Source organism: Falsibacillus albus, assembly GCF_003668575.1.
GTDB lineage: Bacteria > Bacillota > Bacilli > Bacillales > DSM-25281 > Falsibacillus > Falsibacillus albus.
Map to the genome: position 1 here is coordinate 57672 of NZ_RCVZ01000014.1, position 49107 is coordinate 106778.

Genomic DNA, 49107 nt, shown 5'->3' on the forward strand with positions numbered 1-49107 from the left:
AGAAGCAATCCAGGTGTTTGGAGGCTACGGATACACGAAGGAATACCCGGTGGAAAGGTACTTCCGGGACGCTAAAATTACGGAAATCTATGAAGGAACAAGTGAGATACAACGGATCGTTGTATCGAAGCACTTATTGAGATAAGCTGTTTTCGCAAAGATTGTGATGTTGATTGGAGCAGCAGGTGCGAGACTACTGAGGGATTAGCCGGTCAGGTGAGACCCCGCATGCGGAAGCCGAGCAGGCTCACCGCACGCCCCTCGGAAAACGAGCGTCCTGCCGTGGAAATCCAACTTGCCAACCTTGATGAATAGCAACAACTTTATGAATAGAGCCTTTAAATAAACCAACTGCAAGAATAATAGATTCTAAACATACGGAGGAATGGTCATGAATTTTCGATTATCAGAAGAACACGAAATGCTTAGAAAAATGGTCCGCGATTTTGCCGTGAATGAAGTGGCACCGACTGCTGCTGAAAGAGATGAAGAAGAACGCTTCGACCGTGAAATCTTTGACAAAATGGCCGAGCTTGGCTTGACGGGGATTCCTTGGCCGGAAGAATACGGAGGCATCGGCTTTGATTATTTGGCTTACTGCATTGCAGTCGAGGAATTGTCGCGTGTGTGCGCATCGACAGGAGTGACGCTTTCGGCGCACACTTCCTTAGCGGGGTGGCCGATTTATAAGTTCGGTTCAGAAGAGCAAAAGCAAAAATATTTAAGGCCGATGGCGCAAGGTGAAAAAATCGGTGCTTACGGATTGACGGAGCCGGGTTCAGGATCGGATGCAGGCGGAATGAGAACAACGGCGCGTGAAGACGGGGATCATTACATTTTAAACGGTTCAAAAATCTTCATCACAAATGGCGGAATTGCCGATATTTATGTCGTGTTCGCTTTGACAGATCCATCCCAAAGACAGCGCGGGACAACAGCATTCATCATTGAAAGCGGCTTTGAAGGATTTTCAGTAGGGAAAAAAGAAAAGAAGCTCGGAATCCGTTCCTCTCCGACAACCGAAATTATTTTTGAAGACTGCCGCGTGCCGAAAGAAAACATCTTGGGAGAAGTAGGGGAAGGCTTCAAAATTGCCATGATGACACTGGATGGTGGACGCAACGGCATTGCAGCCCAAGCGGTCGGCATCGCACAAGGCGCCCTTGATGCATCAGTCAATTATGCCAAGGAACGCCAGCAATTCGGCAAACCGATCGCTGCGAATCAAGGCATTTCTTTCAAACTGGCTGACATGGCGACAGGCATAGAAGCATCAAGATTATTGACCTACCAAGCAGCGTGGCTTGAATCTGAAGGGCTTCCATACGGAAAAGAATCGGCGATGTCGAAGCTCCTTGCAGGCGATACAGCCATGAAGGTGACGACAGAAGCCGTTCAAGTATTCGGCGGCTACGGCTATACAAAGGACTACCCGGTCGAACGCTTCATGCGAGACGCGAAAATCACGCAAATCTACGAAGGCACACAAGAAATCCAACGCCTGGTCATCTCAAGAATGCTGACGAAATAGAAAAGCGGAGGGACCCTTCTTATCGCCGTTTAAGCTGGACTGACCCGAGTGAGATAAAGGAAACACAAAGGCGCTAGCCTTTGATGTTGACTTATCGTAGACGAGGGGAGGGAAGCTTACTAGGCGATAGGGTCCCGGAGCTAGACAAATAGAAAAGCGGAGCCGGCTTGATCAGAGGCGAAGAGATTAAAAGGAACAAAGGCTAATTTCGCCACGTCCTGTGGCAACGCCTTTGCTAGTACTTCCTGTACGTCGGAGATAAAGGAAACACGATGAGCGTCAGCGAATCGATGTTGACTTATCGTAGACACGATGAGGGAAATCTCACAGCCTCTAGCCGGTGGAGCTAGACAAGTAGAAAAGCGGAGGCAGCTAGCCCAGAGGCGATGATCGAAGCGGGAGGTGCGAGATTCCGGAGGGATAAGCGGTCCAGGTGAGACCCCACAGCGAAGCGAGGAAAACTTCGGCGGATGTTCGATTAAGTTCGGCACGTCCCTGTGCCAACATCGAACGACCTCACTTCCTGTGAGGCCACTCGGAAAGCATGCAACCTGCAGCGGCAATCCACTGTCATCAAGTTTTGGCACCTAGCAAAAAAACAAAATGAAAAAAGCCTTTCGAAATCAGTCAAAAACAAACAGGGGTATGTTTCGATATATAGATAGCAGCATCGTAAGAACAAAGGGAATGGATGGGACGACGAACAAAAAGAAGCTTTTAGATGTTAGTCAAGGTGAACGGATCCGGAGACGAAGTTGGGGGACTTCGTCTTGTCCTGAAGGGAGAAAAGAAAGCAGAGGCGGTCGATATTTTGAATAAAAAACGAGAAGTCCATGCTTCCGTCAAGGATGAACGCCTGGTCATGAAAAGAAGGGATCAGATGATAAGAGGCGCAGTTTCTCTTTTTAAGAAAAAGGGATTCCACCGCACGACAACAAGAGAAATTGCCCGCGCGGCCGGCTTCAGCATCGGTACTTTATATGAATATATCCGGACGAAGGAAGATGTGCTTTATTTGGTCTGCGACAGCATCTATGATCAAGTCCGCGACAGGCTGCTCGGGATGGATACGAGCCAGGGGACACTCGAGAGCCTGAAGCTTGGCATCGCCTACTATTTTAAAATCATGGATGAAATGCAGGATGAAGTGCTCGTCATGTATCAGGAAGTAAAATCGCTGACAAAGGACGCTTTGCCATATGTATTGAAGAAAGAGCTGGAAATGGTGGGGATGTTTGAATCACTCATCCGCAATTGTGTAACCAATGGTGAGTTGGAAATTCATCCGAATCATATTCATATGCTTGCCCATAACATTTTCGTCCAAGGACAGATGTGGGGCTTTAGGAGATGGGCGCTCCGGAAGGAATGCTCGATTGAACAATATATAACCATTCAAACAGATTTATTGTTTTCAGGAATAAAGGGGTACCAAAAACCTGTTGGAACAGGAGGAGAACGATGAGTAACGTAGAGGTATATAAACCAAAGCATCATGTTCGGTTTGTGACGGCTTCAAGTTTATTCGACGGCCACGATGCATCCATCAACATTATGAGGAGGATCCTGCAGTCAAGCGGTGCAGAAGTCATCCATCTCGGGCACAACCGGTCTGTCGAAGAGGTTGTCCAGGCTGCGATTCATGAGGATGCCCAAGGGATTGCGATTTCTTCCTATCAAGGCGGTCACGTTGAGTATTTTAAATATATGTATGACCTTTTGAAAGAAAAAGGGGCATCCCATATCCGCATATACGGCGGAGGCGGTGGGGTCATCATCCCGCGCGAAATCAAGGAGCTTCACGATTACGGCATTTCAGGGATCTTTTCGCCTGAGGATGGGAGAAACCTTGGCCTTCAAGGGATGATCAATAAAATGGTGGAGGAGTGCGACTATCCGACAGTCACAGATGACATCCGCCAGAAAATTGACGACTTGAAGGAGGGCAACGTTCCGACCATATCCAAACTGATTACCTTGGCGGAATATCAAATCGGCGATAATAAGGAGGCTGCCGCGGCGGCGGAATCCGTTTTTGCCGAAGTCCGTACACTCGCCAAGTCCGTTCCGGTTGTCGGGATTACCGGTACCGGAGGAGCGGGGAAAAGCTCTTTGACGGATGAGCTGATCCGTCGTTTTATCAACGAAATCCCCGACAAGAAAGTCGCGGTTCTGTCCATCGATCCGACGAAGCAAAAAACCGGTGGAGCGCTCCTTGGAGACCGGATCCGCATGAACGCCATTTCTTCCCCGCGTATTTACATGCGCAGCTTGGCAACAAGGGGATCGAAATCCGAGCTGTCGCTTGCGATCAAAGATGCCATCAGTGTCGTGAAAGCAGCTGACTATGATTTGGTCATCGTTGAAACGAGCGGGATCGGCCAGGGCGATGCAGAAATCACGGACATCTGCGACCTTTCGATGTATGTGATGACGAGTGAATTCGGTGCACCGTCACAGCTGGAAAAAATCGATATGATCGATTTCGCAGATCTGATCGTCATCAATAAGTTTGAACGAAAAGGTTCTGAGGATGCAAAGAGCCAGGTGCAAAAGCAATATCAGCGCAGTCATATGCTGTTCGACAAGGACCTTGGCGATATGCCGGTATACGGCACGATTGCCAGCCAGTTCAACGATCCGGGGACAAATGCTTTATTTGCAGCCTTGGTGGAAAAAATAAATGAGAAGGTCGGCCTTGATTGGAATGTCCCTTTCTCTAAAAATGTCAAAGTGGAAAAACAGAATGTCATCATCCCGAACAATAGACGCTACTATTTAAGGGAGATTTCCGATACTGTCCGGAACTACCATAAGGATGCCGAGGAGCAAGTACGGCTTGCCCGGAAAATGTTCCAGCTGGAGGGTGCCATTTCTGCAGTAAATGAGAAGGAAACCAACAGTGAAATCGCGGCTTCGCTTGAGGCGCTGAAAAAAGATGTCCAGGAGAAATTGACGCCACAATCGAAAAAGGTGCTGAGCAGCTGGAAGGAATTAAAAGAAAAATACAGCGGCAAGGAATTCGTCACGAAAATCCGCGACAAGGAAATCGTGACGGAGCTGACGGTGAAAAGCTTGTCTGGCCTGGATATCCCGAAAGTATCCCTGCCGAAATATGAAGACTACGGCGAAATTCTTCGCTGGGTCTATAAAGAAAATGTACCGGGCTCATTCCCGTATACAGCAGGCGTATTCCCGTTCAAGCGCAAAGGAGAAGACCCGAAGCGCCAATTTGCGGGGGAAGGAACGCCGGAAAGGACGAATCGCCGTTTCCATTACTTATCCAAGGACGATGATGCGAAGCGATTGAGCACGGCGTTTGACTCCGTGACACTGTACGGGGAAGATCCCGATCACCGTCCGGATATTTATGGGAAGGTCGGCGAAAGCGGTGTCAGCATCTGTACGCTTGAGGATATGAATAAGCTGTACGCCGGATTCGATCTTTGCCATCCGTCGACGTCCGTATCGATGACGATCAATGGACCGGCGCCGATCATTCTGGCGATGTTCATGAACACAGCGATTCAGCAGCAAATCGTCAAAAGAGAAGAAGAACTAGGGCGTTCCTTGAATGCCGAAGAGTTTGATGAAGTGAAGGCGATGACGCTGAAAACGGTCCGCGGCACGGTTCAGGCTGACATTTTAAAAGAAGATCAAGGTCAGAATACGTGCATCTTCTCAACAGAATTTGCGTTAAGGATGATGGGGGACATCCAGGACTACTTCATTGGAAATCAAGTAAGGAACTACTATTCCGTTTCCATTTCCGGTTACCATATCGCTGAAGCGGGTGCCAATCCGATTTCCCAATTGGCCTTTACTCTCGCAAATGGCTTTACGTATGTGGAATACTACTTGAGCAGAGGCATGAACATCGATGACTTCGCACCGAACTTGTCATTCTTCTTCTCAAACGGACTCGATCCGGAATATACCGTGATCGGCCGTGTTGCCAGAAGGATTTGGGCAACCGTCATGAAAAACAAATATGGTGCGAATGAGCGCAGCCAAAAGCTGAAGTATCATATTCAAACATCAGGGCGCTCACTGCACGCACAGGAAATCGACTTCAATGATATCCGCACGACGCTGCAGGCGTTGATGGCGCTCCAGGATAATTGCAACTCGCTCCACACGAATGCGTATGATGAAGCGATCACCACCCCGACGGAAGAATCGGTCCGCCGTGCGATGGCGATTCAAATGATCATTACGAAGGAGCATGGCTTATCGAAAAATGAAAACCCGCTGCAAGGATCATTCATCGTCGAAGAGCTGACAGACTTGGTCGAAGAAATGGTGCTGCAGGAATTCGAACGGATCAATGACCGCGGCGGTGTATTGGGTGCGATGGAAACGCAGTACCAGCGTGGAAAGATCCAGGAAGAGTCCATGTACTACGAAATGAAGAAGCATACGGGCGAACTGCCGATCATCGGGGTCAACACGTACTTGAATCCGAATCCGCCGTCCGAAGATGAAATGAACAGCATGGAATTGGCGCGTGCCACTAAAGAGGAAAAAGAAACACAAATCGAGAATCTGCGCTCCTTCCAAGAGGCGCATAAGGGCGAAACAGAAGCGGCAATCGCCAAACTGAAGCAAACGGCTGTTTCAGGAGGCAATATTTTTGCTGAATTGATGGAAACCGTTAAGGTGGCCAGCCTTGGTCAAATCACCCGTGCCCTGTACGAAGTTGGGGGACAATACAGAAGGAACATGTAAGATCATTTAATTTGCCGGCTTGTGGAGGAATACGCTCCACAAGCTTTTTTTAAGTTGGACTGCATAGTGCATAGTGGGGCGACTGTATCTGAATATATGGGGTTTGTCGAAAAACGTTATTCGACAAATTGTCATTAACCAGTCTCGATATTTCCAAAATATCTTAGCAGCCTATTCAAAATCCCTTCGTTGACTCAAAAAAATATGGAAATGCCTCTAAAAGCGGAATCTCGGACGGATATTAAAGTGATATTGGGCAGGAAATAGTAATAAAGAAGTGTTAAAGCGGAATTTTTGTTGAAATATCATGTGAGCATTCATGAATATCAGCGAAAATAACTGATATATCTGCGAAAACTTTAATTTATCTACGAAAATGCACGATTTATCTTCGAAATTTCCGATATATCGATTATTCTACTATTTTCGACAATTTTCGCCAGTCCTCAGATCTCAGCCCTCAGCCCACCTGGAGACATACCGACAAATCGTATTATTTTTCACACCAAAATACACCAATTTCAAGTTTTTAACAAAAAATGATGCCAATTTGCAAACAAGACCTTTATAATTTTAAGAGATTGGCAATAATGAATCTGGTGAACTGTATGTTTGGAAGTGAAACGATGAAGAAGCTGTTTCTACCTGTGATGATTGTGGTATTTTTGCTCGGTACATATTATCTGTATCCACTGCAGCTGGGAGCAATACCGTTCTTGTTGGCTTCGATATATTTTTTCTACGCCGCTATAAAACAGACAAGGCTGGATCGGAAACGGAAAGGTGAAAAATCTGAACGAGGGCAACCAAAAAAAAATAGGAAAAAAATCAAGTAAATGCGGCATACATCTAGCATAAATGTTTTACATTTGTTTATAATGGTTTATATGTATTCTATTAAGATTGAATAGTTATGCCCTTTTTTACTCTGAAATAATAGAGTGTTAAATAGAGAAAGGAAGTGCGGGATTTGAAATTAGCGCAATTATCAAAAGAAGAAGTAAAGGAAATGTCCTTTATTGAATTAGCATTTACAATTTTAGATGAAAAGAAACAACCGATGACATTCCAGGAGATCCTCAATGAAATCGCAAGCCACCTAGAGCTTAAGAAAAATGAGGTTCGTTCAAGAATGGTTCAATTCTATACAGATTTGAATGTGGATGGACGCTTCATTACATCCGGTGAAAACCGTTGGGGTCTTCGTGCTTGGTATCCAGTCGATCAATTGGAGGAAGAGACGGTTCCGACAATTAAACCGAGAAAGAAAAAGGCAAAAAAAGTTGTCGATGAAGATCTTGAGCTAGAAGAACTCGAAGATGAAGATCTTGATTACGATGATCTTGACGACTTTGAGGAAGAAGATCTTGCGGATGACGATGATGATGACGACGATGATGATTTCGATGACATCGATGAAGATGAAGAGGATATCGATGATGAGCTTATCGAAGATGAGGAATATGATTTAGATGACGATGAGGAAAGTGAAGATCTTGAGGAAGAAGAGGAAGAATTTGACGACGAAGAAGAGGAAGAAGATTTATAATCCTCTTGACTTATCCATCTTACGAAGTTAGTATTTTATTTGGGCTCCCTAAAAAGGGACAGATGAACGTGACTATAACGCTCCCACTACTTTTGTCAGTGGGGCGTTTTTCGTTTTTTTACCCCTATTTTTTCATTTTTTAGATTATGATAAATCAGTTTTGCTGATTCTATAGTAGAACAGGTGACCAACAGAAAGGGGAAGCAGACATGACGAAGTATATCTTTGTTACAGGCGGTGTAGTATCTTCATTAGGAAAAGGTATTACCGCTGCATCTTTAGGACGTTTATTGAAAAACCGCGGTTTAAGCGTGACTATTCAAAAGTTTGATCCATATATCAACGTCGATCCGGGAACGATGAGTCCTTACCAGCACGGAGAGGTATTCGTGACGGATGACGGGGCGGAGACGGATTTAGACCTTGGCCACTATGAGCGTTTTGTCGATATTAATTTGACTAAATACAGCAGTGTGACGACAGGGAAAATCTACTCAACCGTCTTGAAGAAAGAACGCCGTGGAGACTACTTGGGCGGAACGGTCCAGGTCATCCCGCATATCACCAATGAAATCAAAGAGCGTGTTTTCCGCGCTGGCCGTGAAACGAATGCAGATGTGGTCATCACGGAAATTGGCGGAACTGTTGGAGATATTGAATCCCTTCCGTTCCTGGAAGCGATCCGCCAAATCAAAAGCGACACTGGACGCGATAATGTCATGTACATCCATTGTACGTTGGTGCCGTACATCAAGGCTGCCGGCGAAATGAAAACGAAGCCGACCCAGCATAGTGTCAAAGAATTGAGAAGCCTCGGCATCCAGCCAAATGTGATCGTCGTCCGGACGGAAATGCCGATGTCCCAGGATATGAAGGACAAAATTGCTCTATTCTGCGATATTGATGAAAATGCTGTCATCGAGGCACGCGATGCCGATACATTATATTCTGTTCCTCTTTCACTGCAAGAACAAAAGCTCGACCAAATCACAGTCGATCATTTGAAACTTGAGGCGCATGATGCGGATATGACAGAGTGGAAAAACCTTGTCGAGAAGGTTACACATCTACAAGGAAAAACGACGATCGCATTGGTCGGAAAATATGTGGAACTTCAAGATGCTTATATTTCAGTCGTAGAAGCATTGAAGCATGCAGGCTATGCATTTGATTCCGATATCGATATCAAATGGATCAATTCAGAGCATGTCACTGCAGAAAATGTAGAAGACTACCTTCATGATGCGGATGGAATTCTGGTTCCTGGCGGCTTCGGAGATCGTGGCATCGAAGGGAAAATTTTAGCGACGAAGTATGCGCGTGAAAACAAAGTTCCATTCTTCGGGATTTGCCTTGGCATGCAGCTTGCGACTGTGGAATTTGCGCGCCACGTACTTGGCTATGAAGGTGCCCACTCAGCTGAGATTCAGCCGGAAACGAATTATCCAATGATCGATCTGCTTCCTGAGCAAAAGGATATTGAAGATCTTGGCGGTACGTTAAGACTTGGATTATATCCATGCAAACTGATTCATGGCACAAAAGCACATGAAGCATATGAAGATGAAGTGGTATACGAACGCCATCGCCATCGCTATGAGTTCAACAATCACTACCGTCAGCAAATGGAAGATGAAGGCTTCATATTCTCTGGTACAAGCCCGGACGGCCGTTTGGTGGAAATCATTGAGCTCAAGGATCACCCATGGTTCCTTGCATCCCAATTCCACCCGGAATTCACTTCTCGTCCAACAAGGCCGCAGCCGTTGTTCCGTGAATTCATCAAAGCTTCCATCGAAAATCAAAAGTAATGCACAAAAGGGTGACAGGCACCATCCAGATTCTGGATGGTGCCTGTCACCCTTATTTTATTTCAGATTGTTTTTGGCGAGCTTGATGAGCTCCTGAACCATGCTTCCGCCGATGCGGCCGCCGACTTTTCCGGCTTCTTCGGATGTGAGTTTTCCGTTGTAGCCTTTCTGTAGCGGGATGCCCTGTTCTTTTGCTGCTTCATATTTTGCATCCTGGGGATCCATTGTCCCGGTCACGCGCGCCTTCAATTGATCAAGGGCCTGCCGTGCTTCCGGAACGAGGATTTTATTTTTTCGCGCCATACAAATGACCTCCTTTTTAAAAAAGTTGCAATGATAAAACTTGATGTTTTTTAGATTTTTCAAGCTGTTGATTGAAGCGGAAGTGCCAGACTCCTGAGGGCTCACCACTCACGAGCATCCTGCAGCGAAAATCAACTTTATATCCTTGATATTGCTTTCATGCACCGCATATTTTTAGCATGTCCACGATCACCCAAAATGTAAATAAATTAAAAAATATGAATTTTTTTATAAAAAGAATATTGACAATTATTGTGACTATATTTAGTATTACCATTATCGTATGCGAAAATTGAACGACCCAAATTAAATACCTCTTATAAAGAGTTGGCTGAGGGACTGGCCCGATGACGCCCGGCAACCTACCGTTTTATTGCGGAAAGGTGCTAAATCCTGCAGGAGTGAATCCTGGGAGATAAGAGTTAGGTTAGAATATCAGCCTCTTTTCCCTAGGGAAAAGAGGCTTTTTTATTTGATCCAGCGTTTCATAAGCCGGCATGGGATGCGAGGGTCGCTCAGTAATGAAAGCGATGTAAATTTTGAATGTGGGGGAGAAAAAAGTGAGAAAACGAATATCATTATTGTTCATCAGCTTGATCGTGCTAACGGGGTTGTTGTCAGCCTGCCAGCCAAAAGGAGAAACCGATGCAGCAGCTAACAACGTTTCGAAGGATAATCCATTGGCGAATAAGCGAATTGCGCTTATCATGCAGCTCAACCTTGGGACCTTTTCAGCACAGTACATAGCAGGGGTGAAGGAGCAGGCAGCGAAATTCGGTGGCCATGTCACCGTGTTCACCTCTGATGGCGATTTGGCCAAGATGTCATCGAACCTCGATGCCGCCATCAACCAAAAGTTCGATGGCATCCTAATTGACCATGGAACAAGCGAAGCGCTTCAATCAGGGGTCAAAAAGGCGGTTGATCATAAAATCCCTGTCGTTGTCTTTGATGCCGACATTGCAGAAAAAAATGTCACGGTCTTGGAGCAGGGCGATCAAAAAATGGCGGAAATGTCCCTTGATCAATTGGCAAATGATATCGGAGGCAAAGGGAACATCGTGAAAATATGGGTGGCAGGCTTTGCACCGATGGAGAGACGGCAGGTCGCTTATCAGGATTTCCTGCAAAAGCATCCTGACATTAAAGAAATCGCTGCTTTTGGGGCAGCCACCGAAAATACAGCGTTGGATACACAGTCTCAAATGGAAGCCATCCTCAAACAATACCCGCATAAAGGGGATATCAAAGCGGTGTGGGCAGCATGGGATGAATTCGCGAAAGGGGCTGCAAGGGCGATCAAACAGGCAGGCAGAACAGAAATCAAAGTCTATGGCATTGATTTGAGCGATGAAGATCTGCAGCTCATCCAGGATAAAACAAGTCCATGGGTGGCTTCCGCTGCGGTCGATCCAAAAGACATCGGAAGAATTCAGGTGCGTTATTTGTATCAACGGCTTCATGGTGATCAACCCTCTGAAAAAGTTGTGTTGAATCCGGTATTTGTGAAGCGGGATCAGCTTCCGGAAAAATCCGTCACGACTGATCAATTATCTCAATATGTTGATGGCTGGGGAGCGAGTGAACAAGGATACACGGATTATCTTAAGGAGTTGGAAAACGGAATGTAAATCAAGAAGCAAACTAGCAGGAGGATGATGAGACAATGCTTTTAAAAATGAAAAACATTCATAAATCCTTCTCGGGTGTAAAGGCGTTGGCAGGAGCGCATTTTGAAGTGCGGGAAGGGGAAGTGCATGCCTTATTAGGGGCGAACGGGGCAGGGAAAAGCACGCTCATGAAAATCCTGGCGGGTGTCTACCAGATCGACAGCGGCACGATTGAAATAAGGGGGAGGGAAGCGGCTGCCGCATCTCCCCGTGATGCGCTGGAGGCGGGCGTCCACTGTGTATATCAAGAAGTCGATACGGCCATCGTCCCTGAGTTGACGGTTCTGGACAATTTAATGCTCAATCAGATCGTTGCCCAAAGGAAATGGTTCCTTTCCAAGAAAGGGATGAAGAGAGCAGCTTTGGGAGCATGGGAGCAGCTGAATGGAACCCATATCCCCCTCGATGAAAAAGCAGAGCACCTATCCCTTGCGGATAAGCAGCTTCTTCTGATTGCAAGAGCCGTGATTCAAAATGCAAAAATCGTGATTTTGGATGAGCCGACAGCCCCCTTGAGCATGGAGGAAACAGAACGTCTCGTGAAGGTGATCGAGATACTCAAGAAAAATGGCGTCGGCTGTATTTTCATTTCGCACCGGCTTCCTGAAGTATTTGCGATCTCGGACCGATTGACCGTCATGCGGGATGGGAAGACGATATCCACCCACAAAACAGACGAGGTGGAAGTGGACCAGGTGATTCAGGAAATGCTCGGCAAGGAGCTACAGGAAAAGGAACGTCGTTTTAAAAGAAAAATAAGCGAGCAGCTTTTGAGCGTGAAGGAAATCAGCGACGGTGAAAATGTGAAAAATGTCTCTTTTTCAATCGGCAAGGGTGAAGTTGTGGGGATTGCCGGCCTTGTCGGAGCGGGGAAAACGGAACTGGCTAAGCTCTTGTTCGGAGCAGCTCCTCTTAAAAGCGGGGAAATCATTCTCCATGAACGGAAGGTGCATTTTCGAAGTCCGGCGGATGCCATTCGTTCGAAAATTGTCTTGGTTCCGGAAGAGCGAAGGAAAGAAGGATTGTTCTTGGAGGAATCTTTGATTAAGAACATAACCTTCCCTAATCTAAAGCGGTTTTCAAGCTCATTGTTTTTTTCAAAGGAAAAGGAACGATTTTTTACGGAGAAGGTCATCTCTGATTTAAACATCAAGGCGAACAGCACTAAAACGGAAGTGAAGTTTTTGAGCGGAGGAAACCAACAAAAGGTCGTCATCGGAAAATGGTTCTCCCATGATGCAGATCTGATGGTATTCGATGAACCAACCAAAGGTGTGGATGTCGGGGCGAAGCAGGAAATCTTTCAAATCATCGAAGAGTTTGCTTCTCAGGGGAAAAGTGTCATCTATTGTTCATGTGAAATGGCGGAGCTTTTAAAGGTGGCCGACCGCATCCTTGTTATGTTTGACGGGGAAATCGTAAAGGAACTGGCAAACGAAGATGCGACACAGGAGAAACTGCTGCTCTATGCGAGCGGCGGAAAGGAAGAACAGCATGAAGGAAAAGTACATTCCCTTTCTATTTAAATATGGGGCGGCGGCCTTGATGGTCGTTGTCATTATTTATTTCAGTGTGATCAATTCCAATTTTTTAACGTACGGAAATTTGTCCGATATTCTCAGGTCGATTTCCATCGTGACGTTGCTGGCCATCGGGGTCACATTTACATTGATCGTCAATGGATTCGATTTGTCCGTCGGGTCGACCATGTCTCTCTCCACAGTCATTACGGCATCCTTGATGGTATGGTATGAGATGCCGCTTTGGATGGTATTGATCCTGCCGATCTTTGTCGGGGTGGCAGTCGGTCTTTTTAACTCCCTGCTGATCGTGAAAATCGGCATCCCCGATCTTTTGGCGACGCTTGGAACCATGTATGTCGTTTCCGGGATACATCGCACGTATACGGAAGGATACTCCATTTACAACTATATGCCCCTTGTCAGCGGAGGAAAGGCACCAGGCGCATTTTATTCCTCATTCCTCTGGCTCGGACAGGGGAAATGGCTTGGAATACCTGTCCCCGTCATATTCATGGTGCTCTTTGTCGTCATCGTACATATCATTCTTCAACATTCCCGCTGGGGACGGATCCTTTATATGACTGGCGGAAATGAGGAAGCTGCCCACCTGTCTGGCGTCCGGGTGAAAAAGGTGAAGATGATTGCCTATATCGTTTCGGGCATATTTGCGTCGCTTGCTGGGATTTTATTTACAGCGAGGGTGGGGTCCGGGCAGATCGATGCAGGCTCGCCGCTGTTGATGGAAGCAGTTGCATCGGTTTTTGTCGGGTTCTCCTTTTTAGGGGCAGGCAAACCGAATATCATCGGGACATTCTTTGGGGCAGCCTTGATCGGGGTTCTGCTGAACGGCCTGACGATGCTCAACCTTCCATATTATGCATTTGAAATCGTCAAAGGTTCAGTCCTGCTATCGGCGCTTGCCGTCACATACGTCCATGCCAAACGAAAATAGACATAAGAAGCCCTCCCCTTTTGGTGCCTGTCACCTGTAGGGGAGGGCTGATCTGGATCAGTATTCTTCGAGCATTTCGTTGATGGTGAATTTAAGGCCGAAGTAGAGGTAGAGGCCAGCCATGCTGGAAGGGAAGCCGATTCGCTCGCCATTTTCATCCGGGAGCATCCCTTTGATCACCTTCGTATCTAGGTGTACATCTGCCATGGAGGTCAAATCCTCACCTTCCACTCCTTTTACAGCTCCGGAAATGGCAGCAAACGGAATGCCTTCTTCTTTGAGCTTCTTCGCCAGCGACATAGCTTCCTCATCCGTCGAAAGCCTGCTCGCAATCAAAACGCGGTCTGCTTCGGTCAAGGCGGTTTGATCATCCAAGAGCGCTGCATTTGTAAGCGGCTCGGCTCCTTGGATCGCTTCCAATTCCAATGCGCCCATTTCACCAAAGCCTTTTACATAAATTTTCCCTTCACCTACGACGGCCTGAGCCAACAGGCGCGCGCCATCTTCTATTTGAAATTCTTCTTTATCGTGAATTCGATTGAACAATCCCGTCATTTGGGTCGTAAACATTTTCAGCATAAAATACAGACACTCCTTTATAACACCGTAGTAATTCTGTATTTATTATAGGTGCTACAGGCGTGATAGGCAAAATATCATAACGATGGAATGAAAAAAGGATACGGATGACAACTGGAAAAACATTTATTTTTTCATAAGACTGTTTACGCGAAGATTGTGGTTGGGAAATTTTATTATTTGGTGGTGACGCGAGACTCGGGGGCTCGGGCAGCCCCTCGGAAAGCGAACATTCTGCAGGGGAAATCCACTTTACTCACTTTTTGAAAATAAAAGAGAGCCCGGGATGTCTAGAATCCTCCCCGCTTTTTCGTCCAGTGAACGATTCAAAGGGGGAAGATCAATTCTCCATATTATGAAAAATAAACTAAACGGAACAGGCAATAGGAACCCTGTTCGTCACCCTATTTGTCAAAATTAGTCGGTAATTGTAAGAAGGAAAATCAAGCAGAAAAGGAGAAGTATTCCTTTGGAAGAAATGAAAATATATTCGAGTCTTTTTCAGACGCTTAAAATCCTATAGAATATGGTTAAAGAGGGGGATGACATGAAAGAGAAAATTTTAATCGTAGATGATCAATTCGGTATCCGTATCCTATTAAACGAAGTGCTTCAAAAAGAAGGCTACCAAACCTTTCAAGCGGCGAATGGTGTCCAGGCGCTGGATATCGTTACGAAGCATTCACCGGATCTTGTTTTGCTCGATATGAAAATTCCTGGTATGGATGGAATTGAAATCCTGAAAAGAATGAAGGTGATCGACCAGGATATCCGGGTCATCATCATGACGGCATATGGGGAATTGGATATGATCCAGGAAGCCAAAGACCTTGGCGCCCTTACACATTTCGCAAAACCATTCGATATTGACGACATTCGCAGTGCGGTGAAAAAACACCTTCCATTGAAGTCAAACGGATAAATTGAAAGAATATAAAAAATAGTACTTCTTTTTGTATTCGTGCTTGTTCATTGGTAAAAATAACGGTTATTTGGTATCATACAAAATGATATTAAATGATATTTATTTAGTCTATTGAACTTTAATCAGCATGTACATGAAGTGTATGTTCTGATGATTTGAGTTAAAGATGGACAGCACTTAGTACAAATAAGGAGGAAGTCATAATGCCTTTAGTTTCCATGACTGAAATGCTAAACAAAGCAAAAGACGGAGGATATGCCGTTGGACAATTCAACCTTAACAACCTTGAGTTCACTCAAGCAATCCTTCAAGCAGCACAAGAAGAAAAATCTCCAGTAATCCTTGGAGTATCTGAAGGTGCAGGACGTTACATGGGTGGTTTCAAAACAGTTGTAAAAATGGTTGAAGGGTTATTGGAAGATTATAATATCACAGTTCCTGTTGCCATTCATTTAGACCATGGCTCCAGCTATGATAAATGTAAAGAAGCAATTGATGCTGGATTCACTTCAGTAATGATCGATGCTTCACATCACCCATTCGAAGAAAACATTGAAACAACTTCTCAAGTTGTTGAATATGCACACTCCAAAGGTGTTTCAGTTGAAGCTGAATTAGGCACTGTTGGTGGACAAGAAGATGATGTTATTGCGGACGGCGTTATCTACGCTGACCCGAAAGAGTGCCAAGAATTGGTTGAGCGCACTGGCATCGATACACTTGCACCTGCATTGGGATCTGTTCACGGCCCTTACAAAGGCGAACCAAACCTTGGATTCAAAGAAATGGAAGAAATCGGTGCAGCAACTGGTGTGCCTTTAGTTCTTCACGGCGGAACTGGAATCCCGACAAAAGATATCCAAAAAGCCATTTCTTACGGAACAGCTAAAATCAATGTAAATACTGAAAACCAAATCGCTTCTGCGAAAAAAGTGCGTGAAGTACTTGCTGCAGACAGCGAAATGTATGATCCCCGCAAATATATGGGACCTGCACGTGAAGCGATTAAAACAACAGTAATCGGTAAAATGCGTGAATTCGGTTCTTCAGGTAAAGCTGAATAATTAAGGTCCTTTTGAGACCTTTTCCAAAAGCAGAATTTGCTTATATATAATGGCTTTATGAAGCTTTGAATCGAAACCGCCTTACATCTGCAAGGCGGTTTCCGTTCATTTTACTCATTTATGAGCCCTTTCTACTATAAAAAACATCTTTTTACTCAAAGATGATTGTTTTTTATTGTTTACTTAAGCATAGTTCATTCTATGATGTTGATCGGAGCGGAAGGCGCGAGACTCCGGAGGGATCAAGCGGGCAATGTTGGACCCCGCAGCGGAGCGAGGAGAAGTAAGGAGGATGTTCGATTAAGTTCGGCACATCGTGTGCCAACATCGAACGACCTCACTTCGTGTGATGCCCCCGGAAAGCGAGCGTCCTTCCGCGGAGATCAACCTTACTCAAGTTTTGGGTAATTGCAAAAACCTATGAAAAAATTTTAAAAAGTACGCTTCAAAAAGATTGAATATTTCGTCGAAAGGGGACAGGAATCATGAAATTTTTTATTGATACAGCGAATATGGAGGAAATCAAGCAAGCCTATGAGCTCGGTGTACTTTCTGGGGTAACGACGAACCCATCATTGGTCGCGAAGGAAAAGGATGTATCATTCCATGACCGCCTGAAGGACATTACTGCCCTGGATTTTGAATCTGTCAGTGCAGAGGTCATTGCAACGGATGCAGAAGGGATGATCAAAGAGGGAAGAGAGCTTGCCCAAATTGCCCCATCCATTACAGTCAAGGTTCCGATGACACCGGAAGGACTCAAAGCGGTCAATGTATTTTCCAAAGAAGGAATTAAAACGAATGTCACGCTTGTCTTCAGCGCAAATCAAGCTTTATTGGCTGCAAGAGCAGGAGCGACTTATGTATCGCCATTCCTTGGCAGGCTGGATGATATCGGGCATGATGGCCTTGAACTCATCTCAAAGATCGCTGATATTTTTGCGATTCATGGTTTGGAAGCAGAAATCATCGCTGCGTCGATCCGCCACCCGCAGCATGTGACGGAGGCTGCATTGAGAGGCGCCCATATTTCGACTATCCCGCATAAAGTATTGATGCAATTATTCAATCATCCATTAACGGATAAAGGGATTGAAGCGTTTTTAAAGGATTGGAACAACCGATAGGATAAGCTGCTTACAGAGTAGATTTAGTGGGGGAATTGACCTGCGAGGGAGCTCGAGACTCAGGATGGATCACCACCCGCCCCTCGAAAGCGAGCATCCTGCAGCGGAAATCAACCTTACTCATATTGCAACTAACCTTACGAATAGAACCTTATGAAAAATCTAAAAATTTTCCACTTTACAGGAAAATGGTAGGATTTTATCAAAAAAATCATTTTTCTATACATGAAAAGGGAAAAGTTGTATACACTAAGGAAAATGATAATGTCGAATTATGCCAATCTGTTATGGTAAATAATACCTATTTAACAGATCAAACATGATTTGGAAGGGAGTTTACAATGGAAAAGCTCAAAATTGCCGGTGGATATCCATTAAAAGGAACGATTAAAGTCAGCGGAGCAAAAAACAGTGCAGTCGCATTGATTCCTGCCACCATTTTGGCCGATTCCCCTGTAAGCATTGAAGGACTTCCGGAGATTTCGGATATCCAAATGCTTCAATCCTTGCTGGAAGACATCGGAGGCAAGGTTCAGTTTAAAGATGGTGAAATGACAGTCGATCCAGCCAATATGATTTCCATGCCGCTTCCAAACGGAAAGGTCAAAAAACTTCGTGCATCCTATTATTTAATGGGGGCCATGCTCGGCCGTTTCAAAAAAGCGGTGATCGGTCTTCCTGGCGGATGCCATCTTGGCCCGCGTCCGATCGACCAGCACATTAAAGGTTTTGAAGCATTAGGTGCTCAGATCACGAATGAACAAGGCGCCATTTATTTGCGCGCAGATGAACTGATCGGCGCCCGCATCTACCTGGATGTCGTCAGTGTCGGAGCGACGATCAATATCATGCTCGCAGCCGTAAGGGCGAAAGGTAAAACGATCATCGAAAATGCGGCAAAAGAACCGGAAATCATCGATGTGGCCACATTATTGACCAACATGGGCGCCAAAATCAAAGGCGCGGGAACGGATGTCATCCGGATTGAAGGAGTGGATCAGCTCCACGGATGCCGTCACACGATCATCCCCGACCGAATCGAAGCAGGAACGTTCATGATCTTGGGCGCTGCTGTCGGTGAAGGTGTGCTGATCGACAATGTCATTCCATTACATATGGAATCGCTTACAGTAAAACTTCGTGAAATGGGTGTTCCGATCGACACGGGTGAAGAGCAGATCTTTATCGGGAAATCGGACAAGCTGAAGCCGGTTGACGTCAAAACACTTGTGTACCCTGGCTTCCCGACAGATTTGCAGCAGCCATTCACCTCGCTTTTAACAAGAGCGGTTGGTTCAGCGGTTGTGACGGATACCATTTACTCCGCGCGGTTTAAGCATATTGACGAACTTAGGCGGATGAATGCCAACATCAAAGTTGAAGGGCGTTCGGCGATCATTCATGGACCGATTCAATTGCAAGGTGCAAAAGTGAAGGCGAGCGACCTACGTGCAGGAGCGGCTCTGGTCATTGCCGGTTTGATGGCCGAAGGAATAACGGAAGTGACAGGATTAGAACACATCGACAGAGGATATAGCAGTCTTGTAGAGAAATTAAATGGCCTCGGTGCCACGATTTGGCGAGAATCATTAACTAAGGAAGAAATTGAACAATTTAAAAGTTCATAAGATAACCCATGAATCGCTTTAATGTGTTACAATAAACGAGTAATTGTGTTATACGATTAAACCAATAAAAAACGTTTATGTGATACAGGAGGCAGAAACCATGGAGAGAAGTTTATCGATGGAACTTATTCGCGTGACAGAGGCGGCTGCACTTGCTTCAGCCCGCTGGATGGGAAGAGGGAAAAAAGACGAAGCGGATGACGCAGCCACTTCTGCGATGCGCGATGTTTTTGATACCGTCCCAATGAAAGGAACCGTTGTCATCGGTGAAGGTGAAATGGATGAAGCGCCTATGCTTTACATAGGGGAAAAACTCGGGACAGGCTATGGTCCGCGAGTCGATGTTGCAGTCGATCCATTGGAAGGGACGAATATTGTCGCTTCTGGCAGCTGGAATGCACTGGCTGTCCTTGCGGTTGCCGATCACGGAAATCTTTTGCACGCACCGGATATGTATATGGATAAAATTGCGGTCGGTCCTGAAGCGGTGGGACAGATCGATATCAATGCATCCGTCCTTGATAATTTAAAAGCAGTGGCCAAAGCAAAAAACAAAGACATTGAAGACGTAGTGGCGACAGTATTGAACCGTCCGCGTCATGAGCATATCATCAGCCAGCTTCGAGAAGCGGGCGCGCGGATCAAGTTGATTAATGACGGTGATGTGGCGGGTGCCATCAATACCGCTTTCGATCATACCGGCGTCGATATCTTGTTTGGATCAGGTGGAGCACCCGAGGGAGTCATTGCTGCGGTCGCATTGAAATGCCTCGGCGGGGAAATCCAAGGGAAATTGCTTCCGCAAAACGACGCTGAGCATCAGCGCTGCCTCTCCATGGGCATCGATGTCAACAAAATCTTGCGGATGGAAGACCTGGTCCGCGGTGATGATGCCATCTTTGCAGCTACGGGTGTGACCGATGGTGAATTGCTTAAGGGCGTCCAATTCAAAGGCTCATATGGCTCTACCCATTCACTGGTCATGAGGGCGAAATCAGGAACGGTCCGCTTCATTGACGGCCGGCACAGCCTTAAGAAAAAACCAAATCTAGTCATAAAGCCATAATGAGATGACTCAGGAAGAATGGACTGCTATTATTAAGCGATTTCCTGATGGAAATTCATAATAGAGTGTTTACTGGAGCGGAATGCGTGAGACTCTGGAGGGAACAGCGGCGATGACGAGACCCCGCTGCGAAGCGAGGAGGCTCACACGGTTGGCCCACGAAACGAGCATCCTTCCACGGAAATCAACCGCACATTTTACGAAGTGCCTTGAAGTCTATTCTTGCTGCTGGATAAAAAAACAGCATTCCATTCGAGTCATTAAAAGAAATTAGTATTTCAGTCATGAAAATCTTATAAATTTGTGAAGATTGGACGGATTTTATGGAATTCGTCCATCTTTTCCTTCCTTTTTATTGATTCTTTTCTGTTAATATGGTTAAAATAGATATTGTTTATTTTAAAGGCTCCATTCCATACGAAGGCAGTCTTTTTTACAGAGAGAAAACCAACACTGCATACTCAAACACTTCAGAAACTTCACTTTCTTCATATCCTTATTCGACTTTAGCCCAATCCATCCATATTTTTATTCTGAACAGCCATTTTATTTATATGGTGGAACACGAAAATTTAAAAGAGTGGTGTCAAAATGGAAGAACTAACGATATACGGACTTGAGAATTTAAAGCTCAAGGAACTTTACGAGCTTGCAAAAAAATTCAAAATCTCGTATTACAGCAAACTGACAAAAAAAGAATTGATATTTTCTATTTTAAAAGCAAGAGCTGAGCAGGAGGGCTTTTTCTTTATGGAAGGCGTCCTCGAAATCATTCAATCAGAAGGCTTTGGATTCCTTCGGCCAATCAATTATTCACCTAGCTCCGAGGATATTTATATCTCTGCGTCGCAGATCCGAAGATTCGATTTGCGCAATGGGGACAAAGTATCCGGTAAAGTGCGCCCTCCAAAGGAAAACGAACGATACTACGGACTCCTTCATGTTGAAGCGGTAAATGGGGAAAACCCTGAATCTGCGAAGGAACGCGTTCATTTCCCTGCCCTTACACCTTTATACCCTGATCGACAAATCAAATTGGAGACAACACCACGAAACTTATCCACAAGAATCATGGATTTAGTGACACCTGTAGGTTTTGGACAGCGCGGATTGATCGTTGCACCGCCAAAAGCAGGTAAGACAATGCTTTTGAAGGAGATTGCCAATGCAATCACGACAAACAACCCTGAAGCTGAGTTGATCGTCCTGCTTATCGATGAGCGTCCAGAGGAAGTAACGGACATAGAGCGGTCGGTTGATGCGGAAGTGGTAAGTTCCACCTTTGACGAGGTCCCGGAAAACCACATTAAAGTGGCAGAGCTCGTTTTGGAAAGGGCGATGCGCCTTGTTGAGCATAAACGCGATGTCGTCATTCTGATGGACAGCATCACAAGGCTTGCTCGAGCATACAACCTTGTCATCCCGCCGAGCGGAAGGACATTGTCAGGCGGTATCGATCCGGCTGCATTCCACCGTCCGAAACGATTCTTCGGTGCTGCCCGCAATATTGAAGAAGGCGGAAGCTTGACCATATTGGCGACGGCCCTGGTTGATACCGGTTCCCGCATGGATGATGTCATCTATGAGGAATTCAAAGGTACAGGAAACATGGAGCTTCATCTGGATCGATCCCTTGCTGAGAAACGCATCTTCCCTGCGATGGACATTCGCCGTTCCGGTACACGAAAAGAAGAACTGCTTATGCCGAAGGACAAATTGGATAAGCTTTGGGCGATTCGCAAAGCAATGTCCGATACACCGGATTTTGCAGAAAAATTCCTGCGTAAGTTGAAGCAATCGAAAAATAATGATGAGTTTTTCGAAAACTTGAGTGAAGAATTGAAGGCGAAAAGAAACGCCAAAAACTCCTGATAAAATCCAGTATTTGTTATTATGAACTTGTTCTTTGCAGATATTACGATGTTGCAATTCGACATTTTCCTTGTTATAATGAAGTCAATGTGTTCGAATATGAATGTGGTAAGGGGCTGTCGCGGAACGAATCTTTCCTCGGAAAGTAAAAGGCTCAACAAGGCTTTGGCGTTCCATTTCAGCACTAGCTCATATCACATTGCCGATATAGAACTCTGTCTCAGATGATTCAGGGCGGAAGGAGATGAAAAGAATGAAATCAGGTATTCATCCAGCTTATAACAAAGTTATGGTGAAATGTGCTTGCGGTAACGAATTCGAAAGCGGTTCTGTTAAAGATGAAGTGCGCGTAGAGGTTTGCTCTGAGTGCCATCCATTCTACACAGGACGTCAGAAATTCGCTGACGCTGGTGGCCGTGTTGACCGATTCAACAAAAAATATGGCCTTAAGAAATAATTTTTCAAAAACAGGCAAGCTTATTACAAACTTGCCTGTTTTTTTTTCCTAAAATTGCTGAAAAAACGTCGTTCTCATCGTTTGACAGCGGCGAATTGCAGCAAATGGCCGGCTTTAAATAGCCGGTAAAAAATTGGATCCAGTCAAAACGAGGCAGTCCCGAAGACTGTTTCTCTTTTTGTCCAATACTCCATTTGAGAAGGTGTTCGAGGTCATTTTTACATAGGCTGTTTTCTCAAAGATTATTGTTATTAACGTTGATTGGAGCGGAAGATGCGAGAATCAAACTTGCATATCCTATGTTGAATAGCAACAGAACTTACGAAACAAGCTTTTACATAAGGATTATGGAAAATGCTTGTTGTAGTGCAGCGAAATGGCCGCAGTCCAATAGGATTTCGACTGGTGCAAATGCAGCAAATCTTATGATTGAGCCTATATAAAGAATGCAACAAGACATGCCTATTTATGTACAAGATGGATGTTTTTCAAAGAATTTGTGGTTGAGGAAGGAGAGGCCGTTTCATGTATGTCATGAAGCAATCAGGTTGGGTTGAAGTCATTTGCGGAAGCATGTTTTCCGGAAAATCAGAAGAATTGATTCGCCGTGTGCGACGTTCCCAATTTGCGAAACAGCATATCGCTGTGTTCAAACCTAAATTAGATAATCGTTACAGTGAAGAATCGGTGGTTTCCCATAATGGGACAGCCGTTATTGCCAAGCCAGTCGAGAGTTCGGCTGATATTCTTGGGCAGGTGTCCGCTGACATCGATGTGGTCGCCATCGATGAAGTGCAATTTTTCGACGAAGAAATCGTAAATGTCATTCAAACCTTGGCTAATCAAGGCCATCGTGTCATCGCTGCCGGTCTGGATCAAGATTTCCGCGGCGAGCCGTTCGGTCCGATGCCTGCATTGATGGCCATCGCCGAATCGGTCACGAAGCTTCAAGCGGTCTGTGCCGTCTGCGGATCACCGGCCAGCAGGACCCAGCGCCTTATCGAAGGGCAGCCAGCCTGCTATGACGATCCCATCATCCTGGTAGGTGCATCGGAAGCATACGAACCAAGGTGCAGGCACCACCATCAGGTACCAAAAGGCGTCAGCCAGCACGCTGAAAAAGTATTGAAAAATAGCTGATATATATTGAATCAGGCGCCATCCATCCGGATGGCGCCTGATTTGTGGTCGTGCCTGTCACTTTGGTGCCAGGCACCAGGGTACATGGCTGGGAGTGCGATTTCATGTATATAATGGAATGATTCCTAATCATGATGGAATCACGCAACAGTCGATTTAAATTTGGATGGCTTGCAGCTAGATAGGCAATTTTTTTCAATTTCCCGCTCATGAATAATATCTCCTGTCCTGCGGAAAACATAAGGACAGGAGGTGCCACAAATGATGAAATGGATAGTGGCGGTTATCGTGATGGCGGGAATGCTGAGTGGATGCGGCGCAAAGAATGAATCCATTTATACGCATGACCAGGACAATCATGGACGCCAGTTTGTGAATAATAAGGTTAAACATGCTTGGCCGGATGAAGAAGCTCGTCAAACGGATTGGACGAATCAAAATCCGAATTTCGTCGGACTTTCAGACACTCCGCCAAACATGCGGACCGATGTGAAGAAAGCAAGGCAAGTAATCAAAGGTTATACGGAATATTCACCAGGCCCGATCTGGATCAACGGGAATACATTGAATGTTACAGCATACACCAATAAAAAATTTGGCAGCAAAGATGCGAAGAAGAAAGCTCATGAAAAGCTGCATAAAATCATCCTCCAAGCATTTCCACGCTACGAAGTAGATGTAAAGATCAAACATAAGTAGCAAACCGAAAGCCCAGCTATGCACCTAGGTGACAGGCACCAAAGTGCATAGCTGGGCTTTGCTTTACGATGCCTCTTCTGTATACTATAATTATTACGTTATGGACTAAAATTTGAGGTGAATAACTGTGTTTGATCGTTTGCAAGCAGTTGAAGATCGGTATGAAAGGCTTAATGAACTTTTAAGCGATCCAGAAGTGGTCAATGACCCGAAGAAGCTCAGGGAATATTCAAAAGAGCAATCGGGCATTCAAGAAACGGTACAGACGTATCGTGAATATAAGGAAACCCGTGAACAATATCAGGACGCGAAATCCATGCTCGATGAGAAGCTGGATGCCGATATGCGCGAAATGGTGAAAGAAGAAATAAATGAACTTGAAGATACAATTGAAGAATTGGAAGAGCGTCTCAAAATTCTTCTCATCCCGAAGGATCCGAACGATGATAAAAACGTTATTTTTGAAATCCGCGGTGCTGCGGGTGGGGATGAAGCGGCATTGTTTGCTGGAAACCTTTACCGTATGTACAGCCGATATGCAGAGGCACAGGGCTGGAAAACGGAAATCATCGATGCTGCACCGACTGGGCTCGGTGGCTATAAAGAAATCATTTTCATGATCAATGGGAATGGTGCATATTCCCGCATGAAGTATGAAAATGGGGCACACCGTGTACAACGTGTACCGGAAACGGAATCTGGAGGACGCATCCATACGTCGACGGCGACTGTGGCATGTCTGCCTGAAGCGGAAGAAGTCGAAATCGAGATCCATGAAAAAGATATCCGCGTCGATACGTTTGCATCAAGCGGACCAGGGGGACAAAGCGTCAATACGACAATGTCGGCCGTTCGTTTAACGCATATCCCGACTGGTACGGTTGTATCATGTCAGGATGAAAAGTCTCAGATTAAAAATAAGGAAAAAGCGATGAAGGTACTGCGTGCTCGTGTATACGACAAGTTCCAGCAGGAAGCACAGGCTGAATATGATGCTCAGCGTAAATCTGCCGTTGGTTCAGGCGACCGTTCAGAGCGGATCCGCACATACAACTTCCCGCAAAACCGTGTGACGGATCACCGGATCGGCCTTACGATCCAAAAGCTTGATCAAATCCTGGAAGGAAAGCTCGATGAAGTCATCGATGCGCTCATCATGGAAGATCAATCTAAGAAATTGGAGAGCATGGAAGAATAATGAGCAGCTCCATCAAGATATACGAAGCCCTCAAATGGGCTTCTTCTTTTTTAATGGAGAATGAGCGCGATGCCAATGCGGGAGAATTACTGCTTCGCCACATTTTAAGAATGGATCGGTCGCAGCTTTTTGCCAACCAGCAAATGGAGCTGACGGCAGAGGATGAAGTAAATTTCAGGAATGCCGTGAAGGAACATGTGAAGGGACGCCCCATCCAACATATGATCGGTTCGGAAGAATTTTATGGTCGGAAATTCAAGGTCAACGAGCATGTGCTCATCCCAAGGCCAGAAACGGAAGAGCTTGTTTATGAAACATTGAAAAGAATGAAGTCCTATTTTCAAAAAAAGGATGGATTGAGGCTTGTCGATATCGGTACGGGAAGCAGCGCCATTGCTGCAACCATGAAGCTCGAAGTCCCGGAGCTGAGTGTCTCCGCTTCAGATATTTCTGAGGATGCGCTCCGTGTCGCGAAGGAGAATACTTCAAATCTTGGAGCGGATATTGCCTTTTTCAATGGTGATCTTCTGAATCCATTCATTGAAAAGGGAGCGGTTTTCGACATCGTCTTATCCAATCCTCCTTACATCCCTGATGTGGAAAAAGATGAACTTTCAATTGTGGTAAGGGAGCACGAGCCGCATCAGGCATTATTTGGCGGGACGGATGGTCTCGACCTATATCGAAGGTTTGCAGCTGATCTTCCAAATGTAGTCGGGGAGAAAGCGTTGATTGGCGTTGAAGTCGGCGCGGGACAAGGGGAGGCCGTTAAACAGCTGCTTCAGACCGCATTTGCTTCTGCCGAGGTTGAGGTCGTTTTTGATATTAATGGCAAAGATCGAATGGTCTTTTGTCAACTGTAAAGAGAAAGATGATTTTTATTTTTCGGTGACAGGCACCAGAGTGCCTGTCACCAAAGGTACAGGGCTGGCATTCAAATCTATGAATCTGCCATTTTTTCTTCAGGTGGATTTTTTTCAATTTGCTAGTTTAGGATTTGCGGTTCTTGTCCACACTGTTTTTATAGAGGGGATGGTGGCGAGAATGAAACGCAAATCGATCGCATGGATGTATATCGTGATTTTATCTGTAGGTACCATTATCAGTTTATATATACCGAAGCAAGAAACAGCCGCGCAGGAAACGATGGTGATCCCGAATCAGGCCATTCGACTTCGGATCCTGGCGAACAGTGATAAACCTGGGGATCAGGACGTCAAACGAAAAATTCGTGATTCCGTGAACGCAGAAATCACGAAATGGGTGCAAGACCTGACATCGCTTGATGATGCTAGAACAGTGATCCAATCGCACTTGCCTGAAATCGAAGAGATCGCCAAGGCTGAAATGAAGAGGCAGGGCATGCATCAATCAGTTCATGTGAAATTCGGCAAAGTGGACTTTCCAACTAAATTATATGGTCAATATTTATATCCGGCAGGTCAATATGAAGCGGTGTTGATCACGCTTGGAAAAGGAGAAGGGGCCAACTGGTGGTGCGTCCTGTATCCGCCCCTATGCTTCCTTGATTTTTCTCATGGGGTGGCCGTCAGTGAAGGATTTGAAGATGCCCACACTGCAAAAGCAGCAGAAAACACAACTGCAGCTGATCAAAATGACGGGAATGGACCTGAAGCAGCAAGTCCTGCTGAAAACCAGGATCAGAATGATTCCCGGCAAGTCCAGGAGCAGGATGCTCCGCAACGGCAGCTGGAAGATGAACATCAATCCATTGCCATGAATACGGAAAAAAGCTCGAATCAAACGCCAGTATACGCAGGAGACGAGAAGCAGGAAGTAAAGGTGAAATTTTTCGTGGTCGAGCTTTTTGAAAAACTATTCTAATTTCGTTCCCCCTAGGGTGAACACATCATTTTATGACGTGTTCATCCTATTTTTATGTTCTACTATTTCTTCTTTTATATATACATGTTAGTAGATTATGAAAAAAGAGAGGCAGGAATGGATATGAATCAAATTCGCCAGGCAAATAAATCAGATGAACAAGCGTTGATCGCCTTTTTGGAAAAAGCACAAATCGGGACGCAAGGAATCAGTGAATCGATAGAATTCTTTTTACTCATTGAAGATGTAGATGGGAACATCAAGGGGACAATGGGGATAGAACCTCTTTACCCATGTGGACTCCTTCGATCATTGGTGGTCTCCCCGGAAGTTGGGCAGGATGGGTTACTAACACTTTTTCAACAGATGTTGAAGCTGGCAAAGAACAAGGAGTTATCTACATTGTTTTTGGCAACAAATAAAATGACAAGCGTCTCATTCTTTCAATCCTTAGGTTTTTCACTTGTGGACAAGAAGGACCTTCCGGAGCAAATCGGACAATCCACACATGGAAATCAGTTATTAACAAATGAAAGTAGTCTTTTTTTAAAATTAACTCTGTAAATAGAAAAAATTCAAACATTTATTCACATATATCCACAGAGTTATACACATATTTTAATTTTTTATTCACAGTTTGTGGATAACACTTGAGGATATCCATTATTTCTTATATACTTTCAAAGGTATTCTTGTGTGGAAAATGATATAGTACCTAGTCATATTAGTAAATATAGAAGCGATTTAAAAAAAGGTGGATGAAAATGAAAACGAGTCAGTGGATTGTGGATAAAGATGTGAATGAAGAAAATGATTATCCACAAATTATCCAAGCTGCAGAAATGCTGAAAGAAAATGAAGTCGTCGCTTTTCCGACCGAAACAGTATATGGGTTGGGAGCGAATGCAAAATCGACCGAAGCAGTGAACAAAATATTTTCGGCAAAGGGGCGTCCGAGTGACAACCCGCTCATCGTCCATATCGGGGCCACTGAGCAGCTGGAGAATTTAGTCGCGCATATTTCCGAAAAAGCAAAAAAACTCATCAACCAATTTTGGCCAGGTCCATTGACCATTATTTTTGAAAAAAAAGAAGGCGTGTTTTCAGATAAGGTGACGGCTGGCCTGAATTCAGTGGGGATTCGTCTGCCCGACCATCCCGTGGCCATGGCGCTGATCAAGGAAGCGAACCTCCCGATCGCGGCGCCGAGCGCAAACCGTTCCGGGAGGCCGAGCCCGACAACGGCCAAGCATGTCCTGGACGATCTGGATGGAAGCATCGCAGGGATCGTTGACGGAGGCAGCACAGGGGTAGGGGTTGAATCGACCGTGATTGATTGCACGGCCGATGTACCGATGATTTTGCGGCCGGGCGGCATTTCGAAAGAAGAAATCGAAGCGGTCATCGGTCCTGTCGACATGGATGCTACGTTGGTAACAGGGGAAGGCGCCCCTAAATCTCCAGGGATGAAATACACCCATTATGCCCCGAATGCGCCTCTTTTCCTGGTCGATGGAAATCCTGAATACCTTCAATCGATCGTAAAGGAAAAACAAAGCGAAGGGTTGAAAGTCGGGGTGCTGGCAACAGAGGAAACGAACGGCTTCTATGAGGCTGATATGGTGATTCCGTGCGGACGCCGGGATGATCTGAAAACGGTAGCGCATGATTTGTACGATGTATTACGGGCTTTTAATGAAGAAAAGTTGGATTTGATATTGTCAGAGGCCTTTCCGAGAAATGGAATCGGGGTGGCGGTAATGAATCGATTGGAAAAAGCAGCGGGACATCGCTGGATCGGCAAATAAATATTCTAATCTCCATTGGACGTGCATATCTTGTTGATAGGCACGTCCAAAGGAGGAAAAGGAATGACATCGATTATTGGTGAGCTGTTAACACTGATGTTAATGGCTTTTGCACTGGGAATGGATGCTTTCTCAATCGGTCTCGGCATGGGAATGTATAAGCTCCGTCTCAAACAAATTTTTTACATAGGACTGACTGTAGGGATCTTTCACGTCTGGATGCCTCTGCTCGGCATGATTGCCGGAAGATTCCTTTCTGATAAATTTGGGACATTTGCCGGTTATGTAGGTGGTGTTCTACTGATCCTCCTTGGATTGCAAATGTTTATCTCCAGCTTCAAGAAAGATGAGCAATCACTCATGGCCCCGGTCGGACTAGGCCTGCTGATCTTTGCATTGAGTGTCAGCCTGGATAGCTTCTCAGTCGGACTCACCTTGGGAATTTACGGCGCAAAAACGGCTGCTTCCTTGATCAGTTTCGGTTTGGCTGCCACTCTTCTGACGTGGTGTGGTCTGCTGGTGGGAAGAAAAGTCCAGAGCTGGCTTGGTTCTTACAGTGAAGCCTTGGGAGGAAGCATTCTATTCGCCTTTGGCATCAAGCTGCTCCTTCCTTTATAAATGAAAATGACCCTGATTTTAGGGTTATTTTTTTTGGAAGAAAAATTGTGAAGCATCCTATCGAGTGGCCAATTATAAATTTTGCTCATCATTTGATATACTTTTTGAAAAGTCAGTGAACAATTAATGAAGATTTTAGAAGAATTGGCATAAAATCCGAAAGTCATACTATTGGCATATGGAAAAAATCATTATAATGATATCGAGGAGGAAGGACTGTGACGAATATACTGTTCATTTGTACGGGAAATACTTGCAGAAGTCCAATGGCAGAGGCAATCTTGCGGAATAAACAAAATGATCAAATCGAAGTAAGGTCGGCTGGGGTATTTGCTTTCGATGGTTCGCCTGCGTCTACCAATACAAAGAAGGTTTTGGAGGAAAACAACATTTCCCACTCTCATACTTCCTCGCTTTTAAAAGAAGAGGATGTAAAGTGGGCGACTTATATCTTCACGATGACGTCCGGGCATAAAGCCACGGTGTTGAATATGTTTCCGCAAGCCGGGGACAAAACGTTCACGTTGAATGAGTTCGTGGACGGAAAAGGCTTGGACGTAGCAGACCCATATGGAGGAAGTGTTGAAATTTACAGAGAAACTTTTGGCGAATTAGATAAACTTATTGATAAATTGCTCGATAAACTAAATAAGGGACTATAGTGTTGGATTATCTAGGGGGAAAATTTCGATGAAAAAGAAAAAGTACAAATTCGGGCTGCGCAGGAAACTCGTGCTGCTCACGACGCTGCTTGCCATCATTACCTATTCTACAAGTGCGTTCTTCATTTATTTCGTATATCCTCATTTTGCTAAAGGGATGAGCCCGGTTGTTTTTACGGCGGGTACTTTGGCACTAGGGATTTTTTGGTCGGGCGTTTTGGCCTATCTTGGTTCAGGTTTTATCACAAAATCATTGAAGCGCTTGGAGCAGGCTGCCATCAAAGCGAGTCAAGGCGATATACATACAGATGTGGAACTACCTAAATCGGATGATGAAATCCGCTCACTGGGAACGGCATTCAATACGATGCTTGTCAACCTTCGGGAAATGGTCCACAGCATCGAAGATAATTTTCACCAAACGAATGAAAATGTCATCGCAATTTCAACTGAGTCTACTAAGGCATCGCATCAAGCAGAAAGTATTTCTTCGACCATTCGGGAAATTTCTGCAGGGGCAGAAAGCTCGGCATTATCGATCCAAACGACCGCTGAATCTGTCGAGGATGTCATTCGGATCGCGCAGGAGGTCCAGGAAAAGGCTAAATCCTCCGAGCAGATCTCTGGGGATATGCTTCAGGAGCTCCAGGAAAGCAAAAATGTCGTCCATTCCCTTGTAGCTGGGATCGAAAGTCTGGCAAAGGACAATCACGAATCGCTGCAAGCCGTCCGTCGCTTGGCGGAAAACGCCCAAAAGGTCGAGCAGATCATTCAGCTCGTCGGAGACATTGCCGCACAGACCAATTTATTGGCCTTGAACGCGTCGATTGAAGCAGCACGCGCTGGCGAACATGGAAAAGGATTTGCCGTTGTCGCCGAGGAAGTCCGCAAGCTGGCAGATGAAAGTGGAAAAGCAGTACAAGGAATTTCAGAATTGATTCAAAACATCCAGCAAGAAGTCGAAAGCGTCGTGAAGCAAATTACGGTTCAAGTGGATTCGGCCAACCAAGAGGCTGAAAAAGGGGCTAAAACGAACGCAGTCATTGAAGAAATGACATCGACCATCCACGATGTCGCCAATGCCGTGAAGCACATCACCTCATTGGTCGACCGCCAAATGGAAAGCATCCAGCTTACATCGCAGCAATCCCAGGAAGTCGCCGCCATCGCGGAAGAGACTTCAGCCGGAGCGGTGGAAGTGAGCGATGCCACGAAAGAACAAGCCATGGTCATGGCAAATGTCGAAGAGCTTGCACTGCAATTAAAAACGCAAGCCGAAGCTTTGAAGAAAACGATTACTCGATTCAAACTATAATGTTAAATGTTACTGAACGCGCTGCTGTATTTTTTTAGGCTTGCGCGTTTTTTTTTTTTCTTTGTGATGGGGTGGATTTGGGTTGGATTTGTCGAATAACGTTTTTCGACAAAATACACCAAACGTTCATGGTTTGTGCGTAAATACCACTGAAAATAGTTGAAAAGTACATTTTTTAAGAGTTATGGAATCTATATAACCGAAAATCGCTGGTAGTAAGCTGCTTCGAGTTGGAACGGCGCTTTTTTGTGAGGGATTCCCTCACTTTCGTCGATGATTTCATCACAAAACCGAAATTGTCCATCACTATCTGTGATTTCTCCATCACTTCCGGCGAAAATTCCATCACAAACCGCATTTTTTCCATCACCCCATCCATTTCGGCTTCTCAGGAGGCAAACCATAATTTGTCCAAGGGCATTTGACGAAAACCTCCTCCCGGATGGACTCAAATTTAATTTTTAATTGGAATTTTCGATTCTCCACCATCAGAAATAGACAAATTAATACTAGACTGGGTTGTAGCGGAGCCGTTTTGATAGGGATTCCATTACTTTAGGCGATAATTCCCTCACAAAGCGGGATTTGTCCATCACTAACTTGGATTTGTCCATCACTTCCGGCGATAATTCCATCACAAACCGCATTTTTTTCATCACCCCATCCATTTCGCCTTCTCCGGGGGCAAACCATAATTTGTCCAAGGGCATTTGACGAAAACCTCTTCCCGGATGGACTCAAATTTAATTTTTAATTGGAATTTTTGATTCTCCACCATCAGAAATAGACAAATTAATACTAGACTGGGTTGTAGCGGAGCCGTTTGATAGGGATTCCATTGCTTTCGTCGATGATTCCATCACAAAGCCGTATTTGTCCATCACTAACTTGGATTTCTCCATCACTTCCAGCGATAATTCCAACACAAACCGCACTTTTTCCATCACTTCCAACGATGTTCCCATCACCACCTGTATATCATTCCATCATGTCATTTCGGTGCCTGTCACTAAAGGGGCAGGGCTGATGTTGAAACAAAGAAATCGTTTGCTTTATATTTTGCTGTTGTTGTGTCAAAATAAGGACATATTGATATGGAAGTAGGAGGGGTCTGGCATGAAAATTGCTCTTGCATCAGATCATGGTGGTATTCATATTCGTGAGGAGATTCGAGGTTTATTGGAAGAAATGGGTCTGGAATATGAGGATTTTGGCTGTGATTGTGAGACATCAGTGGATTATCCGGATTATGCACTGCCGGTTGCCGAGAAGGTGGCAAGCGGGGAGTTTGATAAAGGCATTCTGATCTGCGGGACCGGGATCGGGATGAGCATCTCGGCCAATAAGGTTAAAGGCATTCGTTGTGCACTTGTTCATGACGTATTCAGCGCCAAAGCCACCCGCGAGCATAATGACACAAATATGCTGGCGATGGGGGAGCGCGTCATCGGTGCCGGATTGGCACGGGAGATTGCTAAAACATGGCTGACAACGGATTATGCCGGTGGACGTCATGCACGCCGTTTGGATAAAATTTCTGATTACGAAAATAAGCACCTATAATAGTAAAGAACATTGCACGCATCCAAATATGGAGGGGATTCACATGCAGGAACTCTCTCGGTGGAAAAAAGATCTAACCAATATTCTTTCTGAGTTTGCCGATCAAGCTTCGTTCAAGAAGGGTCAAATCTTTGTAGTTGGCTGCTCTACCTCCGAAGTGGCTGGAAAGCGCATCGGAACTTCTGGAACGGAAGAAGTGGCGGAGATGATTTATGGGGAATTGAAATCATTTTCCGAGAATCATGGCCTGTTGCTCGCTTTTCAATGCTGTGAGCACTTGAATCGTGCCATCGTTGTCGAACGAAGCACCGCTGAAGAAAAAAGCTGGCCAGAGGTGACGGTCATTCCCGTCAGGACGGCTGGCGGGGCCATGGCTACATTTGCTTACGGTCATTTTGAGGATCCTGTGGTTGTTGAGCACATCCAGGCTGATGCTGGGATCGATATCGGCGATACCTTCATCGGAATGCATTTGAAGCATGTCGCCGTCCCGGTTCGCGTCGGTTTGAAAAGTCTTGGACACGCCCATGTCACGCTCGCAAAGACACGGCCTAAACTGATCGGTGGTGCGAGAGCGGTTTATGAGCGAACGAAAGATGAAGAACGCTGCTCCATGTAACGATTTTTAGTTTCAAAATCCGGACGAATTTTCTGATTGGATGGAAAATGTCCGGATTTTTTTATGTTATTATCCTTTCAACCATATGTGGAATCGTGCTAAAATAAGATTGAATTTTTCAAACAAGCAATCCAAACGGCTTTAGAACCGTTTAATTTAGAAAGGGGATACTTATGAGCAGCATTGACCGTCAAGATCAAGAAGTGTATCAAGCGATTCAAGATGAATTAAAGCGTCAAAGAACGAAAATTGAACTGATTGCCTCTGAAAACTTTGTCAGTGAAGCGGTAATGGAAGCACAAGGATCTGTGTTAACGAACAAATATGCAGAAGGTTACCCTGGCCGTCGCTACTATGGTGGCTGTGAGCACGTTGATGTCGTGGAAAATCTGGCCCGCGACCGCGCAAAGAAGATTTTTGGAGCGGAGCACGCGAACGTTCAGCCGCACTCCGGAGCTCAAGCGAATATGGCGGTATATTTTACGGTTCTAGAAACTGGTGATACTGTACTTGGTATGAATTTGTCGCACGGCGGACATTTGACCCACGGAAGTCCGGTCAACTTCAGCGGTGTGCAATATAATTTTGTTGAGTACGGCGTCGACCAAGATAAGCAAGTGATTGATTATGAAGATGTACGGCAAAAAGCTATCGAACACAAGCCGAAGCTGATTGTAGCGGGAGCTAGTGCATATCCTCGTGAAATCGATTTTGCCAAATTCCGTGAAATCGCAGATGAAGTCGGTGCTTATTTGATGGTTGATATGGCGCACATTGCTGGTCTTGTAGCAGCAGGATTGCATCCAAATCCAGTACCGTATGCGGATTTCGTGACGACGACGACGCATAAGACGTTGCGCGGACCTCGCGGAGGCATGATCCTTTGCAAAGAAGAGTTTGCGAAGAAAATCGACAAATCGATCTTTCCTGGTATCCAAGGCGGCCCGTTGATGCACGTCATCGCCGCCAAAGCAGTTGCCTTCGGAGAAGCATTGGAGGATTCTTTCGAGGAATACGCGAAACAAATCATTGAAAATGCCAAGCATCTTGGTGAACAATTGAAAAAAGAAGGTCTGGACCTAGTATCAGGTGGAACGGACAACCATCTTCTTCTATTGGATCTTCGTTCACTTGGGCTTACAGGTAAAATCGCTGAAAAAGTTCTTGACGATGTCGGGATCACGGTCAACAAAAACACGATTCCATTCGACCCGGAAAGTCCATTCGTGACAAGCGGAATCCGTATCGGTACTGCAGCGGTCACATCCAGAGGGTTCGGATTAAATGAAATGGAAGAAATCGCTTCGTTGATCGCCTTCACATTGAAAAACCACGAAGACGAAGAAAAATTGAACGAAGCGCGTGAACGTGTTGAAGCATTGACAGCGAAATTCACGCTATATCCGGAACGATAAAATAGAAAAAAGCCAGGTTCTAAAAGGGACCTGGCTTTTTTGATGCTTTTTTTGGTGACAGCCACCGAGGTGCCTGTCACCAAAGGGGCAGGGTCTAAGGTTCGAAAAAGTTTTCGTTTTTATTACACTTTATTTCTTTTATTGCCCTATTGGTTGGTTTTCTGTAAAATAGTACGAAGTGTAAAGTTTTACGGAAGATCCAAAGTGGGTAGCTTGAAGCAGGGCTTATAAGGCATACTACCTACATAGAAAATTTTAAAAAGGAGCGATTCTAGTGGGAAAGGTTTACGTTTTTGATCATCCTCTGATCCAGCATAAGTTAACATACATCCGTGATATGAAGACAGGTACGAAAGAGTTTCGTGAGCTTGTCGATGAAGTGGCTACATTGATGGCGTTTGAAATCACCCGTGATATGCCGCTTGAGGAAGTGGAAATTGAAACACCGGTAAGCAAGGCGACAGCTAAGGTTTTATCCGGCAAGAAACTTGGAATCGTGCCGATCCTCCGTGCGGGGCTTGGCATGGTCGACGGAATTTTAAAATTGATCCCGGCTGCAAAAGTGGGACATGTCGGCTTGTACCGCGACCCTGAAACATTAAAGCCTGTTGAATACTACGTCAAGCTTCCTTCCGATGTAGAGGAAAGAGATTTCATTCTTGTCGATCCGATGCTGGCAACAGGGGGATCTGCTGTGGAAGCAATCAATTCCCTGAAAAAGCGCGGAGCAAAAAACATCAAGTTCATGTGCCTGGTCGCATGTCCGGAAGGTGTCGATGCCATCAAGGAAGCGCATCCTGATATCGATATCTTTATTGCCGCCCTTGATGAGAAGTTGAACGAAAAAGGCTACATCGTTCCTGGTCTCGGCGACGCAGGAGATCGCTTGTTCGGAACGAAGTAAACAACTGTTCTTTTGAAAGTTAAAAGAACAAACTACCCTATTTAAGAAGGTGTTTTCATGGATAGACCAATTAAAGTGATGACTATTTTTGGAACAAGACCTGAAGCGATAAAAATGGCTCCGCTCGTTTTAGAGCTGCAAAAATACCCTGATTATTTTGAGTCGATCGTCACTGTGACGGCTCAGCATCGTCAAATGCTAGATCAGGTTTTAGAGATATTCAATATCACGCCTGATCATGATTTGAACATCATGAAAGATCGCCAGACATTGACGGATGTCACGACAAGAGGTTTGGAAGGCTTGGACCGTGTCATGAAAGAAACAAAGCCCGATATCGTACTCGTCCACGGTGATACAACGACCACTTTCGTAGCAAGCTTGGCTGCATTTTACAATCAAATTGTGGTTGGACATGTTGAAGCCGGGCTTCGTACATGGAATAAGTATTCTCCATTCCCGGAAGAAATGAACCGGCAATTGACTGGCGTCATGGCTGATCTTCATTTTTCACCGACTGAAAAATCCGCAGAGAATCTGCTTGCTGAAAATAAGAAAGAAGATGGCATTTTCATCACGGGCAACACAGCGATTGATGCATTGTCAACAACGGTCAAGGAACAATATTCGCATGAAGTGCTCAACAAGGTGGGCGATGACCGACTGATCCTATTAACTGCACATCGCCGTGAAAATCTTGGGCAGCCGATGCGCAATATGTTCAAAGCAGTCAAACGAATCGTTGATGAGCAGCCGGATGTACAAGTTGTTTATCCTGTTCATTTGAATCCTTTAGTAAGGGAAATCGCGGATGAAGTGCTTGGAAACGATCCGAGAATTCATTTGATCGAGCCATTGGATGTCATCGATTTTCATAACTTCGCTTCCCGTGCGCATCTGATCTTGACGGATTCCGGCGGTGTCCAGGAGGAGGCGCCATCCTTGGGGGTGCCAGTCCTTGTTCTTCGCGACACGACCGAGCGGCCTGAAGGCATCGAGGCTGGGACGCTTAAGCTTGCTGGAATCGATGAAGAAACGATTTATCAATTGGCTACTGAATTATTAACAGACGCAGAAGCATATGAAAAGATGGCAAAAGCAGCAAATCCGTATGGTGATGGACAAGCTTCTTTCCGTATTACAGAAGCGATCCGCTATTACTTTAAGGAAAAAGATGAACGACCTGAGCCATTCAAACCATTAAATAAATAATCAACAAAAGACGGGGCCCTGAAAGCCTCGTCTTTTTTTATCCCCAAATTCCACGTGCATAACCCCAATGTTCCGAGACAACATAAGGAAAAGGGGGAAACGTCCATGAAAAAATTTCTCGCAGGGGCATTGGCTTTCATGCTGCTTTTGCCGACCGCCGCTGCTTCATCAAAGACGATAAATCCGGCACTTCCACAGCTGCCATCTCCATCGCCGCATGAAAAAGTGGTCATGCTGTTTTCTACAAAAACAAAGCCAAATCGTTCAGCTTTGGAGAAAATGATTGAACCATTTTCTTCTATTAAAATAAGATATGTGTTCCATGAAGTATTTACCGGCTTTTCAATCGAAGGAGAGAGGTCGGAAGTGGCCAAGCTTGAGGAGAAATACCCCAACGTCCAATACACGGCTGAAGCCAATATGTATAAAACCAATATGGAGGAGAGTGTCCCATTCATCGGAGCTGACAGGGTGAGGAAATTTTTTGATCGTAAAGGTGCCCGGCTGACTGGAAAAGGGATCAAGGTGGGCATCATCGATACCGGGATCGATTATCACCATCCCGATCTTGCCCGTAATTATAAGGGTGGACAGGATTTCGTCGACGGCGACAGAAATCCGATGGAGTCGAGAAATAAACGCGGTATGACTACCCTGCACGGCACGCATGTCGCTGGCATCATTGCGGCAAATGGCGTCATGAAGGGAGTCGCCCCCGAAGCCGAACTGTATGCCTACCGCGCGTTGGGCCCCGGCGGACAAGGGACGACCGATCAGGTGCTGGCAGGGATTGAACAAGCGGTGAAGGATCATATCGATGTATTGAATCTATCTCTCGGAACAGATGTCAATGCGCCAGACCTCCCGATCACGACCGCGCTGAACAAGGCGGTCGAAAGAGGCGTCATCGCCGTCACTTCAAGCGGTAACAGCGGACCGAACCTATGGACGGTAGGAACTCCTGGAACGGCAAGTGAAGCCATTTCCGTCGGGGCATCAACTCCGCCGATGAAAGTGCCGTATTTGCATAACCGCCTATGGAAAAAAGACATCAAACTTGTGCCGATGTATGGCGGGGTGCCTTGGAACTTGATAAGCCCGCTGCAAATGGTGAAGGGTGGACTAGGTGAAAAGAAGGATTTGAAGCGGGTGTCGGGGAAGATTGTCCTTATCAAAAGAGGTGACATCCCTTTTACAATGAAGGTGAAAAATGCACAAGCAGCAGGTGCGAAAGCGGTGATCATCTACAATAATACAGGCGGGGAATTTTTGGGGAGGGTCAGTGATGAAGTACGCATCCCTGCAGCTGCCATCACGAGAAAAGATGGAGAGCAGCTGATGAAATCACTGAGGAGAAGAAGGGTTCTCGCTTCCACCAAATATAGAATAGAAAAGGATCGGCTGGCAGATTTCAGCTCCCGGGGGCCGGTGACGATCAATTGGGGAATCAAGCCCGATATCACGGCTCCCGGCGTGGAGATCCGAAGCACGGTGCCGAATGGGTATTTATCATTGCAGGGGACGAGCATGGCTGCACCGCATGTAGCTGGAGCGTGCGCCATCTTGAAGCAGGCACATCCCGATTGGACCCCTGAAGAAATTAAAGCCGCGTTTATGAATACGGCCAAAGAGATGAAAGATGACAAAGGGCAACCCTATCACGCGTATGAGCAAGGTGCAGGGAGGATACAGCTGGACAAAGCGGTTAAAACTGAAACGCTTGTGATGCCTGGTGCATTGTCGATTGGCCGGCTTCCTTCTGCCCGATTCGAAGAAAAAGAGAAAACGATGTTGATCAAAAACGTCGGGAAAGAGGCAAAGAATTACACATTCTCTATCCCGGAGCCGCAAAAAGGGGTCCATTTCGAGCTGCCTGATCCGTTCACGCTGCAGCCGGGTGAAGAGCAGAAGGTGACCATTCATGCGGAGAGGTTGATGACATATCCGAAAAAAGCCGACCTGATCGATGGAAGCATCCAGCTTTCAGATGGAAAGCAGATCATCCATATTCCTTATCTTTATGTCGTCAATGAACCCCGCTATCCCCGTGTGATGGGATTTGCCATCGCCAGGGCAACCAGCGGCAGCATGCTCCATTATGAAATCTATCTGCCTGGAGGGGCGGAGGAATTCGGGATTGCCCTGTATGATCCCGCAACCATGAAATATTTGGGCCTTCTGGATTGGCGGAAAAAAGTAGGTGTGGGATTCATTGAAAAACAAGTTCCGATCCCGGCAAAAATGAATGTCGATTTGAATCAAGTTTTTGCCGTTGCGTTTGCGAGGACGAAAGGAAGGGAAGACTATCAAGAGCTTCTCTTAAATCTTGCTACGCCCCTTCAAAAGAAGGGGAATGGATAAGTGATAAAAAAGAGAATCTGGAAGTATAAGCAAAATCCAGGTTCTTTTTTCTTGTAAAAATATTATTTGGAAAAAATTTATTATCATGGGCATGGTTGTATAATTTGTATGCATGTTTTATAGTAGAGGGGACTAAAAATATGGCGAAAAATATAGGCAAATAATTTATGGAGAAATTGTGAACATTCATAAAACATTTAAAAAAGTTTGTGAACATTTTCACCCTAAATTCATTGACAGAGATTGGTGCCTATTGTATGCTTACAAAGGGTATAAAATGATAGGGTTTTCATCGATATAATCGCAATGAAAACGCTTTTTTCAAAACTGAAAAAAGGTCAAATTTTTTTTACCCAAAAGGCCTTTTTCGACAGAAAACCGCCTATCCAAATATCCAATTCTCGAATCGAGAGGGATGCTTTTATGCGGCAAAAAGAACGCCGTCCTTATCAAGCCATGGCACTGTATACGGCCATACTTTCGCAATTAGTCGGAGCTATTTTGATTGGTCTTTTCGGAGGGAAATGGATCGACCACAAATTAGGCACGACACCACTATTTTTAGTCATCGGACTACTTCTTGGCTTAGCAGCCGGAATCTATACGATGCTTCGTTCAGTCCGACACTTCTTTTCGGGAGATTAATAAGATATGCCGGAACTCCACCAAATGTTTAACAGGCACCGCAAATACATATTTTACCTCCTCTCCATTTATGTCCTTGGCTGGGGCTTTACTTCCTATAAATCCATTTTTCTCGGATTGGTATTGGGGACATGCTTAAGTCTCTTCAATCATTGGCTGATGGTGAGAAGAACAGTGAAATTTGGCGATGCGGTATTAGAAGGAAAGAAAGTAAGGTCGCTAGGGACAGCCGCCCGAATGGCTTCAGCGGTGTTAGGCGTGATGATCGTATTGCGCTATCCGGAATTATTTCATCTCCTAGGCTTTATCTTTGGATTAATGACAGCTTATCTTGTCATTATGATAGATTACTTTTTTCATTATGTGAAATCAAATAAATAGCGGGGAAGAGAGGTGAATTTAATTGCATCATGAAGCTCCTTTATACGAGTTTATGGGCTTGACCTTCAACTTGGCAAACGTCCTGATGATCACGGTGGCATCCGCCATTGCATTCCTTATTGCGGTCGTGGGCACACGACAACTGGCCCTGCAACCGACTGGCATGCAAAACTTCATGGAGTGGGTCATGGACTTCGTCAAAGGCATCGTCAAGAGCAATATGGATTGGAAGACGGGTGGCCGCTTTCACATCCTTGGTCTTACTTTAATCATGTACATTTTCGTCGCAAATATGTTGGGACTTCCGTTTTCAGTCGTGATCGACGGGAAGGTTTGGTGGAAATCACCGACAGCGGATCCAGCCATCACACTGACGCTTTCATCCATGGTTGTTGTGCTGTCGCATTACTACGGCATAAAACTAAAGGGATTTGGCGAATATGGGAAGGATTTCTTCAGACCTATGTGGTTCTTAATCCCGCTAAAAATAATCGAGGAATTTGCAAATACCCTCACACTAGGTCTTCGTCTTTACGGTAACATCTACGCCGGGGAAGTATTGCTTGCATTGATTGCGGGCGGACTTGCTACAGGCGTTGGCGGTACAGTTGCAGCGATCGTTCCGATGATCGCATGGCAAGGGTTCTCTATTTTCGTAGGCGTAATCCAATCGTTCATTTTCTGTATGTTAACAATGGTTTATATGGCTCATAAAGTCAGCCAGGACCATTAATATATACCTGTTCATTCATTGAACAAAACATTTATAACCAAAATATTTTTTTATACATTTAAGGAGGAACTTTAGAATGGGTCTTATAGCAGCGGCAATTGCAGTTGGTCTTGCAGCAGTAGGTGCAGGAATTGGTAACGGTCTTATCGTAGGTCGTACAGTAGAAGGAATCGCGCGTCAACCAGAATTGCGCGGTACGCTTCAAACAACAATGTTCATCGGTATCGCGTTGGTAGAGGCATTGCCGATCATTGGTGTCGTTATCGCATTCATCGTATTGGGTCAATAATAACTATTGGTTTCAAGATGGCGAAGTTCGTCTAGGCGATTATCTTCGCCATTCCTTTATGTCCTAATTGTACTGAACACCACCAATTTAATAAAAAGAGATGAAAGTCTGTTAGTTAATCCGTGAATTTATCCGGACTGAATGAATTCGTTTGTCAACCGCGGCCACCGTCCGATGTGGGCAGGGCAGTGATTGATGCTGGCGACCTCAACAGTCTGTCAATTTCTTAATAAGATACAATCGATTCTTGAAGGGAGTGAATCGAGCATGTTAACACAAGCATTTGTCCTTGGAGAAGTTGAACATTTCAATGGTGGGGATATCCTCTTCCAATTGGTTATGTTCATCATCCTGTTAGCGTTGCTTAAGAAATATGCATGGGGTCCTTTGATGGGCATTATGAAACAACGTGAAGAGCACATTGCCAAAGAAATCGAAGCAGCAGAAATGAGCCGTGTCGAAGCCAACAGATTGTTGGATGAGACGCGCGCAGAGTTGAAGCAGGCTCGTGAAGAAGGGCATGCCATCATTGAAAATGCGAAGAAACAAGCTGATTTACAACGTGAAGATATGATTGCGGCCGCACGTGCAGAAGCTGTACGCCTGAAAGAGGCTGCGAAGCTGGAAATCGAAACACAAAAAGAACAAGCTGTTGCGACATTGCGTGAGCAGGTTGCTTCATTATCTGTCATGATCGCATCGAAAGTGATTGAAAAAGAACTGGATGCCAATGATCAAGAGCACTTGATCAGCCAGTATATTCAAGAGGCAGGAGACAGACGATGAGCAGCGAGGCAGTAGCAAAACGTTATGCATTGGCGCTGTTTCAGCTTGCCACTGAACAAAACCAGCTCGAATCGGTAGAAGAAGAGCTTCGCGTTGTGAAGAAAATCTTTCTTGAAAACCCTGGTTTCGGGCAGCTTTTAAAATCTCCGAGACTTCCTTTGCAAAAGAAGAAGGAGATGTTAAAAGAATCGTTCCAGGAAGCTTCACCATTTGTCATGAACACGCTGATGATCCTGACAGATCGCCATCGTGATGAGTATATCGTGCAAGTAGTCGATTCTTTCATCGGCTTGGCAAATGAACTCCGTGGAATTGCAGATGCAACGATTTATTCCATCCGTCCTCTTACTGAAGACGAAAAGGCTGCACTATCCACATCATTCGCACAAAAAGTCGGCAAAAAATCATTAAACATTCAAAATATCATCGATACGAACCTTTTAGGCGGAATCAAAGTTCAAATCGGCAACCGCATTTTTGACGGAAGCCTTCGAGGAAAACTTGATCGCTTAGAACGTGAATTAGTCGGATAACATTCTGAAATGAGGGGTGAAATTCATGAGCATTAAAGCTGAAGAAATCAGCGCACTGATAAAAAAGCAAATTGAGAACTATCAGTCAGAACTAAAAGTTAGCGATGTAGGTACAGTCATTCAAATTGGTGACGGTATCGCTCGTGCTCATGGCCTCGACAATGTCATGGCTGGAGAACTTTTGGAGTTTTCAAACGGTGTCATGGGTATGGCACAAAACCTTGAAGAAAGCAACGTAGGTATCGTAATCCTTGGACCTTACACAGACATTCGCGAAGGCGATGAGGTCCGCCGTACGGGACGCATCATGGAAGTTCCTGTCGGGGAAGAACTAATCGGCCGCGTTGTAAATCCTTTAGGTCAGCCTGTAGACGGTCTTGGCCCGATCAACACAACAAAAACACGTCCAATTGAAAGCCAAGCGCCTGGTGTAATGGATCGTAAATCCGTTCACGAGCCGCTTCAAACTGGTATCAAGGCGATTGACGCACTTGTGCCGATCGGCCGAGGACAACGTGAATTGATCATCGGTGACCGCCAAACAGGTAAAACATCTGTTGCCATCGATGCAATCTTGAACCAAGGCGATCAGGATATGATCTGTATCTATGTTGCCATCGGACAAAAAGAATCAACAGTCCGCAATGCTGTCGAAACACTTCGCAAGCATGGCGCGTTGGATTATACAATCGTTGTGACAGCTTCTGCTTCACAGCCTGCACCATTATTGTTCCTTGCTCCTTATGCAGGGGTAACAATGGGTGAAGAGTTCATGATCAATGGCAAGCACGTGCTTGTCGTATACGATGACTTGTCCAAGCAAGCATCTGCATACCGTGAACTTTCACTATTGCTTCGCCGTCCTCCAGGCCGTGAAGCATTCCCAGGTGACGTATTCTACTTGCATTCCCGTTTATTAGAGCGCGCTGCTAAGCTCAGCGACGCAAAAGGTGCAGGTTCAATCACGGCGCTTCCATTCGTTGAGACTCAAGCTGGGGATATCTCCGCTTACATCCCGACGAACGTCATTTCCATCACGGATGGCCAGATCTTCTTGCAATCTGATTTATTCTTCTCCGGTGTACGTCCAGCGATCAACGCAGGCCTTTCCGTATCCCGTGTAGGAGGATCCGCACAAATCAGTGCCATGAAGAAGGTTGCGGGTACACTTCGTCTTGACCTTGCTTCTTATCGTGAATTGGAAGCATTCGCTCAATTCGGATCCGATCTTGATAAAGCGACTCAAGCAAAACTGAACCGCGGTGCGCGTACAGTTGAAGTCCTAAAGCAAGATCTGAACAAACCGCTTAAAGTAGAAAAACAAGTTATGATCCTTTACGCATTGACTCGCGGTCATTTAGATGACATCGCGGTTGAAGATATCCGTCGTTTCGAAAATGAATTCTTAAGTTGGTTAGACCACAACCATACGGAAGTGCTAGACCACATTCGCACGACAGGCAAGCTTGCTGAAGATGAAGCAATGGCTGCTGCAATCAGCGAATTCAAAAAGACTTTTGCTTAAAAAAGACTTTGGTCTAATATCTTTCAAACAAGGGTGGTGAGAACCAATGGCATCATTACGCGACATTAAAAATCGTATTACTTCTACGAAGAAAACGAGTCAAATCACCAAAGCGATGGAAATGGTATCTGCTGCGAAATTGAACCGTGCAGAAATGAATGCGAAGTCATTTGTTCCTTACATGGAAAAAATTCAAGAAGTGGTAGCTTCCGTTGCATTGGGCAGTAGAGGTGTGACGCATGAGATGCTAGTCTCCCGCCCCGTGAAAAAAACCGGCTATTTGGTCATCACATCTGACCGTGGTTTAGCGGGGGCTTTCAACAGCAGCATTCTGCGTGCCGTGAATAATACTATTCGCGAACGTCACAACTCAAAAGATGAATATGCCATCATTGCAATCGGCCGTATGGGAAGAGATTTCTTCCGCAAACGCGATATGAATGTCGTCCTGGATATCACTGGTCTTCCGGATCAGCCATCCTTCACGGACATTCAGGAAATTGCAAGAAAAGCAGTCAATCTTTATGCCGATGGGACATTTGATGAGTTGCACATGTATTACAATCATCACGTCAGCGCAATCCAACAGGACGTAACAGCAAAAAAATTGCTGCCATTGTCTGAAATCAATTCAAGCTTGCCATTTACATCCTATGAATTTGAACCGTCTCCAGAAGAAATTTTGGATGTCTTGCTTCCGCAATATGCTGAAAGCTTGATCTACGGGGCATTGCTGGATAGTAAAGCAAGTGAGCATGGTGCTCGTATGACAGCCATGAAAAATGCGACTGACAATGCAAAAGACCTTATCAATAACCTTACACTTTCATATAACCGCGCACGCCAAGCAGCGATTACCCAAGAGATAACGGAAATCGTGGGCGGAGCAGCGGCTCTGGAATAGAAATAAAAAAGGAATGTCGGCGGCTTGAACGCAATGAAGCCGCTTGATCACTCCTTCAATAGACAAACAATGTCTCTAATAGCTGGTTAGGAGGGAAAAAGATGAACAAAGGACGCGTTCTTCAAGTTATGGGTCCGGTTGTTGACGTAAAGTTCGAAAGCGGCCATCTTCCAGCGATCTATAACGCGTTAAAGATTGAACATAATGGACAATCTGAAACAGATGCAGCAATCGATCTTACGTTGGAAGTTGCAATTCATCTTGGCGATGATACAGTTCGTACAATTGCCATGTCATCTACAGACGGATTGACTCGTGGGGTAGAAGTAATCGATACAGGTTCTTCTATTTCTGTACCAGTAGGTGACGTGACACTTGGACGTGTATTCAACGTACTAGGTAAAGCAATCGACCTTAAAGAAGATGTAGCAGCAGAAGCTCGTCGTGATTCCATTCACAGACAAGCTCCAAAATATGAACAGCTTTCTACTGAAGTTGAAATTCTTGAAACTGGAATCAAGGTTGTAGACTTGCTTGCCCCTTACATCAAAGGTGGTAAAATCGGCCTCTTCGGTGGTGCCGGTGTAGGTAAAACCGTTCTTATCCAGGAATTGATCAACAATATCGCACAAGAGCACGGCGGTATCTCTGTATTTGCCGGTGTTGGTGAGCGTACGCGTGAAGGTAATGACCTTTACCATGAAATGAGCGATTCAGGCGTTATCGGAAAAACAGCGATGGTATTCGGCCAGATGAACGAGCCTCCTGGTGCACGTATGCGTGTTGCCTTGACTGGTTTGACAATGGCAGAATACTTCCGTGATGAGCAAGGACAGGACGTTCTGTTCTTCATCGATAACATCTTCCGTTTCACACAAGCAGGTTCAGAGGTTTCTGCCCTATTAGGCCGTATGCCATCTGCGGTTGGTTACCAGCCTACACTTGCTACTGAAATGGGTCTATTGCAAGAGCGTATCACATCTACAAATGTTGGATCTGTTACATCGATCCAAGCTGTATACGTCCCTGCCGATGACTATACGGATCCGGCTCCTGCAACAACTTTCGCTCACTTGGATGCGACAACGAACCTTGAGCGTAAATTGACAGAAATGGGTATCTACCCAGCCGTGGATCCATTGGCATCCACATCTCGCGCACTTTCTCCTGAAATCGTCGGAGAAGAGCATTATTCCGTTGCACGTCAAGTACAACAAACATTGCAGCGTTATAAAGAATTGCAGGATATCATCGCGATCCTAGGTATGGATGAGCTTTCCGACGAAGATAAGCTTGTCGTACAACGTGCCCGTCGTGTACAGTTCTTCTTATCTCAAAACTTCCACGTAGCTGAACAGTTCACTGGTCAAAAAGGATCTTACGTGCCTGTAAAAGAAACAATCAAAGGCTTCAAAGATATCCTTGATGGCAAGTACGATCATCTTCCAGAGGATGCCTTCCGTCTAGTTGGCCAAATCGAAGACGTGATCGAAGCTGCGAAAAAGATGGGTGTAGAAGTATAAAATAGGGACCAGGAGGGTGAAAAATGAAGACCATTAAAGTCAGTATCGTTACTCCCGATGGCCCAGTGTATGAATCCGATGTGGAAATGGTAAGTACTAAGGCTCAAAGTGGTGAGCTTGGAGTGTTACCAGGACACATTCCAATGGTCGCTCCATTACAGATCGGTGCTGTCCGCTTGAAAAAAGCAGGCAAAACTGAGTTAGTAGCAGTAAGCGGAGGCTTCTTAGAAGTTCGCCCGACACAAGTAACGATTTTAGCTCAAACGGCAGAAGCAGCTGAAAGCATTGACGTTGAACGTGCCCGGGAAGCAAAAGCCCGTGCCGAACAGCGCCTTCAAGGCAATCAGGCTGACGTCGATGTCAAACGTGCAGAGCTTGCCCTTAGACGCTCTGTCAACCGCATCAACGTATTCGAACACCGTATTTAATAGGATTGAAACCCCCGCTCTGATTGGAGCGGGGGTTTTTTTGTATGCGCCGTGACTGGATTGGATTGGTGCGTCTGGAACGGCGAGCGAAAATTGTCGATGCGTGTCAGTTGGCCGATATCTGGCCTGATTAGACCGATATATTCAACAAATCGGCTCGATAAAGGATATTTTTACAAATAATAAAGTGGAATGCGGATCGCATTCCACTTTACCTTCTATTCCTCTGCAGCCCCTTCACGTTCCAGGCGGCGGTTCCTTAACATTTGGTACATTTTTTCAGCATGCTTCATTAGTGAATAATATTGCTGCTCTAAATGGCGTTCGTTGTCACCTTTCATTTCTTCGGTAACCGGCAAGCTCTCCTTTGGCGAAAAACTACTCATCATTGTGCTCACGTCCTCCTCTTCCACAGCAGGCTCTTTATTAAATCTTGATTGGGCTTTTCTCCTCATTCTTGCGCGTAAAATATTTTCCTCCATAACGAATGGTTTTTCAAACCAATACTTTTCATTCGAATCAAGAGAACCTTCTGACCTAACTTTAATATCATTTTCTTCTAAGCTATTTATATTCTCTTTATCATATAGTTGGACTGGAGGCAGTGGCTCGATTATTGTATCTTCTGTTGCAGTATGAGGGTCTACTTCATTTAATGTTCCAGAGTCTTTCGATTTTTCAACAGCAGTCTCTGAAGGTACCATACCTTCTTGGTCCTCACCAAGTACATTTTGATTAACGAGGTCAGTGACTGCTTTATCTAAATGGATTTTATAATTTGCTATTTCTAAGATAGGAGAGAGATATTCCTTCTCCTCATCATCCAAATATTCAATCAGGTGAGCTGAATCCAGTGTACTCTTTAAATCCACATGATTTTCTTCAAGGTCCGGATAAAGAACATTATCACTGAAAATCTCTTCTTCATCACTGATTTCAGTTGTATTTTCAACGATGAAAGCAGACTCATCATCGACGGAATCTTCAGCTTCCACAAACTCACTCACGTTTACAGAAGAAGGTGTTTCCATATCCGTTTCATCGGCTTCATCCACTTCAAAGTCCGTTTCCTCAACTGCTGTCTCCACTTCTTCTTCTCTACTTTCAAACACTTCTTCTACAGACTCGATGAACTCCTCATCATCCGTGACTGCATCCTCGATCGGTTCCTCAGCTTCCACCAAATCCTCCTCATATGCATCAGGAGTGGGGGATC

The 49107-nt window shown here is 45.3% G+C and carries 48 protein-coding genes and 1 riboswitch (1 of these 49 cut by a window edge); of the genes, 42 read left to right on the top strand and 6 right to left on the bottom strand.

The window, feature by feature from the left end:
• The 6 genes from D9X91_RS17395 to D9X91_RS17425 form a co-directional block, all read left to right on the top strand.
• Positions 1-145, top strand: the 3' portion of a protein-coding gene (locus D9X91_RS17395; protein WP_121681928.1) for an acyl-CoA dehydrogenase. 992 nt of this gene lie to the left of the window's left edge; 145 of the gene's 1137 nt are visible here — the last part of the coding sequence; the start codon falls outside the window, past its left edge; the stop codon is at positions 143-145.
• 246 nt (positions 146-391) lie between these two features.
• Positions 392-1531, top strand: a complete 1140-nt coding sequence (locus tag D9X91_RS17400; RefSeq protein ID WP_121681929.1) for an acyl-CoA dehydrogenase — start codon at positions 392-394, stop codon at positions 1529-1531.
• 862 nt (positions 1532-2393) lie between these two features.
• Positions 2394-2996: a TetR/AcrR family transcriptional regulator gene (locus D9X91_RS17405; protein ID WP_407644206.1), complete on the top strand. Its 603-nt coding sequence runs from the start codon at positions 2394-2396 to the stop codon at positions 2994-2996.
• A complete protein-coding gene (gene icmF / locus D9X91_RS17410) occupies positions 2993-6259 on the top strand; it encodes a fused isobutyryl-CoA mutase/GTPase IcmF (RefSeq protein WP_121681931.1) in 3267 nt (1088 codons plus the stop codon). The genes D9X91_RS17405 and icmF overlap by 4 nt, the downstream gene beginning before the upstream one ends.
• 961 nt (positions 6260-7220) lie before the next feature.
• Entirely contained in the window at positions 7221-7808 is a 588-nt protein-coding gene (rpoE, locus tag D9X91_RS17420; protein WP_325050534.1) for a DNA-directed RNA polymerase subunit delta, read from the top strand.
• A 209-nt stretch (positions 7809-8017) separates the two neighbouring features.
• Positions 8018-9619 carry a CTP synthase gene (locus D9X91_RS17425; protein ID WP_121681934.1) on the top strand — a complete coding sequence of 534 codons (1602 nt, stop codon included), beginning with the start codon at positions 8018-8020 and terminating at the stop codon, positions 9617-9619.
• A gap of 57 nt (positions 9620-9676) precedes the next feature.
• On the opposite strand, the gene D9X91_RS17430 is transcribed toward D9X91_RS17425, so the two are convergent.
• Entirely contained in the window at positions 9677-9922 is a 246-nt protein-coding gene (locus D9X91_RS17430) for an alpha/beta-type small acid-soluble spore protein (protein ID WP_121681935.1), read from the bottom strand.
• Positions 9923-10236: 314 nt separating this feature from the next.
• A riboswitch (SAM riboswitch) is annotated at positions 10237-10344 on the top strand.
• A 138-nt stretch (positions 10345-10482) separates the two neighbouring features.
• Here D9X91_RS17430 and D9X91_RS17435 point away from each other — a divergent pair.
• The 3 genes from D9X91_RS17435 to D9X91_RS17445 are packed head-to-tail and all read left to right on the top strand — an operon-like array spanning position 10483 to position 14067.
• A complete protein-coding gene (locus D9X91_RS17435; protein ID WP_121681936.1) occupies positions 10483-11553 on the top strand; it encodes a sugar ABC transporter substrate-binding protein in 1071 nt (356 codons plus the stop codon).
• A 35-nt stretch (positions 11554-11588) separates the two neighbouring features.
• Positions 11589-13118 (top strand): sugar ABC transporter ATP-binding protein, encoded by a 1530-nt coding sequence (locus D9X91_RS17440; RefSeq protein ID WP_121681937.1) that lies wholly within the window; start codon positions 11589-11591, stop codon positions 13116-13118.
• Positions 13087-14067, top strand: coding sequence for an ABC transporter permease (locus D9X91_RS17445; RefSeq protein WP_121681938.1), 981 nt, complete (start codon positions 13087-13089; stop codon positions 14065-14067). The genes D9X91_RS17440 and D9X91_RS17445 overlap by 32 nt, the downstream gene beginning before the upstream one ends.
• A gap of 57 nt (positions 14068-14124) precedes the next feature.
• On the opposite strand, the gene D9X91_RS17450 is transcribed toward D9X91_RS17445, so the two are convergent.
• Entirely contained in the window at positions 14125-14646 is a 522-nt protein-coding gene (locus D9X91_RS17450; protein ID WP_121681939.1) for a DUF2529 domain-containing protein, read from the bottom strand.
• Positions 14647-15193: 547 nt separating this feature from the next.
• Here D9X91_RS17450 and D9X91_RS17455 point away from each other — a divergent pair.
• The 8 genes from D9X91_RS17455 (at position 15194) to D9X91_RS17490 (ending at position 23925) form a co-directional block, all read left to right on the top strand.
• The gene (locus D9X91_RS17455; protein ID WP_121681940.1) at positions 15194-15568 is read left to right on the top strand and encodes a response regulator; all 375 of its coding nucleotides are present in this window, start codon (positions 15194-15196) and stop codon (positions 15566-15568) included.
• Positions 15569-15774: 206 nt separating this feature from the next.
• A complete protein-coding gene (locus D9X91_RS17460; protein WP_121681941.1) occupies positions 15775-16635 on the top strand; it encodes a class II fructose-bisphosphate aldolase in 861 nt (286 codons plus the stop codon).
• Positions 16636-17120: 485 nt separating this feature from the next.
• Positions 17121-17762 (top strand): fructose-6-phosphate aldolase, encoded by a 642-nt coding sequence (fsa, locus tag D9X91_RS17465; RefSeq protein ID WP_121681942.1) that lies wholly within the window; start codon positions 17121-17123, stop codon positions 17760-17762.
• A 341-nt stretch (positions 17763-18103) separates the two neighbouring features.
• Positions 18104-19390, top strand: a complete 1287-nt coding sequence (locus D9X91_RS17470; RefSeq protein WP_121681943.1) for a UDP-N-acetylglucosamine 1-carboxyvinyltransferase — start codon at positions 18104-18106, stop codon at positions 19388-19390.
• Between the two features lie 100 nt (positions 19391-19490).
• Positions 19491-20456: a class II fructose-bisphosphatase gene (gene glpX / locus D9X91_RS17475; protein WP_121681944.1), complete on the top strand. Its 966-nt coding sequence runs from the start codon at positions 19491-19493 to the stop codon at positions 20454-20456.
• Positions 20457-21047: 591 nt separating this feature from the next.
• A complete protein-coding gene (rho, locus tag D9X91_RS17480) occupies positions 21048-22328 on the top strand; it encodes a transcription termination factor Rho (RefSeq protein ID WP_121681945.1) in 1281 nt (426 codons plus the stop codon).
• Between the two features lie 253 nt (positions 22329-22581).
• Positions 22582-22785 (top strand): 50S ribosomal protein L31, encoded by a 204-nt coding sequence (gene rpmE / locus D9X91_RS17485; RefSeq protein ID WP_121681946.1) that lies wholly within the window; start codon positions 22582-22584, stop codon positions 22783-22785.
• Between the two features lie 525 nt (positions 22786-23310).
• Positions 23311-23925 (top strand): thymidine kinase, encoded by a 615-nt coding sequence (locus tag D9X91_RS17490; RefSeq protein WP_121681947.1) that lies wholly within the window; start codon positions 23311-23313, stop codon positions 23923-23925.
• Here the strand turns inward: D9X91_RS17490 and D9X91_RS17495 are convergent.
• Positions 23888-24136, bottom strand: a complete 249-nt coding sequence (locus D9X91_RS17495; RefSeq protein ID WP_121681948.1) for a hypothetical protein — start codon at positions 24134-24136, stop codon at positions 23888-23890. The two genes, D9X91_RS17490 and D9X91_RS17495, sit on opposite strands and share 38 nt — an antisense overlap.
• Positions 24137-24186: 50 nt before the next feature.
• Between D9X91_RS17495 and D9X91_RS17500 the strand changes: the two genes are divergently transcribed.
• From D9X91_RS17500 to D9X91_RS17540, 9 genes are all read left to right on the top strand, one after another.
• Positions 24187-24624 (top strand): hypothetical protein, encoded by a 438-nt coding sequence (locus tag D9X91_RS17500; RefSeq protein ID WP_121681949.1) that lies wholly within the window; start codon positions 24187-24189, stop codon positions 24622-24624.
• Between the two features lie 127 nt (positions 24625-24751).
• Positions 24752-25822, top strand: coding sequence for a peptide chain release factor 1 (gene prfA / locus D9X91_RS17505; RefSeq protein WP_121681950.1), 1071 nt, complete (start codon positions 24752-24754; stop codon positions 25820-25822).
• Complete coding sequence (gene prmC, locus D9X91_RS17510; protein ID WP_325050535.1) at positions 25822-26685, top strand: peptide chain release factor N(5)-glutamine methyltransferase; 864 nt, start codon at positions 25822-25824, stop codon at positions 26683-26685. The genes prfA and prmC overlap by 1 nt, the downstream gene beginning before the upstream one ends.
• Positions 26651-27667 (top strand): stage II sporulation protein R, encoded by a 1017-nt coding sequence (gene spoIIR, locus D9X91_RS17515; RefSeq protein ID WP_325050536.1) that lies wholly within the window; start codon positions 26651-26653, stop codon positions 27665-27667. The genes prmC and spoIIR overlap by 35 nt, the downstream gene beginning before the upstream one ends.
• A 117-nt stretch (positions 27668-27784) precedes the next feature.
• On the top strand, positions 27785-28231 hold the full coding sequence (locus D9X91_RS17520; protein ID WP_121681951.1) for a GNAT family N-acetyltransferase: 447 nt from the start codon (positions 27785-27787) through the stop codon (positions 28229-28231).
• Positions 28232-28431: 200 nt separating this feature from the next.
• Entirely contained in the window at positions 28432-29475 is a 1044-nt protein-coding gene (locus tag D9X91_RS17525) for an L-threonylcarbamoyladenylate synthase (RefSeq protein WP_121681952.1), read from the top strand.
• Positions 29476-29538: 63 nt separating this feature from the next.
• Complete coding sequence (locus D9X91_RS17530) at positions 29539-30093, top strand: manganese efflux pump MntP (RefSeq protein WP_121681953.1); 555 nt, start codon at positions 29539-29541, stop codon at positions 30091-30093.
• Between the two features lie 218 nt (positions 30094-30311).
• Positions 30312-30755, top strand: a complete 444-nt coding sequence (locus D9X91_RS17535) for a low molecular weight protein arginine phosphatase (protein ID WP_121681954.1) — start codon at positions 30312-30314, stop codon at positions 30753-30755.
• A gap of 28 nt (positions 30756-30783) precedes the next feature.
• A complete protein-coding gene (locus D9X91_RS17540; protein WP_121681955.1) occupies positions 30784-32070 on the top strand; it encodes a methyl-accepting chemotaxis protein in 1287 nt (428 codons plus the stop codon).
• A gap of 509 nt (positions 32071-32579) precedes the next feature.
• On the opposite strand, the gene D9X91_RS17550 is transcribed toward D9X91_RS17540, so the two are convergent.
• Together D9X91_RS17550 and D9X91_RS17555 are read right to left on the bottom strand one after the other, a co-directional pair.
• Positions 32580-32780 (bottom strand): hypothetical protein, encoded by a 201-nt coding sequence (locus D9X91_RS17550; RefSeq protein WP_121681957.1) that lies wholly within the window; start codon positions 32778-32780, stop codon positions 32580-32582.
• A gap of 33 nt (positions 32781-32813) precedes the next feature.
• Positions 32814-33035 (bottom strand): hypothetical protein, encoded by a 222-nt coding sequence (locus tag D9X91_RS17555; RefSeq protein ID WP_121681958.1) that lies wholly within the window; start codon positions 33033-33035, stop codon positions 32814-32816.
• Positions 33036-33186: 151 nt separating this feature from the next.
• Here D9X91_RS17555 and rpiB point away from each other — a divergent pair, with 151 nt between their 5' ends.
• From rpiB to D9X91_RS17635, 16 genes are all read left to right on the top strand, one after another.
• Positions 33187-33633 (top strand): ribose 5-phosphate isomerase B, encoded by a 447-nt coding sequence (gene rpiB, locus D9X91_RS17560; RefSeq protein ID WP_121681959.1) that lies wholly within the window; start codon positions 33187-33189, stop codon positions 33631-33633.
• Positions 33634-33676: 43 nt separating this feature from the next.
• Complete coding sequence (locus D9X91_RS17565) at positions 33677-34252, top strand: TIGR01440 family protein (RefSeq protein WP_121681960.1); 576 nt, start codon at positions 33677-33679, stop codon at positions 34250-34252.
• A 173-nt stretch (positions 34253-34425) separates the two neighbouring features.
• A complete protein-coding gene (locus D9X91_RS17570; RefSeq protein WP_121681961.1) occupies positions 34426-35667 on the top strand; it encodes a serine hydroxymethyltransferase in 1242 nt (413 codons plus the stop codon).
• Between the two features lie 274 nt (positions 35668-35941).
• Positions 35942-36571, top strand: coding sequence for a uracil phosphoribosyltransferase (gene upp, locus D9X91_RS17575; RefSeq protein ID WP_121681962.1), 630 nt, complete (start codon positions 35942-35944; stop codon positions 36569-36571).
• 57 nt (positions 36572-36628) lie between these two features.
• Positions 36629-37783, top strand: a complete 1155-nt coding sequence (wecB, locus tag D9X91_RS17580) for a non-hydrolyzing UDP-N-acetylglucosamine 2-epimerase (protein WP_121681963.1) — start codon at positions 36629-36631, stop codon at positions 37781-37783.
• Positions 37784-37888: 105 nt separating this feature from the next.
• A complete protein-coding gene (locus D9X91_RS17585; RefSeq protein ID WP_121681964.1) occupies positions 37889-40144 on the top strand; it encodes a S8 family serine peptidase in 2256 nt (751 codons plus the stop codon).
• A 423-nt stretch (positions 40145-40567) separates the two neighbouring features.
• Positions 40568-40789: an AtpZ/AtpI family protein gene (locus D9X91_RS17590; protein WP_121681980.1), complete on the top strand. Its 222-nt coding sequence runs from the start codon at positions 40568-40570 to the stop codon at positions 40787-40789.
• A 6-nt stretch (positions 40790-40795) separates the two neighbouring features.
• Positions 40796-41170 (top strand): ATP synthase subunit I, encoded by a 375-nt coding sequence (locus tag D9X91_RS17595; protein WP_121681965.1) that lies wholly within the window; start codon positions 40796-40798, stop codon positions 41168-41170.
• A 22-nt stretch (positions 41171-41192) separates the two neighbouring features.
• Positions 41193-41903 carry a F0F1 ATP synthase subunit A gene (gene atpB, locus D9X91_RS17600; protein ID WP_121681966.1) on the top strand — a complete coding sequence of 237 codons (711 nt, stop codon included), beginning with the start codon at positions 41193-41195 and terminating at the stop codon, positions 41901-41903.
• A 76-nt stretch (positions 41904-41979) separates the two neighbouring features.
• Positions 41980-42192, top strand: a complete 213-nt coding sequence (gene atpE / locus D9X91_RS17605; RefSeq protein WP_121681967.1) for a F0F1 ATP synthase subunit C — start codon at positions 41980-41982, stop codon at positions 42190-42192.
• A 267-nt stretch (positions 42193-42459) separates the two neighbouring features.
• Positions 42460-42978, top strand: a complete 519-nt coding sequence (gene atpF, locus D9X91_RS17610) for a F0F1 ATP synthase subunit B (protein ID WP_121681968.1) — start codon at positions 42460-42462, stop codon at positions 42976-42978.
• On the top strand, positions 42975-43511 hold the full coding sequence (locus D9X91_RS17615) for a F0F1 ATP synthase subunit delta (protein ID WP_121681969.1): 537 nt from the start codon (positions 42975-42977) through the stop codon (positions 43509-43511). Before atpF ends, D9X91_RS17615 begins: the two co-directional genes overlap by 4 nt.
• A gap of 25 nt (positions 43512-43536) precedes the next feature.
• The gene (gene atpA / locus D9X91_RS17620) at positions 43537-45036 is read left to right on the top strand and encodes a F0F1 ATP synthase subunit alpha (RefSeq protein ID WP_121681970.1); all 1500 of its coding nucleotides are present in this window, start codon (positions 43537-43539) and stop codon (positions 45034-45036) included.
• A gap of 46 nt (positions 45037-45082) precedes the next feature.
• The gene (locus tag D9X91_RS17625) at positions 45083-45940 is read left to right on the top strand and encodes a F0F1 ATP synthase subunit gamma (RefSeq protein ID WP_121681971.1); all 858 of its coding nucleotides are present in this window, start codon (positions 45083-45085) and stop codon (positions 45938-45940) included.
• Between the two features lie 101 nt (positions 45941-46041).
• On the top strand, positions 46042-47463 hold the full coding sequence (atpD, locus tag D9X91_RS17630) for a F0F1 ATP synthase subunit beta (protein WP_121681972.1): 1422 nt from the start codon (positions 46042-46044) through the stop codon (positions 47461-47463).
• Between the two features lie 23 nt (positions 47464-47486).
• Positions 47487-47891, top strand: coding sequence for a F0F1 ATP synthase subunit epsilon (locus D9X91_RS17635; RefSeq protein ID WP_121681973.1), 405 nt, complete (start codon positions 47487-47489; stop codon positions 47889-47891).
• A 218-nt stretch (positions 47892-48109) separates the two neighbouring features.
• Here the strand turns inward: D9X91_RS17635 and D9X91_RS17640 are convergent.
• Positions 48110-49107 (bottom strand): hypothetical protein (locus tag D9X91_RS17640; RefSeq protein WP_233569835.1); only part of this gene is annotated, 998 nt, incomplete at its 5' end.

Bases quoted from the DNA above. Each gene is read 5' to 3' on its own strand.
- D9X91_RS17400 (WP_121681929.1), top strand. From the start codon at position 392: ATGAATTTTCGATTATCAGAAGAACACGAAATGCTTAGAAAAATGGTC.
- D9X91_RS17405 (WP_407644206.1), top strand. From the start codon at position 2,394: ATGAAAAGAAGGGATCAGATGATAAGAGGCGCAGTTTCTCTTTTTAAG.
- icmF (WP_121681931.1), top strand. From the start codon at position 2,993: ATGAGTAACGTAGAGGTATATAAACCAAAGCATCATGTTCGGTTTGTG.
- D9X91_RS17425 (WP_121681934.1), top strand. From the start codon at position 8,018: ATGACGAAGTATATCTTTGTTACAGGCGGTGTAGTATCTTCATTAGGA.
- D9X91_RS17430 (WP_121681935.1), bottom strand. From the start codon at position 9,922: ATGGCGCGAAAAAATAAAATCCTCGTTCCGGAAGCACGGCAGGCCCTT.
- D9X91_RS17440 (WP_121681937.1), top strand. From the start codon at position 11,589: ATGCTTTTAAAAATGAAAAACATTCATAAATCCTTCTCGGGTGTAAAG.
- D9X91_RS17445 (WP_121681938.1), top strand. From the start codon at position 13,087: ATGAAGGAAAAGTACATTCCCTTTCTATTTAAATATGGGGCGGCGGCC.
- D9X91_RS17450 (WP_121681939.1), bottom strand. From the start codon at position 14,646: ATGCTGAAAATGTTTACGACCCAAATGACGGGATTGTTCAATCGAATT.
- D9X91_RS17455 (WP_121681940.1), top strand. From the start codon at position 15,194: ATGAAAGAGAAAATTTTAATCGTAGATGATCAATTCGGTATCCGTATC.
- D9X91_RS17460 (WP_121681941.1), top strand. From the start codon at position 15,775: ATGCCTTTAGTTTCCATGACTGAAATGCTAAACAAAGCAAAAGACGGA.
- fsa (WP_121681942.1), top strand. From the start codon at position 17,121: ATGAAATTTTTTATTGATACAGCGAATATGGAGGAAATCAAGCAAGCC.
- D9X91_RS17470 (WP_121681943.1), top strand. From the start codon at position 18,104: ATGGAAAAGCTCAAAATTGCCGGTGGATATCCATTAAAAGGAACGATT.
- glpX (WP_121681944.1), top strand. From the start codon at position 19,491: ATGGAGAGAAGTTTATCGATGGAACTTATTCGCGTGACAGAGGCGGCT.
- rho (WP_121681945.1), top strand. From the start codon at position 21,048: ATGGAAGAACTAACGATATACGGACTTGAGAATTTAAAGCTCAAGGAA.
- rpmE (WP_121681946.1), top strand. From the start codon at position 22,582: ATGAAATCAGGTATTCATCCAGCTTATAACAAAGTTATGGTGAAATGT.
- D9X91_RS17490 (WP_121681947.1), top strand. From the start codon at position 23,311: ATGTATGTCATGAAGCAATCAGGTTGGGTTGAAGTCATTTGCGGAAGC.
- D9X91_RS17495 (WP_121681948.1), bottom strand. From the start codon at position 24,136: ATGAGCGGGAAATTGAAAAAAATTGCCTATCTAGCTGCAAGCCATCCA.
- D9X91_RS17500 (WP_121681949.1), top strand. From the start codon at position 24,187: ATGATGAAATGGATAGTGGCGGTTATCGTGATGGCGGGAATGCTGAGT.
- prmC (WP_325050535.1), top strand. From the start codon at position 25,822: ATGAGCAGCTCCATCAAGATATACGAAGCCCTCAAATGGGCTTCTTCT.
- spoIIR (WP_325050536.1), top strand. From the start codon at position 26,651: ATGGCAAAGATCGAATGGTCTTTTGTCAACTGTAAAGAGAAAGATGAT.
- D9X91_RS17520 (WP_121681951.1), top strand. From the start codon at position 27,785: ATGGATATGAATCAAATTCGCCAGGCAAATAAATCAGATGAACAAGCG.
- D9X91_RS17525 (WP_121681952.1), top strand. From the start codon at position 28,432: ATGAAAACGAGTCAGTGGATTGTGGATAAAGATGTGAATGAAGAAAAT.
- D9X91_RS17530 (WP_121681953.1), top strand. From the start codon at position 29,539: ATGACATCGATTATTGGTGAGCTGTTAACACTGATGTTAATGGCTTTT.
- D9X91_RS17540 (WP_121681955.1), top strand. From the start codon at position 30,784: ATGAAAAAGAAAAAGTACAAATTCGGGCTGCGCAGGAAACTCGTGCTG.
- D9X91_RS17550 (WP_121681957.1), bottom strand. From the start codon at position 32,780: ATGCCCTTGGACAAATTATGGTTTGCCCCCGGAGAAGGCGAAATGGAT.
- D9X91_RS17555 (WP_121681958.1), bottom strand. From the start codon at position 33,035: ATGGGAACATCGTTGGAAGTGATGGAAAAAGTGCGGTTTGTGTTGGAA.
- rpiB (WP_121681959.1), top strand. From the start codon at position 33,187: ATGAAAATTGCTCTTGCATCAGATCATGGTGGTATTCATATTCGTGAG.
- D9X91_RS17565 (WP_121681960.1), top strand. From the start codon at position 33,677: ATGCAGGAACTCTCTCGGTGGAAAAAAGATCTAACCAATATTCTTTCT.
- D9X91_RS17570 (WP_121681961.1), top strand. From the start codon at position 34,426: ATGAGCAGCATTGACCGTCAAGATCAAGAAGTGTATCAAGCGATTCAA.
- wecB (WP_121681963.1), top strand. From the start codon at position 36,629: ATGGATAGACCAATTAAAGTGATGACTATTTTTGGAACAAGACCTGAA.
- D9X91_RS17585 (WP_121681964.1), top strand. From the start codon at position 37,889: ATGAAAAAATTTCTCGCAGGGGCATTGGCTTTCATGCTGCTTTTGCCG.
- D9X91_RS17590 (WP_121681980.1), top strand. From the start codon at position 40,568: ATGCGGCAAAAAGAACGCCGTCCTTATCAAGCCATGGCACTGTATACG.
- D9X91_RS17595 (WP_121681965.1), top strand. From the start codon at position 40,796: ATGCCGGAACTCCACCAAATGTTTAACAGGCACCGCAAATACATATTT.
- atpE (WP_121681967.1), top strand. From the start codon at position 41,980: ATGGGTCTTATAGCAGCGGCAATTGCAGTTGGTCTTGCAGCAGTAGGT.
- atpF (WP_121681968.1), top strand. From the start codon at position 42,460: ATGTTAACACAAGCATTTGTCCTTGGAGAAGTTGAACATTTCAATGGT.
- D9X91_RS17615 (WP_121681969.1), top strand. From the start codon at position 42,975: ATGAGCAGCGAGGCAGTAGCAAAACGTTATGCATTGGCGCTGTTTCAG.
- atpA (WP_121681970.1), top strand. From the start codon at position 43,537: ATGAGCATTAAAGCTGAAGAAATCAGCGCACTGATAAAAAAGCAAATT.
- D9X91_RS17625 (WP_121681971.1), top strand. From the start codon at position 45,083: ATGGCATCATTACGCGACATTAAAAATCGTATTACTTCTACGAAGAAA.
- atpD (WP_121681972.1), top strand. From the start codon at position 46,042: ATGAACAAAGGACGCGTTCTTCAAGTTATGGGTCCGGTTGTTGACGTA.
- D9X91_RS17635 (WP_121681973.1), top strand. From the start codon at position 47,487: ATGAAGACCATTAAAGTCAGTATCGTTACTCCCGATGGCCCAGTGTAT.